This window comes from Brachyspira pulli (assembly GCF_036997785.1).
GTDB lineage: Bacteria > Spirochaetota > Brachyspiria > Brachyspirales > Brachyspiraceae > Brachyspira > Brachyspira pulli.
Genome location: NZ_JAWLQI010000009.1, coordinates 1 through 57671, shown reverse-complemented (window position 1 = coordinate 57671; position 57671 = coordinate 1). Strand labels below are relative to the sequence as shown.

Genomic DNA, 57671 nt, shown 5'->3' with positions numbered 1-57671 from the left:
CACTGAGTCTTCTTGCTTCTATGTTATTAGGATTGGCAAAAACAACATGATTTAGTACTTCAACAACCCATCTGTAATCTCCTTCATTATAAGATTTTTTAGCCATTTTTATTATATTATCTTCTCCTCCCATAAACTCAACATATCTTTTTGCTGATTCTTCAGGAGGAAGTTTATATAAATTAACAGGATTTCCGTCCCACCAAGCACCGAAATAAAAATCATAAACAGCTTTTACATCATGATTTACAGAACCATAATAACCTCTGTTATAAAATTCTTTTGCTAAATTGTCAGGTATCTGTATTTTTTCTGCTATCTCTATAGGAGTGTATCCCATATTAGCAAGCCTTAAAGTTTGATCATGAATATATTTATATAAATCTCCATGCTTATTTAGAAAATCATCTATATTTCTTTGTTCCCATATAGGCCAGTGATGCGAACCAAATAAGACATCGGTTCTGTTTTTTAAGAATTCTTTTGATTTCTCTATAGCCTTAGCCCATATAATAGAATCTCTTGTTTTTGCTCCTCTTAATGTTGATAAATTATGAAGTGTATGATTCATTACTTCAGCACTTGATGCAGCTCTGTATTTTGGTATATAAATCATAAACTCTGCAGGAGCTTCTGTATTTTGTGCCATTAAAAATTGAAACTCTATTCCGTCAATTGTGAATGATTCATAATCTTTAGATATTATTTTGTTTGGTTTTATAATTCCGGGAGTTCCAGTTGCTACTAATTTACCAAGTCCGGCATCAACGGTACCTTTTTCATCTTTTGGTAAAAGTCCTCCGTACATATAAGAAGAACGTCTGCTCATAGCATTGCCTGCTAAAAGATTTTCTGATACAGCTTCCTCAAAAAATCCTTCAGGTGCCACAATAGGTATATTATTGTTTTCTATAACTCCTCTTATTCCTCCGAAATGATCAACATGTGAATGTGTGAATATTACTCCTGTTATTGGGTCATTTCCTTTATGCTTTCTGAATAATTCTATTGCTTTAGATGCTGATTCTTTTGTAGTTAAAACATCTATTACAATCCAGCCAGTATCGCCTCTTACAAAAGTTATATTAGCTAAATCAAAACCTCTTACTTGATATATATCTTGAGTTACTTCAAATAAACCGGATATATTATTTAATTGAGCTTGTCTCCATAATGAAGGATTTACTGTATCTGGTGCAGACTGATTTGAAATAAAAGGAAAAGAAACGTTTCCGTCTGAAGTTTCTATGAATCCTCTGCTTGCATTTTCAAAATCAGTATTGTCATTAAACGGCAAATAGTTTTTTAATTTTTCATTTTCTTTTTTAGTGTATTCTGTGGCTTCTTTTCTTTCTGCATTGAAATTATTAGAAGAATAGGATATTAAAAAAATACAAAGTATTGAAGTTAATATTTTATTCATCAAATTCACTCCTTGTTTTTTATAGAATAAATTCATTGAACTAATTCGTTGAATTAATTCTATTATATAATTGCAATTTGTCAAGTTATTTGTTATAATTCTTTTATGAAAAATATGGAAAAAGTAACAAGAAAAGAACAAGCAGAGCAAACAAAGAAAAAAATAGTAGAAACTACTATAAATTTATTGAAAGAACATTCATTGAATGATCTTCAAATCAAAGATATTTGTACTAATGCTGGTATATCTATAGGAAATTTTTATCATTATTTCACTAATAAGCAGGAAATAATAGTTTATATTTTTTCTACAAATGCTGAAGTATATAAAGAAAAAATATTATCAAGGGATAAAACTAATTCATATAAAGATATATTATATGCTTTTAAAGAATTTTCTAAATTAGTTGATGAATTAGGCGGGGATTTAATACTTGAAATATTCAATTATAGTATTATGAATAGGAATAATGCTTTATTATCAAAAGATGCTTTTTTTTATAATCATATTTTATCTTTGGTTGATTCATTAAAAAAATCAAATTTGGTTATATATGATGATAGTTCAGAGGCTATAACTAAAAGGCTTATAGTGTTTTTTAGAGGATTTTTTTATGAATGGGCTTTATCAAACAGTAATTTCAATCTTGTTAAAGAAACTGAAAAAGAGATGAAATTGTATTTATCTTTATTTATAAAAATAGATCATTAATTTATTATTATTTCTAATAAAAATTGTTAGCTATAAGGCTCTGCCAAGTAAACTTGTCAGAGGATCACAATTTTTATAATTAGCTTTATACATACCTAAACGACTATATTTTGTCAATTTTGAGTTATTTATAAATGTAATTTTGATTTATTAATAGCATAAAATATTATTAAGTTTTGTTTGAAATGTGAAGTAAAACCAATATTTGTGTTAAAAATGCAGTCCTTTTGCTTCTTTGGGTCACCAAAAGAAGTAGGGGTTCGGGGACTAGTCCCCGAAAATAATAACAATATAAAAACTAATTTTAATTTTGTCAACCAATGCACTTTATATATAATTATCAACTTTTTTGCCGCACAAAAAAGTCGCTGCCTACGGCACGCAGAGCGAAAAACGCAATTGCTAGAACTTTATATTAAAAAATATGCCTATTAAATATAGGATATATACTAAAAATGCAGTCTTTCGCGAAGCGTATCCGAGCCCGCCGAGGATATAGGTTCTTTGTGCCAACAAAAGAACTGGGGGGGTGGGGCAAAGCCCCCATATATCAAAATAAAAATATAAATTTATTTTTGACAAAATATATTTGTTTAGGTATATACTAATATAGAACAATTTTTATTAAATAGTTTATCTATAGCAATAAACTATTTAATAATTTCTTTTATTATTCTATGGAAATTTTTATATTCAATCTTTTCTATTTCTTCGTTATTGAAACCAGCTTCTTTTAATTTGATTATAATATCATAAGATTTTGAAGCATTTTCTAATCCTTTTACAGCAGGAGGAACTTTCTCATCTTCAAAATATTCGTTATAATCAAAACCAAGCCCTATATGATCTATACCTATTTTATCAGCTATGTATTTTATATGATCTACAGCTCTGTTTAAAGTCTGTTTATCTATATTTTCATCTGTAAAATCTTTGTATGAATTATATCCAATAACACCATTCACATCTCTTATGGCTCTTAATTGTTCATCAGTAAGATTTCTCATACTATTGCATAAAGCTCTTGCATTAGAATGAGAAGCTATAATAGGTGCGGAAGTAATATCCATAATATCAAAGAATGATTTATCATTAAGATGAGATACATCAACTATCATTCCTTTTTCCTGCATCTTTTTTACAGCCTTTTTTCCTAATGGAGTTAATCCTCTGTTTGAATCTCCTCTTGCTCCCGTCGCAAGTTTATTTTCTTCATTCCAAGTAAGGCTTGCATGTCTGGCACCAAAATCATAATATTCATCTAATAAACTAATATTATCATCAATAGAAATAAGCCCCTCAAAACCTATAAAAATATATAATTTATTTTCTTTTTGTGCTTTTATTATATCATCATAGCTTTTTGCTATTAATATTATATCATTAATATATTCTGATTCTTTTTTTATTGCATCTTGTATTTCTCTTACTCTTTCTAATGCTCTATGATAATTTTCAGGTTCAACCCATATAACAAATATTGAACCGCCTATTTTACCTTTTATTAAATTATCATAATGATATTTTTTTATTATATTATTTTCACCTTTAGAACTTTTTACAGCTACATCTGTCCATATATCTGAGTGGGCATCGAAAATCATTATTATTTACCTCTTTTATTCTTGCACTTTAGTTTCAGGGCTATTTTCTATATGCAGGTATTTATTAAAGAAATGAACCTTCTTTAATAAAATATATACAATAATACAGGATAATACTTTATCAAATATATTAGAAAACATTATTGCAATAAATGAAGCTTCAATTATATTTATACCTTTATCCATTAAAGATGTAACGAAATTATCTATAGTACCGCCGCTGAAACCTTCTGTTAATATTATAGATATAGGAACTCCCATTATTGGCGACATTATTCCTATAATTAAGCCTACAATTATTGCTGATATTATATTAAATTTAAATTTCTTAGCTATAAGTCCCACTATAAGACCTATAAATGTGAATCACTTAAAAAAGATATAAGTATATTACTTATAATACCAACCATAGCACCATAAACAGGCCCTAGTATAATAGCAGTGAGAATGGTACCTACAGAATCCATAAATAAAAATGGTACATTTGAAACTAATACTATAAATGCTAAAACGAAATTAATGATAACACTTATTAATACAATTAATAAGTTGTATTTTAAATTATTATCCATAAATATCTACCATAAATAATCTCTTATTCTATAATATACAACGATAAACTTTATTTTTCAATAGCTTTTTATTTATATAATTATCTATTTTATTATAAAATTATCAAAATTATATTATTTATGATGATTTTTTTTATTTGAAAAAGGTATTGATTTTATTGCTATAGATACAATTAAAGAAGACAATATTTTATCCAACATAGAGCTTGATACTGTGCTAATAGTTATTGATATTAAAAGGCTTTTTCCGCTATTATTTAGTACTTGAACAAAATTGTCTATAGGTTTATGAGTAACACCTTTAGCCAAAATAATTGCTATTGGTATTGCTGCCATACTTGAAATTACTCCTATAACAATTCCAGAAAAAAATGAAACTTTTATATTTGAAAAATCATATTTTTTAGCTATTACTCCTGCAGTTATACCTATAACTACATTAACTATGGCAAAATGCAAATTAACATACTCTATAGTCATAGAAAGTAAAAAATTTGTTGCTATTCCTACAATAGATCCATATATAGGCCCTAATACTACAGCGATTAGAATTGTTCCTACAGAATCCATAAATAAAAATGGTATTTTAAATAGTATGATTAAATGTCCTAATATAGTATTGATAAAAATACCGAGAAGCATCATACTAATATCATCTATAATTTTTTCTCCATAAAACTACAAATAGCCTCCAAAGACATTCAATATATCATCATGTAAATATCATATATAGAAAATAAATAATTTTCAATATATAATACTTATATAACTATTTTAAATTTTTCGGAATATAAAGATATTTTTATAAAATTATTTATACATTTTGAAGAAATATACATTTTTTACTGATAGTGAAACTAATAAGCAAGAAACTATTTTATCAGATATATTTGTTAAAAATGTTCCTATAGAAGCAGATGTAGTAAGACTTTTTCCGCTATTAATTAAAGCTTTAATATATTGGTCTATAGTACCTGTTGTAAATCCTTTAGCTAATATTATAGAAATAGGTGCTGATATTGAGCCTGCTATTATTGCAATAATTAAACCGCTTATAATTGATACTTTTATTTTTGTGAAATCATATTTTCTAGCTATAAATCCTGCAATTAATCCTATCAAAACATTGACAATTGCAAAATGCAAATTAATATAATCTATTGTAACAGATGTTATTAGATTTGTAATAATGCCAACAATTGCTCCATATAAAGGCCCTAGTATAACAGCAGTTAATATTGTACCTATAGAGTCCATAAATAAGAATGGTATATTTAAGAAAAGTATTATAAATGCTAAAGCTATATTTGATATTATGCCAATAAATAATATTAATATATAGTATTTAACTTTGTTTATCATACTTTTCTCCATATAAACTTTATAATACTATTTGTATATTTTGAAAAAGTATATTTTATTTACTATAAAACACACAATTAAACAAGATAGTATTTTATCAAAAATGGCATCATGCATTACTACAATTGATGTTGATAATGCAATACTTTTTCCGCTATTTATTAAAGATTCTATATATTTATGCAGCATTTCATTTGGAACTTCATAGCCCAAAGCTATAGATATAGGCACAGATATCAGTCCAGAAACTATACCTATGATTATTCCAATAATTATAGCATTGAAAAAACTTTTTAAATAATATTTTTTAGCAATAATTCCTGCTGTTATTCCTATAAAAACATTTACAATAGTAAAATGCAAATTAATATAATCTATTGTTAGAGAAGTTATTAAATTAGTAAGCATTCCAACAATAGCACCATATATAGGGCCTAATACAACAGCAGTTAATATTGTACCTATAGAGTCCATAAATAAATATGGTATGTTCAAAATTACTACTATAGACACTAATGTAAGGTTTGATATTATACCAATCAATATCACTAATGTATTATATTGTAATTTAGTGTTCATATTTTATTATCTATTAGTAATGTTGTTATGAAAAAATTATAAATGATAAGAGTATACCATTATGCTGATTTATACTAAGTTAAAATAACTTTATTTTCAAGAAAAAAATATTTAAATTTTTTATTTTTCAAAAAAAAACCCTAATAAATATAAATTTATTAGGGCTTAAATGATATTGTATAAAATTAATTACAATTATTTAGCAGTATAAGCAACCATAGTCATCCAAGATAATGGTTTGTTATAGTGAGGTAAGAAGAAGAAATCTGACAATGCAAATTGATCAACAGTCATACCATTTTGTATAGCAAGAGAGAATGCATGAATAGCTTCAGCATGATTATGTTTAGAAGCTATTTGAGCACCTAATAAACGTCTGCTGTCTTCTTCATAAACGATTTTTACTAATACATCTTCATAAGTAGGCATAAATTCTGGTCTTTCAGCATCTTTGAAGAAGTTAGATTTTACTTTTAAGCCTTTTTTCTTAGCTGTTTCTTCAGACCAGCCAGTAGAAGCCATATTATATCCAAATACGCAAATAGCATTAGAACCTTGAGTACCGCAGTATTCAACATGTTTTCCTAAAGCGTTATTAGCAGCAACAATACCCATTCTTACAGCGTTAGTAGCTAAAGCAATGTATTCTTGTTTTTCAGAAGCTCTTGAATATACAGTAGCACAGTCACCTATAGCAAATACATTAGGGTCTTTAGTAGTTTTCATAGTTGTATCTACTACTATAGCACCATTAGGTAAAGTTTCTAAATAGTCTTTATAAAGTTCATTATTAGGTCTGAAACCAACAGACATAACAACCATATCTACATCATAAGAACCTTTATCAGTAACTACTTTTTTAACTCTGCCTTCGCCTTCAAATTTCTTAACAGTTTCACCTAAATGCATTTCTATGCCAGCTTCTTTGATTCTTTTTTCAGCTTCATCAGTGATTTCTTTATCAAAGTAGTTAGCTATAACTCTAGGCATAGCTTCCATTAAGATAACTTCTTTACCATGGTTTTTGAATGCTTCTATAAGTTCAACACCTATATAACCAGCACCAACTACCATAACTTTTTTAACTTCTGGTTTAGCTATTTCATCAATAATTTCTTGTCCTTGCTGATATAGTTTAGAGAAGAAAATACCTTCTTTAAGACCATATTTAGTACCTTCTTGTTTTAATCCTTCTATAGGAGGAGTTACAGGCCAAGAACCAGTAGCAAGGATAAGTTTATCATAATTATCTTCGAATTCTTTTCCAGTAGCTAATTCTTTAACTGTTAATTTCTTATTAGCCCAGTCTATTTTCATTACTTCATGTCCCATATGAACATCAATACCTTCAGATTTTAAACCTTCTGGACTAGCATAGAATAAGCCTTTAGGGTCTTTTACTACTCCGCCAACCCAAAGAGCAATACCGCAAGCTAAGAAAGATATATTATCATTTCTATCATAAGTAACTACCTGACAATTAGGATCTGTAGCTTTCAATGTTTTTGCTGCCCATGTACCAGCATGGTTACAACCGATTACAATAACTTTCATAATATTTAACCCCTTAATTTTTAGAAATATAAAATTATTTTATTTAGTATTTAGTATAGTACAAAAAACATACTTGGTCAAGGTATATTATATTAAGTGTCATTTTTTTTTGGTTTTTTCATACCTTTTTTGATAATTATTTCACTAATAAGCATAAATTTTTTGTGTTTTTTAATATATATCAGAATTATTATGAGGTTTTGATATTTAATTTTTATAAGCTTTTTCGTTTTTTAAAAGTCGTTAATTTATTATTATTATAAATATATACATATTCTTTATAAATTTATATGTAAATAGTTGTATAAATTGTTTATATATAATAAAAAATATAAAATATATTTATTTAAGGATATGTATTAAATGTATGGTAAGATTTAAGTTGTATTTAAGCTGTTATAGTACTTAATTTATTTATTTAAACGCTTTTATATAAAGAACAACAAAATTAATAAATACTAAAATGTAAAAAATATAGTATAATTATATTTTAATAGACTATATTTAATTAAATATATACCGATCTTTAAATATTTTAATTATCAGGCACTTGTATAAAAACTGTTATTTTTATATATTTTATAATAAGTGTTAAGATAATATTGCAAATATAGTATATTATATATCTAATATCTATTTTTATAAGCCTATTGATATTTACACTTTTTATGCTATATTTTTGATAGAAATTTATTTATGGGTTTAAACAATGTTAAGATTTAATGAATATTTTTTAATGGAAGAAAAAGATGTTCTTCTTTATGTAAAAAAGAAACTTAAATATTTTAAAGCAGATGATAACATTACTTGTAAGGAAATAGGTGATGGTAATATCAATTATGTTTATAGAATAAGTAATGGAGAAAAGTCTATAATATTAAAGCAGGCTGGTGTTCATACAAGAAGTAATTCATCAGGAAGAGTACTAGATGTTAATAGAAATAGGAGAGAGGCTGAAGTTTTATCTTATTATGGAGATATACTTCCAGATCTTGCACCTGAAGTTATATGTATAGATAAGGTAATGAAGCTATTTGTAATGGAAGATTTAAAAGATTATATTCCATTAAGAGATGCTTTGATAAAAGGACATATTTATCATCATTTACAAGAGCAAATAACTGATTTTTTAGTTGAAAGCACCTTATCTACAGCAGATTTCTTTATAGATAGTTTTATCAAGAAAGATAATGCAGCAAAATATGTAAATAAAGAATTATGTAAGATAAGTGAAGAACTTGTATTTAGAGAGCCATTTTTTAATGTTTTAAATGAAAATAGTTTTTCTGCATCTTTAAATGATTTTGTAAAAACAAATCTTTATGATAATAAACATATTCAGCTAGAGGCAGCAAAATTAAAATGCGAATTTATGAATCATTCACAAGCCTTGATACATGGAGATTTACATACAGGTTCAATATTTGTTAAAGACGATTGTATGAAGATTATGGACTGTGAATTTGCTTTCTATGGGCCAATAGGGTATGATGTAGGTACTATAGTAGCTAATTTTATATTTGCTTATATTTACCATTTAGTTATTACTAATGATAAAAATTATACCTCTTTCCTATACAAAGTTATAGATGATATAATAAAATTATTCAAAGATAAATTCATTACTAAATTTATACATGAAAGTATTGATGTTTCAGTGCAAAATGATGGTTTTATAGAATTTTATTTACTTGAAGTATTAAAAACATCTTATGGTATTTGCGGACTTGAAATATTAAGAAGAACTACCGGATGTGCTAAGGTAAAAGAGATTGAATCTGTTACTGATGAAGATACTAGAAAGAAAATGGAATATATATTATTAAATTTAGGTATAGAATGTATTATATATAGAGATAAACTTTCTGAAGAAGATAAGTTTATGAAATTTGTTGATAATGTAATTCAGAATTTAAATTTTAATAATATCTAATTTTAATTATTTTGGAGTTTTTTATGCTTGATAGGATAGATAAAAATTTAGCTTTTATGCTTCAATTTGAAAATATAGCTTGGTATGATGAAGGCTGCGTTAAAATATTGGATAGGAGAGTTTATCCTAATAAAGTAAATTTTGTTGAATGCAAAACCCATAAAGAAGTTTCAAAAGCTATAGCTGATATGGTTACTCAAAGTGCCGGCCCTTATTTGGCCGTTGCTATGGGTATGGCGTTGGCTGGTTATGAATCAAGACATTTGGAAGGTAGTGACAGAATAGAGTTTTTAACTAATGCCTGCAATACGTTAGCGAATTCAAGACCTACTACAAGTGCAAGAATGATGTCTATAACTAAAAACTGTCTTGATGCTGGTATAGAAGCTATAAAATCTAATAAAGACCCTATAGAAGCTATGTTCAATATGGGTATAGATTTATCTACTAAAAGATACTCCAAAATAAAAAAAATAGCAGAAAATTTAGTTTCAATGTATCCGGATAAAGGTACTATACTTACACAATGTTTCGGTGAGTCTATAGTAGGCTTTATGATACAGGAATTCCAAAATAAAAATAAAGATATAAAAGTTGTATGTGCTGAAACAAGACCTTATTTCCAAGGAGCAAGACTTACAGCTACTGTTGCTTATGATCAAGGAGCTGATGTTACAGTTATAACTGATAATATGGTTGCTTATACTATGCAGGAGAAAAAAATAGATGTATTTACTTCTGCTGCTGATTTGATATGTTTGAATGGGGCAGTTGTAAATAAAATAGGTACTTTTCAAATAGCTATTGTAGCTAAATATTTAGGAATCCCTTATTTTGTAACAGGGGCTCCGGATAAAGGCTATAATGGATATAATGATATACATTTTGAATTCAGAGATGAAAAGCTTGTAACAGAGGCTATGGGAGTAAAAACTTCTAAAGAGGGAGTTAAAGGATTTTATCCTGCATTTGATTATACTCCTCCTCATTTGGTTAGTGCTATTGTAACAGATTTAGGTATTTATTCTCCTTATGACGTTTTCAAATACTATGTTGGAAATGATGAAGGCGAGTATTAATTAATATATACTTGAATCAATAATTTTTATAAATGTATTGTAAATAAGCAATTCTTAATGCTTTTTAAAAAAATCTGACTTATTATTTAGTATATACCTAAACAAATATACTTTGTCAAAAATTATTTTATTATTTTTATTATTTGTGGGGACTAGCCCCACCGCTCTGCGTACTTCGTAACACCCCACTTCTTTTGCGACCAAAGAAAGTGCCTGCGACCATAGGAAGTCCTTTAGGGTGGTATTGCCACAAAGAAGCAGGCACAGCCTGCCTGCGGCGAAAGGCTACATTTTGGCTTTAATTTAATAAATTATCTTACATGTAAGACATTTTTAGTATGATTTAGTACTGATTTTTACACTTGCACTTTCGCGAAGCGTATCCGAGCCTGTCGAGGATATAGGTTCTCGTCGAAGGCGGCTGTGCCTTATGCAATACTTGACAGTACTTCCTTCGGTCGCAAAAGAACTTGGGTGCTGCACACTGTGTAATTCGTAAGGGTAAAGCCCCAGATATAAAAACAAAAATATAAATTTATTTTTTACAAAATATAGTTGTTTAGGTATATACTGAAAATTTCAACTTTCTCAACCAATGGTGCTATGTATTTGTTGATATAACCAAAAAAACATTATTGTTTATAAAAATCAAGTTGATTACAATACCTTTTGAACATAATTAATGGAGGTATAATGATACTTTTATTATATTAAATATTATTGTTCATCAAAAGGATTAATAACATCTTCTTTTTTTATATCTTTTAAGAAGTTAATAAATAAGTCAAATAATATAGGGTCTATTTGTGTATCATCTTTTATATAATTTTTATATATGAGTTTTACAGCTTCTTTAGCTTCTAATCCGCTTCTATCATAGTTCTTTTGAGGTAGTACTATAGTGTCATATAAATCTACTATTTCCAAAATTTTAGCTGGTAAGAATGCTAAACTTTCAAGCCTTTCTATATCTTCAGAATTACTTGATATAAGCCATATAGGATTTATTTCTTTATTTTCCTTGATTTGCTTATGCATAAATGCTCTTAAAACACTGTATCCATGTCCATAGTATTCATGATGCATTCCAACAATCAAAGATATATCATCATTGTAATTTCTGAATAATTTTAAAAACTGATATCCTTTAATAGCATGAGAAGTGGATTTTTTATTATATTCTTTTGATTTATTAATATTTAAATAATCTAATTGTTTTATTTTTACAACATCATGCCAGAAAGCACCAGCAGCAAAAATAGCTATATTAGGTAATGAAATCTTTTTTAATCCGTTTTTAAATATATTTTCAAAAGTTATAGTTTTTTTATTAATTTTGTAATGCTTAAATATTTTTTTATAATATTTTTTGAATTTTTTATTGAAATTAGCAATAGTTTTTAATGCAAATTGACTTTTTACTTGCTCATTGTAGTATAGGAAAAATTCTATAAACATTATAAATACTCTGTTTCCATGTCCTATAACGTTTCTGCAGGTGAAAGTATCAAATTTGTAGAATAAATCAATATTAGGATATATTTTATCAATTAATTTTGTTACAGATAGTATTATATTATTTGATATATGCTGAGTATCATAATATTCTACATTGTCAAAATATATTTGATTTATTCTGTCTTTTGCGGCATTAATCAAATAAATCAAGTTAATCCTTTCTATGAAGGCAAGTTCAGTCATAATATCCAATATATAATCTATAGTTTCATTGTATAAATGCTTATCATAGTATTGATTTAATATATCCAAATGATTTTCTAATGAAATAGCCCTTGCTTTTGGTGATTCTCTTAAAATAATTTCAAGTATATCATATTCAAATCTTTTTGTTATTTCAGAATCAGGCAAACAGTCTTTATATATCTTTAAGAATTGATTAATATTTTTAATTTCTTTATAATTTTTATTATCTTTTGCTTCTAAAATAAGATCTAATATTTCTTTTGAAGATTTTGTTATATAAAATTTAGTGAATAAATCAGAGTTTACATAATTTTTATCGAATAGTATATCTAATTTATGATTTGGTAAAGATAAACATATATTATCTTCGTTCAAACATACTATTTCTTTGGAGTGAAATTTAATAATTTCTAAATGACTTTTTATAAAATCGAAGTCTACTAATGCGTATTTATCCAGATTAATGCTCATAATTAACCTTATTGTTTTTATGCAACAATAATAACTTATTTTGGTTTTTTATCAATGATTTTTTATTATATTTTTATTTATTTTTTATAAATATTGTTTAAAAGGTATTGACAAATTTTGTTTGTATAGTAAAATAATCAAACTTGTAGATTTAATTGAATCTATTTTTTGATACTGGGGTGTCGTCAAGCGGTAAGACAATTGGTTTTGGTCCAATTATTCGAGGGTTCGAATCCTTCCACCCCAACTTTTCTGCTTATAATGGTATTTACATGGGAATAACAGACGAAATATTAATATTAAGTGGTACAGCAAATCCTCAATTGTCTGAAGATGTAGTAGCAAATCTTGGTTTAAAATTAGGCAATATGGAAATAAGGAAGTTTGCTGATGGTGAAACTTTCGTTCAAATAGAAGAAACTGTTAGAAATAAGGATACTTATGTAATTCAACCTACAGGACGTCCTTCTAGTAGTGAAAGTTGGATGGAACTTTATTGTATAATAGATGCATTAAAGAGAGCTAGTGCTAAACGTATTACGGCTGTTATACCATATTACGGATATTCTAGGCAAGATAGAAAGAATGAACCTAGAGTACCTATAACTGCAAAGTTAGTTGCTAATCTTTTATCAGAGGCTGGAGCTCATAGAGTTTTAGCTCTTGATTTGCATGCAGCTCAAATACAAGGTTTTTTTGATATTCCAGTTGATCATATGTTATCAAAAAATGTTTTCTTAGATAAAATAAGAAAAGACCTTGATATGAGTAATTCTATTATAGTATCACCTGATATAGGCGGTGTTGGAAGAGCTAGAGCTATAGCTAAACAATTGAATCTTGATATTGCTATAATAGACAAAAGAAGAGACAGAGCTAATGAATGCGAAGTTATGAATATTATAGGTGATGTTAAAGATAAAGACGCTATTATTATAGATGATATAATAGATACAGGCGGTACTCTTATAAAATCTATGCAGGCTTTAAAAAAAGCAGGTATGAGAAAGATATATGTATTTATAACTCATGCTGTATGTTCTGGTGATGTTTATGAGAGAATAAATGCCAGCGATATAGAAAAACTTTATATCACAGATAGTTTAAGAGTTATGAAAGACAGATTAGGAAGCAAAATAGAGGTTCTTTCAGTAGCTCCAGTTATTGCTGATGCTATTAGACATATACATATGGAACTTTCTATAAGTGTTCTATTTGATAAGTAAAATATAATAAGGAAAGAAGATATGAGTGAGAATTATACTATAAAAGCTTTACAAAGAGATACTAAATTTAAAAGTGTTGGTCGTAAACTAAGAAATGAAGGTTACGCTTTAGCTACTCTTTACGGTAGAGAAAATCAATATTCTATCGCTGTAGAGTTAAAAGATTTTGTAAAAGTTTTCTCTTTAGCAGGTCAGCATGATATCATCACTTTAGATATAGAGAATGATAAAGCTAGAGAAGTTCTAGTAAAAGATTATCAAATAGATGGTATAAAAAGAGTTATTAGACATATAGATTTTTATGAAATAGATAGAAATAAAAAAATCAAAACTTTTGTTCCTATTCATATAGAAGGTATACCAGAAGGCGTACGTTTAGGCGGCGGTACTCTTGAACAAGTAGAATATGGTTTACCTATCAAAGCTTTCCCAGGTTCTATACCTAGAGAGTTAATAGTAGACGTTAGTGAATTAAAAGTAGGCGATAGTTTACATATCAGTGATATTAAATTCCCAGAAGGTGTTGATCCTGTTGGTGATGCTTCTAAAGCTGTTGTTACAGTTGTTACTACTCAAGATGATGAAGCAGCTAATAAAGGTGCTGAGGCTTAATTGTTTCTAGGATTACTACTGCATGATGAAATTAGTAATGGGACTTGGTAATCCAGGTGAGCAATATAAAAATCATAGACATAATATCGGATATATGATTTTAGATAAGGTTGCTAAAAAACTTAATGTTGAATTAGATATTAAGAAAAAGAAAACAGTTTTTGGTAAAGGTAAGCATGGAAAAATGGAGTACTTGCTTCTTAAACCTCAAACTTTTATGAACCTATCTGGTGAAGCAGCTCTTTATATGGCTAGTTTCATGAAAATCACAGTAGAAAACATTATTGTTATCTATGATGATACAGATATACCTATAGGTGAATTTAGAGTTATTCCTTCAAAAACTGATGATTCTGAAGAAGAAGTTGAAGATTATAATATAGACCATAACGGTATTAAGAGTATAAAAGATTCTTTAAAAAGTTATAATTTTACAAAAATAGGTGTAGGAATAGGAGCTTGTCCTGAAGATGAGGAAAAAGCTGATTTCCTTTTATCTCCTTTCTCTAAAGATGAAAGAAAAAAAATTAGAGATATATCCGATGATGTTGTAGAAGCAACTTGTATAGCTTTATTTGAATCTCCTCAAGCAGCAAAAAAGAAATATTCATTATGACTAAATTAATTATAGGGCTTGGTAATCCGGGTGAGGAGTATAAAAACAATAGACATAATGTTGGTTTTATACTTATTGATAAAATAGCTCAGGAATTATCTCTTAATTTTGATAATAATAAAAAGAAATCTTTATATGCAAGAGGTAAAAGCAAGGATATTGAATATATATTGCTTAAACCTCAAACATTTATGAACCTTTCTGGTGAATCAGCAATTTATGTATCTAAATTCTTTAATGTGAAATTAGAAGATATCATAGTAATATATGATGATATGGATATACCTTTTGGAAGTTTTAAAATAAAGAAAGGCGGAAGTTCAGGCGGACATAATGGCATAAAAAGCCTTATTGCACATTTACAAAGTGATGACTTTACAAGAGTTAGAATAGGAATAGGAAGACCTAGTGCTGGTAAAAAAGTAAATGATTATGTGCTTTCAAATTTCAGCAAAAAAGAAAGAGAAGAATTGGATACTGTTATTGCTAATGATGTCATAGAGGCAGTTAAAGTTGCATTATTTGAGTCTCCTGTAATTGCTCAAAATAAGTACAATAAAAGAATCAATAATGAAAATTCTAATAAAAATAAAGGTAATAAAAATATGATTAAGATAATAGCTAAAAATCCTGTATCATCTGAAAATAAAGTAAAATTTATAGAAACTGCCAAAGAACTTATTGAAAAAAGCAGAAAAGAAAGCGGCTGTATTTCTTATAATTTATTTGAAAGTGTTGATGGTAAATATCTTACTTTTATAGAAGAATGGAAAAATGAAAAAGCTATAGAAGAACACAATAATTCTGATCATTTTAAGTCTATAGTTCCTAAATTGGGAGAGTTAACATCTGGTGAAATGGATGTTGTTTTATATAAAGAAGTGAAATAATAAGATTACATAAAAATAAAAGGAGTAAGAAACAATTTATATTTCTTACTCCTTTTTTATTATATTAGTTTTTTGATTCTATTTTTTTATTATGTATAATAAAGAATGGTTTATATATTAAATAATCTATTATAATCAATCCTATTATTAATAAAGGGGCAGTTATACAAAAATTAGTTGTTATAAAAGAACCTAAAATAGATGGCGTAGTCCAAGGAACTGCAGCTATTATTTTGGATAAAAACTCAAATTTAAATAGATAATATGTTATAGAAGCATTTACTATAGGTGTTATTATGAAAGGTATGAAAAATGTGCCATTCATAATAATAGGTGTACCAAATAATATAGGTTCATTAATATTGAATAAAGCTGGAACAATACTCATTTTACCTATTGATTTTAATTCTTCATTTTTACTCATAAGCATTGATATACATAATCCCAATGTAGCACCAGCTCCTCCTAAATATACAAAGCTATTCATAAACTCACCTGCAAAAATTCTAGTCAAATTTTCTCCATTAATTAAAGCATTTTGATTTATAGTTAAATTTATTAATACTATTGGATTTATTATTGAAGATGCAACATTTGAACCATGTATGCTTCCGCAAAACCATAATATATGTACTAATAATAGTATTAATATTATCAAAATTAAACTATCAGCAAAGTTGTAAAAGTATTTCATAAAATTGAATATTATATTGGATACTGAATTGTTAATATAATGCTCTGTAATAATATTTGCTGCTTGACATAGTACTGACATTACTATAAATGGTATTATAGGTTCAATAGATTTGGCTATAGCAGGAGGAACTGATTGAGGGAATTTAATATTTATTTTTTTCTCTATTATAAATCTATATACTTCAACTGAAATTATAGAACATAGTATTGCTATTAAAACTCCTTTAGCATTCAAGTAGCTTGCATCTATTACATTTATTGTAGTTGATTCTTTTAGATACAATATATTTGAAGCTGAAGATGATATAGTCATTAATAAGCTTTTAGCAGATAATAAAATAAAAGAATATACTGATAAAAATGCATTAGTTTGGCTATCTAATTTATAATGCCCTGCTAATGAATATGCTATAGAATAAGAAAGAAATAATGATATAATACCTATACTTGCATTAAATATTTGAATATAGTATTTATAAAATGATGTAACAAAGTTATGATATGCTTTTATATATAAAAAACTATTTTCATTTGCTAATGGTAAATTGAATATTATTATAAAAAATGAACCTATTAAGATTAAAGGGCTGACAGCTCCAAATCCAGCATTAACAGCATTTATATATCTATTAGAAGAAATTTTAGCCATTATAGGTGATAATTTATTTTCTATAAAAATATTAATTTTTTCGGTATTCATTTCTATTTCCTTTTTTTATTTTGTAATAATATACTTGAATTATTAATTTTGTCAAAGTAGTTTTTATATATGTAATTTATATTTATTAATAATTTTAATAAATTTATTATATACTGAAAATTTTTAACTTTGTCATTTTTTTTAGTCAACTTTTTCCCGCCGCAAAAAGTTGCAAAAAGTGCAAATATAAAATTAGTATTAAATCATACTAATTACGTTTTACATGTAAGATAAATCACTAAATTTAAGTCAAAATGCAGCCTTTTTGCTTCTTTGTGGCAACAAAAGAAGTGGGGTTTGGGGCAAAGCCCCAAATATAAAACCAAAACATAAATTTATTTTTGACAAAGTATATTTGTTTAGGTATATACCAAAAATTTTTAAGTTTGTCAACCGATGAACTTTATATAAAATTATCAACTTTTTTGCCGCACACGCTCTGCGGACTTCGTCAAAGTAGCAAAAAACGCAATTGCTAGAACTTTATATTAAAAACATGCCTATTAAATATAGTATATAGCCTAAAAATGCAGTCTTTCGCTAAAGCGTATCCGAGTTTATCGAGGATATAGGTTCTCGTCGCAGGCGGGCTTCGCCTGTGCCAATACCACCCTAAAGGACTTCCTATGGTCGTAGAACTCCATTCGGTCACAAAAGAACTTGGGGTGTTATGAAGTTCGCAGAGCGGTGGGCAAAGCCACCACAAGCAATAAAATTGAAAAAACTAAAATTGACAAATTATATTTGTTTAGCTATATAAAATTAAAGCATTGCTAATGATTTTTTATCATTAACAATGCCTGTAATAATGTGTATAGTATTTATTTTAAATTAATTGGCACTTTCTTCTTTTTCTAATTCTTTAACATACATATCCAAGAATGGCTTATATATGAAATAATCTAATATAATTAGTCCTATTACTAATACAGGAGCTAAGAAATGTAAATTAGTAGAAATAAATGAACCTAATATAGAAGGAGTAGTCCAAGGTACTAAACCAACTATTCTGCTTATAAGATTAAATTTAAAGAATGAATAAGATATTATAGCATTTATAATAGGAGTTAATATAAATGGTATAACAAATATTGGGTTCATAACTATAGGAGCACCAAACATAATAGGCTCGTTAATATTGAAGAAACCAGGTACTATAGAAAGTTTTCCAACATATTTTAAATGAGCATTCTTAGTCATGATCATAGCTATACATAAACCTAAAGTTGCACCAGAACCGCCTAAATATACGAAACTGTTCATAAACTCACCAGCAAATATTTTTGGTATTTCCTGACCAGTAGCAAGAGCAGCTTGGTTAGCAGCTAAATTAGTTAGAACTATAGGGGTTATAATAGCATTAACAACATTCGCTCCATGTATACCGCAGAACCATAATACATGTATTAATAACAATATTATAATTATAGATATTAAACCATCTGACATACTTAATAACGGCTGTAATATTTTCATAATTAAATCAGGTATCATTATTTTCATGTTGCTTTGTATTATCCAGTTTACAGTTTGGAATAAGAAAGATATAACTGCAACAGGAATCAATATTTCAAATGATTTAGATATAGCAGGTGGCACAGAATCTGGAAGTTTTATCATGATTTTTTTGACAATTAAAAATCTTGATATTTCTACAGATAAGATAGCAGCAATAATAGCAACGAAAAGACCTTTAGCATCCATATATCTGGCATCTAAAACTCCGACATTAACGTTTTCAGCAACATGTAATAATTCAGCAGCAGCTCCTATTACAGTTACAGCCAATGATTTTGCTGATAATAATAAGAAAGCATACATAGATAAAAAACCATTAGTAAGCTGGTCCTGCTGATAATATCCTGCCAATGAATATCCTATACCAAATGATATAAATAAAGACATTATACCCATACTAACATTGAATATTTGTATATAATGTCCAGAAAAAGCATTTACAAAATTTTCGTAAGGCTTGAAATACATAAAGTTAGTAGGGTCATTCAATGGTAGATTGAATAAAAGCAAAACGAATGAACCTATTATAATAAAAGGTGTTGCAAATACGAATCCGTCTTTAATACAGTTAAGATATCTGTTACCAGCTACTTTAGCCATTATTGGAAGAAATTCACTTTCCATAAAAGCATTAAATTTTTCTTTCATATTATTATCCTTATTTAATATTTATCTATATTATTGTTATTAATATAACATTATTATATTAATATTGATATAAAACTCAAATTAAATAATTTCCATATTAATATGACAATTTTTTTGTTGGAGTTTATATATATTTGTATTATATTATTTATATCTATACTATTGTTATTAAATATCTTTTTATAAGAGGAGTTTATTTATGCCATTTAGAAAAGGTTTTTTATGGGGCGGTGCTACTGCAGCAAATCAGTGCGAAGGCGGGTTTAATAAAGGCGGAAGAGGTTTAGCAAATGTAGATGTTGCTCCGCACGGTAAGGATAGAGCAGCTGTTATTACAGGTAAGATGAAGATGTTTGATTTTGATAATGAACATTTTTATCCTTCTAAAGATGCTATAGAAATGTATAGCCATTATAAAGAAGATATAAAACTTTTTGCCGAGATGGGATTTAGCGTTTACCGTATGTCTATCGCTTGGAGCAGAATATTCCCTAACGGCGATGAAGAAAAACCTAATGAAGAAGGTTTGAAATTTTATGAAGATGTATTTAAGGAATGTTTAAAATATAATATAAAGCCTTTAGTTACTATAACACATTTTGACTGTCCTATGCATTTAATCAAAAAATACGGCGGATGGAAAAATAGAATAATGATTAAATTCTACGAAAATCTTTGTAATGCTATTTTTAATAGATATAAAGGATTAGTAGAATATTGGCTTACTTTTAATGAAATAAATATGATTTTACATGCACCATTTATGGGAGCTGGTTTATATTTTGAAGAAGGCGAAAATGAAGAAGAAATGAAATATCAAGCTAGTCACCATGAATTAGTTGCAAGTGCAATAGCTACTAAAATAGCTCATGAAGTTGATCCTAATAATAAAGTTGGATGTATGCTTGCTGCTGGAACTTATTATCCTTATTCTTCAAAACCAGAAGATGTATTAGCAGCTCAGCAGAAAAATGATGAAATGTATTTCTTTGTTGATGTACAATCAAGAGGTAAATATCCTAATTTTGCTTTGAAAAAATTTGAAAGAGAAAATTTAAATATAAAAATGGAGAAAGAAGATTTAGAATTATTAGAGAAATATACAGTTGACTTTATTTCTTTCTCTTATTATACAACTAGATGTGCTAGTGCTGATAAAAGTAAATACACTATGCCTAAAGACAATATAGCAGCTGATATTAAAAACCCAGAATTGAAACAAACTGAATGGGGTTGGACAGTTGATCCGCTAGGAATGAGAGTTACTTTAAATGATATTTATGACAGATATCAAAAACCTATGTTTGTAGTAGAAAATGGATTAGGTGCTCATGATAAAGTTGATGAAAATGGTTATGTAGAAGATGATTATAGAATCGACTATTTAAGAGAGCATATAAAAAACATGAAAGATGCTGTTGAAATAGATGGTGTTGATTTGATAGGATATACTACTTGGGGTCCTATAGATTTAGTTTCAGCAGGTACTGGAGAAATGTCTAAAAGATATGGTTTCATATATGTAGACAGAGATGATTTTGGTAATGGTACTTTGAAAAGAAGCAGAAAGAAATCATTCTTCTGGTACAAAAAAGTTATAGCAAGTAATGGGGAAGATTTAGAATAAATAATAATCTAATTTAAAAAGGGTAGGATTTTATCAGATGATAATTTCTTACCCTTTTTTATTATCATGAATTGATTTATTTAATTACAAAAATATACATCTTTTAAACTTATACAGTTTTGAAACAATTTTATTTTTTTAAATTCTATATTTTTATAAATGTATTATTGATTTTGTTTATGATTTAGTCAAGTTTACGAGTGTATGAAAATAATTTTGATATTGTATTTATCATAGAAAGATATATAAATATTAAAAAAATTATTTTGATAATATGAGAAGTTAGTATATACCTAAACAACTATATTTTGTCAATTTTTACTTTTTTGTAAATGTAATTTTTGTTTATTAATAGTATAAAATATTATTAAGTTTTGTTTAAAATGCGAAGTAAAACCAAGATTTGTGTCAAAAATGCAGGCTTTCGCGAAGCGTATCCGAGCCCGCCGAGGATATAGGTTCTTTGTGCCAACAAAAGAACTGGGGGTGTGGGGGCTAGTCCCCACAAATAACCTAATTTAAAATTGTATTTTTTGACAAACTCTAAAATTTTCAGTATATATAATTATTTATATGATGTTCTAATTTTTATTATAAGTTTTTTAAATTAGTTCAATAAATAATATTTATACATTAAAACTATATAAACTTTTTATAAAAAATTATCTTATAGAAGTTTTGAATTCTGATACGAATGTTGAATCTTGATTATCTTTCACTATGGCTTTAGCATCGTAAACTCCAGATGGAAGGTATTTTCCATTTTTATCCATACCAGACCATATACATGTAGCACTTTGTTTGCTGCTTTCAATAACCAAGTCTTTTGAATCAACTAAATCACCGCTTTGTGAATATACTTCAAGTTTAGCACTAATTATTTCTCCTCTTTTAATAGAAACTTTATAAGTAGTATGCTCTTTAGACGGAGTAAATGGGTTAGGGTAGTTATAAAACTCTGAAATGGCAGAGCTAGGTTTATTTGGTGAACAGGAAATATAAAGGAAAGCTAAAATAATTAATATTAATTTAGCTTTCCTTATTTTCAATAAATTATTTAACATTAAAATAACTTAAAATTAATCAGTAGTAAATAATATTCTTCCGCAATGGAAACACATTATAATTTGATTTTGTCTTCTTACTTCATTAACAGTCATTTTAGGTATAGCTACATTACAAGCACTGCATTTATAATTTTCAATTTTAGCTAAAGCTTCACCTTTATTTTCTTTAATTCTCTTATAATTTTCTAATACAGCTATATCTATTTTGCTAAGAATAGTGTCTTTATATTTTTTGTATTCTTCTAAAACTACATCAGATTTTTGCTGAGAGTGAGTAGAGCTATAAAGTTCATAAGCTTTGATTTGTATTTCAGCTCTTTCAAGTTCTATTAAGAATTTAATTTGTTTTTCAGCTTCAAATTTTTCATCTAATTTTTTGAAAGATTCTAAAACGCTAGCAAGTTCATCATAACCTTTAGTAGCCATAACTTTGTCAAGTATTTCTTTTTGGTTAACCAAGAAGAATATTTGAGAAAGATTTAAAAGGTAATCTTGAGGGTTATCAAGATCAGAAAGTATAGCGAATACAAGTTTAACAGGGCTTTTTTCATCTGAATCTGAATCATAGTTAATTTCATCTTTCAAAAAACCTACGAATATGTCTGTTCTTCCGTAACCTTGAATTCTTCCATGTGGAACAGCAACACCATTACCAATATTAGTTGTGTATTCATCTTCACGTTTTTTGAATGCATCGAATATAGCGTCTGCTGAAGCAGAAGCAACAGGTGCAATTTTTTCACTTAAAGCTCTAAAAAGTGATTCTTTGTCTTTTGATTCCAAACCTTCAAATACATGTTCTTTTGTGATTTTGTCAATTATTTTGAGCATACAATCTCCTAATTTTATACATATATAATTATTATATTATAGTATATAAAAAATATCAACTTTATTTTTATATACTAAGCCCAACTTTATTCTGCAATACCAAGTAATGCTTTTCTTTCCTCTATAACTTTGTCAGCTAAAGGACCAGTAAGTTCTTGATAATGAGAATGTTCCATTTCAAAAGTACCTCTGCCGGAAGTAGATGCTTTCATTTCTATTGAATAAGTAAGCATTTCTGAAAGCGGTACTTCTGCCTTAATCATTTGTACTGTATTAGATGCTGCCTCCATACCTAAGATTTTGCCTCTTTTACCTGTGAGTTCATTCATTATAGAACCTGTAAACTCCTCAGGTACATAAACAGTAACTTTCATAACTGGCTCTAATAATACAGGGCTTGCATTTTTGAATGCTTCTTTAGCTGCCATTGAGCCTGCTATTCTAAATGATAATTCATTAGAATCTACATCATGATATTTACCGTCATAGAGTCTTACTTTTATATCAACCATAGGATATCTTCCCAATGGTCCTTGTGCTAATGCATCTTGTATACCTTTTTCTACACCAGGTATATATTGTTTTGGTATAGCTCCTCCAAATATATCGTTTACAAATTCAAAACCGCCGTCACGTGGTAAAGGTGAAACTTCTAAATGAACTTCTCCAAACTGACCGCTTCCGCCTGATTGTTTTTTATGTCTGTATTGAGCTTGAGCTTGTTTTCTGATGGTTTCTCTATAAGCTACTCTTGGAACACTTTGTTCTATTTCTGCTTTAGTAAGAGAAATAACTCTTTCCAATGCTAATTTTACTTGCAATGCTCCCATAGCTTTTATAATAGTTTCTTTAGTTTCACTATCAAACTCTACATTAAATGTTAAATCTTCCTGAGCAATAGTATCTAATACTTCCAATGCTTTAACATCATTTTTCAATATTTTAATAGCTGTAAAGTATATTGGCTGAGGTATTTTAAGAGGTAAGAATTGGAATGGTGAAGATGGAACACTTATAGTATCGCCAGTTCTGCAGTCAGAAAGTTTTGCCAATACTCCGATATCTCCTGCTGTAATAGTATCGCTTTCTATTTGTTTTTTACCTCTTGCCATATATATATGAGCAACTTTTTCTTTTTTGCCGGTTCTTGAATTATATATTTCATCGCCGCTTTTTATACTTCCTGAACGAACTTTAAAGAATGATATTCTTCCTGCATATTGGTCTATTGTAGTTTTAAATACAAATGCTGCAAAAGGATTATTTTCACCTAATATAGATCTTGTTGCTGGTTCATTAGTTAAAAGATCTGTACCGTCTGTAACAGGAACATAAGAAGGTGAAGGCATATATCTGATAATAGTATCAAGTACAGCACCCATACCTATATCTCTTATAGAAGTTCCGAAAAGAATAGGTACTACTTTATATTGAAGTATAGATTTTGTTAAAGCATCAATATATTCTTCGTCTGTAAATTTTCCGCCCTCTAAAAATCTTTCTGTAAGGCTGTCATCTACTTCGCATACTAATTCTTTTAATCTGTCGCGTGTAGCTCTGTATTCATCATAATATTCTTCAGGTATTTCTGCTTCTATAATTTTTCCATGTTCATCTCTAAAATAAGCCTTATGATAAATAACATCTATTATACCTTTGAAATCTTTACCATTACCCATAGGTATTTGTATAGGCACTACAGGAGGCTCTTTAAAGTTATGTTCTATTTTTTCTAATAATGTTTTATGATCAACCATTTCTTTATCTATTTTATTAATAAAGACAATTCTTGGTCTTTTAAAATTATTAGCCATTTGCCAATGTTTTTCAGTTTCTATTTGAATACCAAATTCCGCATCAATTACAACTATACAAGATTCTGCAACTCTTAAAGCAGGGTTAATTTCACCGCTGAAATCTCCAGACCCCGGAATGTCAACCAGATTAATTTTATGATCTTTCCATTCAATAAAACTTAAAGAAGTACGTATAGACATTTTTTGTTTAATTTCTTCGTCGGTATAATCACTGACTGTAGTACCTCTTTCGATTTCACCTTTCTTCTCTATAGCATTGGCTCTGAGAAGTAAAGCTTCGTTTAAAGTAGTTTTACCACTTCCTACATGGCCTAAAAGTACAACATTACGAATACTTTCTGGGTTATAAATTTTGCCCATAAACATTCCTCCTCTTATAACTGGTAATATTTTGGTATAATAGATTATTTATTATACTATTGGATTGGTTTCTAAAGAAGCTTAAAGAATAAGCTGATTCATAGAAAACTAAGCAATGCATGATAATTCAAGTATAGTAAAAAAAATATGAAAAATCAACTTCTATATAAATTTTTTATTATTATAGATAAATAATAATTAATAAAATTTAAAAATATATATTTTTGATTTTTATTAATTTATTTTTGAAAAAATATTTTATTTATGTTTACAATTGATTAATAAAAAAGTATAAGTTCAAGCGTTTATTATATTTAGAAATTTATTTTTAATTATGACTTTAATTTTTTACTAATATGCAAATTGTCAATAAATTAAAAAATCTACTTTTTAAATTTTGACTTTGTCGGCGTGGCAAGTTAATGATTATTAGTTTGATGAATTTATTTTGAATCCCGCCCTTTAAAATTTAAAGTTATTTTTTGAAAAAATAATTTATTTATATTTACAGCCTATTAAGAAAAAGCATGCCCGCCCAAACGTTTTTTAAATTTGTGAGCTTTAACATCACGCGGTAAGAAGAATTTAAATTATAGTGAATATTTAATTATTGATTAATTTTATTTTTTAAGCGATTTTAACGCGTGGTAAGATGACTTTAAAATAAAAAACCTGCCCTAATAAAGTATTAAGACAGGCTTTTAGTATTGATTGATTTAATTTATATTATTGCCAACCGCCGCTAGTACTGCCAAGTTTTAAAACTAATTTGAAACCATCTTTTTCTACATAAGATATAGAATTATCAAGTGTATATCCTTCAAATACTAATGCTTTAATTGTAAATGTAGCTTGTGTATTACTGTCTCTTTTACCAGTTGGTGATAAAGAAAATCCTCTTCCTTCTTTATATGTTTGAAGAACAATAGCACTTTCTCCATCACTTACATCTTTTACACCTGTAGCACTTCCAGATACTGTTGCTTCATAAGACTGATTTTGATTTAATGTGAATCCTGATAAATTAAATTTCCATTTAGAAGCCATAGCATCAGTACCTACATCTAAAGTTACTCTCATAGCTGTTTCTATATCTGTTTTAGTTATTATTTGAAGATTGGCAATTTGAAATTCTTCATCTAATGTGTATGTTTGATTATCTGATATTCTTGTAAATAAAAATGTTAATGTATATTTAACACTTTTTGCTTTTTCAGCTTTTTTTATTTTTTCAATTCCAGAAGCAGATAATGATATTGTTATATAATCTGCAGTTGCTTGACTATATGGTACTGATATTGTATCTTGAGATAATGTAAAATCTGAAGGCTCTAATTGAACAGTTCCAGAAGTTGTAACTTTGTTTATTTCAACTTTGGCTTCATAGCTTGTGTAAAGCTGAATGCTTCCTTCATTTTTTACTACAGAATTATCAGCATCAACTCCTATACGAAATTTTTTATCAACACGATATACAGAAAATGTACCTATGTTAGGATTTGTAGGGGAATCATTTTTTCCTCCGCAGCTTACTGCAAATATTACTGCTGTTAGACATAAAAAGAAGTTTAATAATTGTTTTTTCATTTTTGTTGCTCCTTAAATATTTTTTATTTATAACAATTAAAGATTTGTTTTATCTTCAATAAGTTATCAAATGTTTAAAAGCGTTTATCTATATTAAATATATTTGCTCTTTATTCAATGTTGTTAATCAATAAAGTAGTCATCTAAGTATGGTTAGGTATGATTTTTATTTTCGCTTATGATGCTGTAAAACTGTTTAGAGAATTTTTTCCTGTCAAAAGAATCATTATCATAAGAATTGTATAAACTTAAAAGTATTAAAGATAATAATAATATGCTTGATTCATCAGGATTTAAATTGCTCTTTTTATAATCATTTAATATGCTGCTTAAATACTTATCATTAAAAGTTTCTTTAAAATCATCATCATTTATGTTAAATATATTTTTCACTTCAGCACATATAGAAATTACAAGATCATCTTCTATATGTTTTATGTTTTTTATAATATCTTTCATCTTCATAAATAACTCTTTATTTTTTATTATTTTTGATAGAAAAAGTATTTCAAAAGATTTATTTTCAAAAATTATCTTTTCTATCTCTCTTATCTCAAGCCCGTAGGATTTTAACTTTACTATCTCTTTTACAATATCAAGATGCTCCATTATGTAGTATCTGCTTTCTGTTCTGATCATTCCTCTTTCAACTCTGTATGCCGGAAGAAGCTCTTTATTATCCCATTCTCTTAATAAATTAATGCTCATACTCTTTATATTGTTTTTTTCTAAAAGATTTAAAAATTCTCCTATGGACATTAATCTTTTTTTGCTTTTCAAAATAAATGAATATTTTGGCAAGTAATATTTTTTATTTTTTATAAAATAATATAAATCAAAATTGTTTATGTCTCTCTTAGCATTTATATCTATATTGTTGTTTTCATCTCTTTTAGCCATTGCATTTACCTTATTTATTAAAAAGTTATAATCATAGATCCGTTAGCTGTTTTTTTATTTAATTTGTATTTGTATCCGAAATCTTGATATTTTTTAGCTTGTCTTAAAACAACATATTTCAAAACAGGTTTGTTATTCTCACTATGAAGCCCCCTTCCAAACACCACCTCCATATTAATGCTTAAACTATCTCCAAATACTATTTTTAATACGCATAATATCTTTAATAAATTTGTGAAATGACTTCTCACTTCTTTTGCTCTTTTTCTATGTAAATCAATAAATAAGTAAATGTTCATTATACAATCTCCTTAAATATTATTATTAAATTTTTTAATACCTCGTTATCATTAGATACAAACTTTTTATAATACCTTTCATTAACTTTAATTGTTTAAGCCGCCCCAAACTAATAAATAATTTGAAGCGGCCAGAAGAAATAATTTGATTTATTATTTCTTTTGATTAGGGTTCAACTGTTTGCCTCTGTTGCCTTGATTCTTGTCATAGCTTTCATTAGTTCCAGATGTACCCTTGTTGGCATTTGAAATGTCAGCATTATGATTTGATTTTTTACTCATATTGCTCCTCCTTAAAATATAATTTTTAGTTAGACATATATTTTTTTATCTAACCATAGTTATATATTAGGCTCTTTATATGTTTTTATCATTTGACATATTCGTGTGGAGGTCAATCGAGAATTTTTTTTTGATTTTTTTAAATATTTTTTATAGGAATTTCTATTGATTTGTATATATTATAGAAGTTATTGATTTTTTTGATTATATCTTCTGTATTATCATAACTTAATTTGTATTCTTCTTCTAAAAATGAGTAGAAAAATTTATTTAAAATATCTTCTGAATTATTAATATATTCTGGTTTGTTATTAATTAAACCTATTTTCTTATTATTTAATTCTATCTCTTTTTTTATTAATTTGAATCCTTCAAATTCTTTTATGTTTTCTTCTATATCAGAAAATTTATTTTTAATTTTATTTGTAATAAAGATTAATAATTCTGTTTCGCTCAATGTGTAAAATTGAACCCATTTAGTCCATCTTTTATTAATATTTTTATCAATCATATTATTTTTTTGCATATATTCAAAAATTTTATTTATTTTATTAATAGTATTTTTTATTTTTTCTGCTTCTTTTTCTATTAATTTATATTCTTCAAATACTTTTATTTCTTCCTCTATATCGCTATCTATAAATGTTTCTTCATTTTTAATTAGATTAATAGCATCATTTGTTAATTTTTCTAGTTTACAGCAGTCATATTTTTTATACTTTTCATAGTTTATAATATTAATAAAATATAAATTATTAATAATATTATTAAATGTATTAATATGTTTTTTTATCTTATTAAAATCATATTCGTATGAAGGGGTAATATTATATTCAATAATTTCCTCTTTTTTTTCTTCTTCCTCATGTTCTATTTCATATTTTCTTTTAGCTTTTAAATAATTCTTTACATCTACGTTATATTTTATAATATTATATGCGATACTCATCAATATGAACTTATAATAATAAATGTATATTTCTTTATAATCATATATTGAATATTTTTTAATTATTTTTTCTTCATCTTGATAATAGTAAATGTTATAGTTAATGATACCATAATCTTTTATACTATGTTTTTTTGCTGTTTCATTATTTAAATAAAATTTGTAGAATCTGTAAGTATTATGATTTCTAAGTGTATTATATTTATAAATGTAAAGAGCTATTATTTTTTTATATTCTTCTTCATTTATAATTTTTTTATCAGTAAATAAATACCCTATAAAATATTGTAAGTAATGAAAAACATTGTCATAGTATAAAATGCCATTTTGTAACTGTTCATCTTCTTTTATATTATAGTTTTTATTATCTCTTATTAAATTAAGTATTGTATCATACAAATAAAATATTATATTCTCTAAGTCTTTTATTTGTATAGTTTCAAAATTATTAAGTATATTTTTTATATCAATTTTCTTTATTTCTTTTTGTCGTTTTTTATCATCGCTTATATTAAAAAGAATTTCTTTTATATAATATTTTTCACTTTCAATAGTATATATATTTGATTTTAGTATTTTATCAAAATTAAATATTTCTTTTGCTATATCTTCGGTATCATATAAATAGCTTATATTTCTAATAAATACAAATTCTGTACTTTTTATATCTTTGTATATTCTTAATATTTCATCTAAAACTATTAAACTTTCTAATGTATAATATCTAGTATCTTTTTGTTTATCTTCTTTATATAATCTATATGAAGGAAGAATTGAAACAGTTTTTTTATTGTTATCAAAATATTCCTGCATAACTTTTTTTAATCTTTCAATTTCTCTCTCTTTGATTATAAGTTCAAAATTGTTATTTTTTATATCTTTTATAATATCTTTATAATTTCTTTCTTTATTAAAAAACGGGAAATTTTCATATATTAATTTATAAGGGCTTATTATTTTATTAATTATTTCATATATATAGATATTGCTAAATTGCTCATAAGATTTAAAATTATTGTATAATTCTAAAAACACACCTATTTCAAAAAAACAAATTTTATTCTCATTTAAAAATAAATAAATATCATCTGTATAATCAGACTCCATTTCTTTATAATTTAATTTTTTATCAAACTCTATTTCTATATATTTATATTTTCCTTTTTCTAATTGTTTGGGCTTTCCTGAATTGATTGATACTAATAATACTTTTATATCATTATTTTCTTTTTTAAGTGCATTAATTTTATTTACTATATTTTTTAGTGAGTGAAGAATATAATAATCATCATAATTTTTATGTTCATTAGTTTTGTATTTGTTTATTATATATCTTCTGTCATTATTTTTTATATTGAATTGTTTTGCCTTACTATTTTTATTTGAAGCCATTATGAAACCTAAATATTTTTATTATTTTGATTTTATATTATAAATATCATTTCATCAATTGAATTTAATTTTTTAAAATAAAAAGGAGCCTTTTAAAGCCCCTTAATAATTTTTATATTAAAAATTTATTGTGCTTGTTTAATGAAAATACCATCTGAATATTTTTCTTCTTTCTCACCTTCTTTTTTGGTATAAGTGATATTAGCTTTGCTTTCTGATTCAAATGTTATATCAATAGTATATGAAACAGTAACATTTCCAGCATTATCTTTTTTTGTAGAAGTTGCAGAATATTTATTTCCTAGTTTGAATATTTCAATAGCCTCAAAAGGAAAATCTAATCTTGTGTACATATCATGATAAATCATACTTCCATCTTCTTTAATATCTATTGTAGATAAATAGAATACACTTTTATTATCTGTTGTTTCAGCACTCCAAGTTCCAGCATAAGTGCTTTCTATTCCTGTAATTGTTCCTGTAACTCCACCAGCTGCTTCTTTTAATTTTTCACAGCTTACAGTGAATAAAGCTGTTAATAATAAAGATGTGATTAATAATTTTCTTAAATATTTATCTCCATTTTGTATTGATAAATTTATATTATTTGTAAATTTTATTTTTGTCAATAGTAAAATTAAATTTATTATGTAAACTATATTGGTATAGGAAATTGATAAATATCCATTTTATGTAAAATAATTATATAATAACTATAATTAAAATTAATAAAAATGAAGTTTAAAATTGTAAAGCCATAGAAGTTGTATTAATTATAATTTTCAAATAGCTATAATATATGTATATTTATATAATATGTATTAAATGTTTTCTATTATGTAATAATTCATATATCTATTACTTTTTTATAAAAAAATTCTATCTAATATATTTTATATAATTGAATGTTATTACTTAAAGTATTTAACTTTATATTTTTAGTGATGTTTTTCATTTTTTTTATAATAAATTGTAATAAATTGTAATATTTTCTATTTTATGATTGACTTTGTAGTGTTATTTGACTATAATATAATTGTTCACGTGAACAAAAACTTATTTATAGGAGAACCTAATATGGCTTGGCATTGGTTTGACTGGGTAGTCATCGGACTATACTTCGTTGTAATGTTTTTAATTGGTATGTTCTTTGCTAAAAGAACAAAATCTACAGATGATTATTTCAAAGCTGGCGGTAGAGTACCTGCTTTGGTAACTGCTATGAGTATTTACGCTACAGCATTATCATCTATTTCATTTATTGCTATACCTGCTTCTGTTTATAATAACAGCTGGCTTCTTGGTATGGCTCCTCTAGGAATTATTTTAATGGTATTATGGGCTGCTTATACTTTTGTACCATTCTTCAGAAGAGTTAATGTTACTACTGCTTATGAATATTTAGGAAGAAGATTTGATAATTCTTTCAGACTTGTTGGCAGTTTAACATTCATACTTTTCCACGTTGTAAGAATGGCAATAGTTATTTATCTTCCTACATTGGCAATACAGCAGGTACTTCCTACTCTTAATCCTGTTTTAATAACAGTTATTGTATCAATATTCTGTGTTGCTTATACATCTATGGGCGGTATAGAAGCAGTATTATGGTCTGATGCCGTACAAACAGTTGTACTTCTTTTAGGTGCTTTCTTAGTAATTATAGTAGGTTTCTCATCTGCTCCTGAAGGAATAGGTCAAGGATTCAAGCTTTTAGCTGATGATGGAAAAATCATAAGCCCTGATTTCTTCTCATTAGATTTAGCTAAATCAAGTATCTGGGTTATGATAGTTGGCGGTTTTGTTAACTCTATATATTCTTATGTAGGCAGCCAAGATATAGTTCAAAGATATGCTACAAACAAAGATGAAAATGAAGCTAAAAAAAGTTTATTTATGAATGTTCCTTTACTTTGTACTAGTGTAATAATATTCATAGGTATGGGTTCTGCTTTATACATTTATTTCCATTTCAAAGCTACATTGCCAGAAAATGTTAATGGTAATGCTATACTTCCTTACTTCGTTGTAAACGCTTTACCAGTTGGTATATCAGGACTTGTAATTGCTGCTATATTCGCTGCTGCTCAATCTACAGTATCATCTAGTTTGAACTCTGTTTCTACTTGTATGACTGCTGATATATTAGAATATTTCAAACCTGGTATGGAAGATGCTAGTAAATTAAAATTTGCTAGATTATCAAGCTGGATAGTAGGTATATTCAGTACTTTACTTGCTATTTACTTCATATTTAATGGTCAAGGTGATATGTTCTTATACTTCCAAGCTATAACAGGTCTTTTAGGCGGTCCTATAGCTGCTGTATTCTTGGTAGGTATATTCTTTGATAAAGTTGAAAGTAAAGCTGTATGGGTTGGATTTGCTCTTTCTGTTATAGTAGCATTCTATGTTAGCGATCCTGCTGGTATGCTTACTAAATTTATACCTGGTTATGCTAAACCAAAAATCTTTGAGTTTATGATTTCATTCATAATCATAGGTGTTGGTGTAGTTGGTTCTTTATTAGCTTCTTTTGCTTTTGGAAAACCATCTGCAGAAAAAATAAAAGGCTTAACTTATTCTACTACTATAAAAAATCAAAAATAATAGTAGATTATTATAAGGAAATATAAATGAAAAAATTATGTTTAATATTATCTATTATATTTGCTGCTGTTAACTGTTCAGGTGGTAATACTGCTTCTTCTAACAATGCTAATGTACTAGATTCTAAAGTTGATAAAAAAATAGTTTGGGAAATGGGAGGACATTTACCTGCTCAAACTGGAATGGAAAAAAATATAGGTACTGCCGGAGTATTATACGGTTCTTTAGGCGGTAAATATATAGTTGTAGGCGGCGGTGCTAATTTCCCAGAAGAATCTGTACTTAATGGCGGAGCTAAAAAAACTTATTCTGACATTTATATGTTAGAAGATAAGAATGGAGTATTAGAAGTTGTAGAACATATCAATTGGGAAAATGAATTAGGATATGGTGCTTCTATAACTACTGAAAATGGAATATATTATATCGGCGGTTCTTCAAACAGTGAAGCTGATGATGATATATTATTTATAACATTAAAAGATAATAAATTGAATGTTGAAAAAATAGGCGATTTACCTTTCACATTACAAAATGGCGTAGCTGTTTATAAAGATAATAAATTATATGTTATCACTGGTAAACAAGCAGGTAAAGGAAGCAATAAAGTTTATGAGTATGATTTAGCAGCTAAAGAAGCTAAAGAATTAGCTCCTGTACCTGGAGAAGCAAGCAGAACTCAGGCTGTTGCTCAATTATTAAACGGTAATATATATGTATTCAGTGGCGGTGATGCTATTGCTTATACTGACGGATACAAATATGATTTTGCTAATAATACTTGGGAAAAAGTTGCTGATGTAGCTTTGAATGGTGAAGGAATATCTTTGCTTGGTGCTGTATCTGTTAAACTTAATGAAACAGAAATGCTTGTTATAGGCGGTTTTAATAAAACTATTTATGACGATGCTGTTTATAATTTAGGCAATCTTAAAGATGCAGCATTAGCTGATTTCAGAGCTAAATATTTTGGTGCTGATCCTTATGAATTTAATTGGAACAGCAACATATTAATTTATAACTGTGAATCTAATACTTGGAAAACAATAGGGGAGGTTCCTTTTGATGCTCCTTGCGGTGAAGGTTTAATATTAATAGGAAATAAAATATATTCTATCAATGGTGAAATTAAACCTGGTATTAGAACAGATAAAATGTACGTTGGTACTATTATGGCTAAATAATAAAGACATATCCAACTAAAAGTTTTCCATAAATAAGGGCTTATTTCTTACTTAAGAAATAAGCCTTTATTATTTTTTAATCAATTAAATTTTTTATTGTTATTTTTCCATATCTTTAATTTTTACAACTAAACCCGCAGCTTCAAGCAAAGATACAATATATACTTTATCATTGTCTTCTATATCTATAGCCATATTGCATACTCCAAATACAGGTTCAGGTGCAGGTCTTACAACAACTTCTATGCCGGCATCTAATAAAATTTTTTCTGCTTTGATTAAATCTCTAGGTGTTTGTAAATAACAAAAAGTTTTTACCATAATTTGTTTCCTAATGTGTTTATTAAGTATTCTAAATCTTTTTTTGTTGTATATGGTGAAAAAGAAAATCTTATAGCACCATTATCATTTTTATAAAAATTATGAGCTAAGAATGCACAATGAAATCCATATCTGCATTCTATACCATAATCTTCATAAAGCTTATGAGCTAAATCAGACATACTTATAGAATCAGTAGTTATAGAAAATACGAAGCCCTGATGTTCAATATTTTTAGACCATATTACTTTATACTTATTCATAGATTCTATTTCTTTTATAGTATATACTAAATCTTCTATATTTATATTCCAATTAGGTCTATTTTTTAATGCTGCCAAAAGACCTATAATTCCTACAGTATTAGGAGTGCCGGCTTCATATATTTCAGGTACACTGTAAGGAGTTTCATATCCGTCACCAAAACCGCCTCCAAAATATGCCGCTTTTAATTTTTCTGGATTTTTTACATAGAAACCGCCGGTACCAGTTGGGCCTAAAAGTCCTTTATGTCCTGTAAAAGCTATAAAATCTGCATTCCATTCATCTGCTTTTATTTCATGCACTCCAACAGCTTGAGTAGCATCTACAAGTAAAGGTATTTCGCCTATAGCTTCTTTTATTTTTTTTATAGGCTGTATTACTCCGCTTATATTGCTTTCCATATTGATTGCAACTAATGCTATTTTTTCTTTTTTAACAATTTCTAAAAGAGCATTTATATCTACTATTCCTCCATCTAAAGAAGGCAGTATCTCATATTCTACATTATTGTTTTTACTTAATTTGTATATTGGTCTTAATACTGCATTATGTTCTAATGTTGATATTAATACTTTACAATTATGAAGATTAAGTCCTATAAGTATATCATTTACAGACCTAGTAGCTCCGGGTGTGAATATTATATTAGCATCATTTTTTGTACCTAAAAATTTATTAGCTAATATTTCCCGGCATTCTTCTATTTTTTGAGTAGTTTCTTTTCCTCTTTGTGTATTTACTCTGCCGTAAGTTCCTCCTACATTCATAAGAAAATTGTACATTTCTTCTGCAACTTCTTTAGGTTTAGGAAAACTTGTTGTAGAGTTATCAAAATAGTAATTTTTCATGATTATAAATAAATATTAATTATGCTCTTATAACAGCTGAAGCATTAGCCATAGCTTCTATTATTCCAAGCATATTAGTTTGCTCTTCTACTTTTATGCCTTCTAATTCATAGAATTTAACACAAGTACCGCAGAAAAATATTTTTATTCCAGCATCTCTTAATTCTTGTAATAAAGTTTTATAAGGTTCTTCAACACCTAAATAAACTCCGCCATTATAGCAATATAAAGCTTCTGGTTTTGGGTTGGCATCTTTTAATGCACCTAAGAATGATTTTAATAATAATTCTCCAAGATCATCATTTCCTTGTCCCATTACTTTTTTATCAACAACAGCTATTACAGGTCCAGATGATTTTTCTTTATTGTTATTCAATGATAATTCTTTATTTTTCACAATTTTGAAATTTTTACCTTCATTAGTATAAGTTATACCATTGTTTTTCAAAAAGTCTGTGATATTGTGAAAAGCAACATCATCATCTATTAGTACTTCTATTTCTTCATTTAATGCTGCATTAGTTATTGCAGTTTTAGTAAGAATTAATGGTTTTGGGCAAGGTATGCCTCTAGCATCTACTGTTTTCATAAGTATTACTTCCTTAAATAAATTTGTACTAATATAATATATTAAAATAGCTTTATTGTCAATTATATAAACTTTAAATACTTTTATTATTGAAATTGTTTATAAAATTTGATATATAGTTATCATTTTGGAATAATACAAATATATAATTTATTATTTTAGATTGATTTATAATATCAGAGTATTCTGGGAATATATATATAATCATATTAACTGCAAAATATGTAATAATTATTGCAATCATCATTATTGTACCAGCACCAAGAAGTCTGTCCACCCAAGATAAATATATTACTTTCAATATGTCTTTAATGCTTTTTTCAACTTTTGAAAGTATTATCCTTATAATAGAATAACTTGCTATTAATGATATTATTTTCAATATAGCTGAATGTGAAAAAAATTTCGATATATGATTATATATTAATGGTGCTATCAAAAATGTAGCTATTATAGCTAGAATAGGTATAATAATAGATATTAAACCTCTGCATAAACCATATATAAGAAGTACAGCAAATATTACTATAAATAATGTATCAAGAGTAATCATTTTTATGATTTCTTTAATAAAGCTATTATAGGAGCAAATGTAAAGCTGCTTTTCTTTCTATGAGTATTAATAATATTTGACAATGCTTCTATATCAGTATGAGAGAATGAAGAATAACTTCCTATTTTTTTAGTTATATCATTAAGCTCATCTTTTGCTTTTATTATATTATTGAAGCTGTTAAATATTTTATAAACATCTTGGTTCTGATATTCAATTTTAGAGTTTAAGTTATTTTGAACATCTAACATAGCAGCAATATTCTCTTTAATAGATAATACTATTAAATTTTGATTTATTAAAATATTAGACATAATTTCATTATATTGTTCTAATGATTTGAAATTGCTTAATTTCTTAGAATCACTATTAACATCATTGTCTATTTCTTGCATAAGATTATCAATAGTTGTTGTAATTTTATTAACTTCCTCGGATATTATTTTACAATGATCCTGAATATAGAAAGATGAATTTTCTATAATAACTAATCCGCTGAATATATCTGTAAGCATTTTTTCTATATATTCTGTACCTTTAGATATTTCAAAAGATAAAGCTCCTATTTCTTTTGCTACAACAGAAAAACTTTTTCCGTAAAAACCTGCTTTAGATGCTTGTATACCAGCATTTATAGATAAAAGATTTGTTTTGCTTGTTATAGATTTTATATATGATATAGTTTCATATATAGATTCAGTTATTACATTTACATCTTTAAATTGATTAGCAGACTCAATTATAATACTTAAAAATTTATTTGAAGTTTCAGTTAAACTTTCTTTTATAAGTCTTAAATCATTTTTTAAAGTCATTATTTGTTCATTTGAAAAGTCTGATTCTTTTAAATTAGAAATAGTTTGACTTAATACTCTAAAGTGTTCCTGCATTTGTGATTTGTATTTATCAAAGAAAGTAAATATAGTATTTGTATATTTTAATCCGTCTTTTATAAGATTTTTCTTACTGTTTTTAGCTTCTATTAATTTATCATTTGCTTCTAATATAGAATCTATTTTAGAACTAATGATATTATAAGCATCTTTATTTTCTTTATCTATTTCAAATACAAACATAGAAGTGTCCATTAAATTTTTATCTATGTTGTTTAATTCTTCTGATATTCTGTCTATATTATTCAACGTTTTTAAATTTAGATGTAATCTATTATTCAACATATTTTCTTTCTTTATAGAATCAAGAGCATTTTTAGCAAATGTTGAGAATATAGATATTGATCTGAAAGAAGAAGATATTATTATAGCAAGTCCTATTCTATCAAAGTCAGATCCGTTTGCTGTTGTATTCACATATATATATCTTATTATCAATATTAATGATAAAGAATTAGCTATAATCATAGGTATATTTCCCTTATAATTATAATTCAATATCATATCTGAAACTGTTGAGATAAATATTATAAAGAATACAAATAGTGTGATACAAGCTTTTAATATAAAGAATAAGCCCGTAGGTGTTAAGAAATATGATGTATTAGAAGAATCATAATAATTTATTCTAACAGTTAAGAATTGTGAAGAATATATTATACTGAAAATTATTAATACAACAGATAATACTATTGTTGTTATAAATGTTGCATTATTTAAATTCATTAATGTTTTTGTAGAGCCTATAAAACTTTTTGAATTAATAGGCATTAACATAACGGCAACCAGCATAATCATATTATTTAATATATACATGTTTAATGCTATATCTTTATTTATTCCATATATTTCAAAGAATATTATTATAAGTGATATAATATTGTAAATTAAAATTAATGTAAGTGTAACAGAAATTGTAATGTATATAACTTTTTTAGTTTTTATAGATAATAAAAGATATAACATAATAAAAACTGACATTAAAGAAATACCAATAATTGGAATTAATAGTTTTACTACTGTTATATTATATCCAGTTATTAAATTTGCAAATATATTCATATCTATTCCTTCTTACATAACTTTAGAATATTCATCTACTTTATCTTCTAAATCATTAATATATTTCAAGAATTTTACCATTTCTTCATTTAGTGTATTGGTAATAGCTTCTAAATCATCTGATGTAGCTAATAATTTATTCATGTCCCTCATAAGATTTTTTACTTCATTATTTTCTGCATAAGCTTTTTCAGATATATCTACTATATAATCATTAATTTCTTCTATTTTATCTTTAATATTGATAAAATCGTTTTCTTCATTAATAATAATATTTGTCATATTTGATATTGAAGTATACATTTTATCAGTATTCTTAATGATATTCATATTATAATCGTTTTGTTTTTCCATTCCTCTATTGAATTTAGTAAGTCTTTCATAATGACCAGACATTTCTTCTATAAGTAATGATACATTATTAATAATATTATTACTTGAATAATTAAATTTCTTAAATATTTCTTCTATCTGGAATAATAAAGTCTGCATTCTATTTGTAGCTTGAGATGTTTCATTTACTAATTCATTAACTTCTTTTGATACAACAGAGAAGTTATTATACCATTCTCCAGCTTTTGATGCTTGTATGCTTGAGTTTATTGCCAATGTTTTAGTTTTATCTGACATATTTGCCATAAATGATACAATTCTATTAATTTGGAAACTTAATTGATTGAAAGATTCTGATTTAGTAAATTCTTTGATAAAATTATTTTTTTCTTCTTCTAATTTTGTTTGGAATTCCTCAAATACAGAAACTATTTCTCTACTATTTGATTGTAATGTATATATTTTTTCAACTGATTCCTGCAATTTCAAATTAGATTCTTCCAATGCCTTTTTTTGCATTTCTACTGAAACTTGCAAATTAGGGTATGTTTCTATTAATTCATTAATTTTTTCTATGTTTATTTTACCATCATTTATTTGGAAATTTTCTATAGTTATAAATTCATTTGTATATTCTATTACTTTATTAATATCAACTTTCAAATTATTTATTGTAGAATATGTATTTTCTACTTTATGTACAAGATTTGTAACTGCATCTTCAAAATTATCTTTAAGTTTTGATAATTTCTCAGAAGTTGTAACAGCAGTATTTATAATAATAGCATCTTGTGCTCTTATGCTTTCTAAGTCATAAGATTGTGTTGTTTTTTTATGTATTGCGGTTATAAATCTGCTTACAGAGAAATATATCATTATTATATTAAATATAGCATAAGTTAATGTTATTCTTGAAAATGTAAAATTCTTAAAGAATAAGAAATTACTAGAATAATCGGTATATATTGATATGCCGTTAAAATCATCGAAGAATGCTACAGATATTAAAGATATTAATATTAACCAAGCTATATTCTTTTTGACCTTTTTATTTATTGTCATTTCATAAATAAATGCACAAATTATTATAAAACAGTATACTGTAAATATAAAGTCTCTAAATACATATATAGGGCCTAAAGCACCTCTAGCTTTTATACTGTTTTTCATAGTTTCGTTAAGTGTAGTTATAGGTACTTTTGTAGATATAAATACTTGAGGATATAATAAAGCCACAGCTGACAATAATATCAATACAAATACAGCAAATATATATAGTTTATCTAAAGCACGATGAAAACTTTCATTTAATGTTAGATGAGTTCGTATATATGTAAGCCAAGGAATAATGGTTAATGATAATGCTATTTGTTCAAATTTATATAAATTTAGCGATACTTCATTATTTGGCGAGTATAATGATATTATTATATTTAATGCTTCTAATCCGGAAAAGGCAAAGCATAAAAAACCTAAAACTAATATTATCGCTTGAGTTTCTTCATACAACTGAAAATATATATAGGCATATAATATTATACCAACAATAGATATAATAGTAGCCATAACGGGAATTCCCAATTCTAATGTCATAAGAGAAAAATCGTAACTCATAAATCCTCTATTAGTAAATAATTAAATCAAGTTTTATAATATTATAAGTTAATTTTAATATATTAAAAGCAGAAAAATAAAATTAACTAAAAAATAAAATACCGTTAATATAATCGGAATTAGTTTATTAAGTATTTACTAATTGTATGCATTTTATTCTGTAAGTTTTCTTACCCATCTTTCTTTTTTTAACATTATAACACCAACAGCTATTTTAGCAAAATCGCTTAATTTGGCTATACCAAACATAGCAACGGGTCCTACAGTGGTAAATTTTGCTAAAATTAAAGCTAAAGGAGCAAATATCAATAAAGATACAGGCACATCTACTGCAAAACCAAATACAGTATCGCCTCCAGCCCTTGAAACGGCAAATTGTGCATTAATATAAGTCCATATAGGCATATAACAGGCTATTAATATTACCAAATTCCTTGTAATTGCTTGTGCATCTGGTGTCAGTTTTGAGAATATTACTGGTATTAGTAATGTTGATGACATTTGTACCAATCCTACAACCAAACCAGCTATAACAGCACCATTCATTATCCATCTGGCCTTATTTTTGGCATCTTCAAGTTCACCCCGTCCCAATGTTCCGCCTACAACTACCATTGTTGATACAAATACTCCCTGAAATACTAAATAAAATATATTTGCTATTGTGAATCCTGATGCCATTCCGGCAACTGTTTCAGCTCCGCCTCTGCTATTGTATAAAGCTGTCATAAACATTTCACTTAATCCCCAGCTTATTTCACTTAAAAATATTAAACTGGATTTTCTAAGCATTGAATAAAATACATTTAATTTTACTTTTAATATCTCTCTTGTTCTTACATAGAATTTTTCTTTATGTAATTTTATATATACTATAAATAAAATCATTTCTATAATTCTTGCTATAAGTGTAGCAATAGCAGCACCGGTTTCTTCAAGTCTAGGAGCACCAAAATTACCATATATAAGTATATAATTTCCAAGAGCGTTGCATAATGTTGCTATAACAGATATTATAAGAGGTATATGTGGTTTTCCTATTTCTCTATAAGAAGTACCTATAGCACCGGAAATGGATATAGGTATAAATGTAAATGCTATTATACTCATATATTTAGTGCTTGATACAAGTATAGCTTCCTGAGAAGTATTTCCTCTTGTCATAAGACGCATAAATATTTCAGGATTGACAAGCATTAATATCATATATGAAATAGAAATAATAAGCGGAAGTATTACTTTAAATCTGAAAGCCTGCTGCATACCTTCTTTATTATCAGCGCCGCTGTTTTGTGCCATATATATTCCGCCGGCACCGTAACAAGTGTTAAGAAGCACCAAATATATAAAATTTAATTGATTCGATACATTTACAGCAGCCATTTTTATATCACCTAATTCAGCCACCATAAAGTTATCTATTAATGATACCATACCCATTATAAGCTGCTGAAGCATTACAGGAACAGCAATAGATATACATAATTTGTAAAAATCAAAATTTCCGAATAACTTTTTTTTGTTATTATTAAGTTGAATTGAATTGGTATTCATAATATTTTCTCTTTTTTAAGATTAAAAAGTATAAATTCAGTCTATTCAATAAAAAACGTGAAATAATATATAGCTAATTGTATATTTGTCAATATATTTTATAAAATTTTTTTATGAAATAGTTAAGAAAATTTTATTAGTTAAAAGTATTTATTAATAAAATTTTCTTCAAAACTTTCAAATGTGGAAATTTTTACGTCTTTGAAATAACGGTTTTTATAATCTGTTGTCAATCTTGCACAATCTTCATTCATGTTAACTCTATTTCTATTTTCTTTATTTTCTGAAGTATTGTTTTCTGAATTTTCATTTGCTATTAGATAATAATATATATTTAAATCCAAAATAGAATTAAATTTAATATTTTTATCTATCATGTTATTAATTATTTTATGTATTGTTATTAAACTTTCTATGCCTTTTAATTTTATTTCATTTTTTAATTTTTGCTTAAAATCTTTACTGCTTTCTGAATTTATTAATAAAGATGTATTTTTAAATTCTATTAAATATATTATATTATTCTGTATATGTATCATATCGGCTGATTTTGGTCTGTTATTCTTTTTTATATTAAAAGTTATTTTATCAAAATCAAAAACTTCTGTATCTAAAGTTATTTTACTTATATTTTTATCAATATCTTTGCATACTTCTGATATTTTATCTTTACAATTATTAAAATCTGTATTTAATATATTTTTTAATTGGTTTGTAATATCGCTTATTTGTTCTGGTGTCATTTTTCTGACTCATTCCATAATGTATCTTCATCTAATTTTCTGTAAGCATCGGCTAAAGTTTTGTATATGCTTTCTATATCATCATTAACATTTTTTATTACAGCATAACCATCATCTTGTTTTTCACTTAAATAAAAGTTAGTTTTATCAGCGATTTTTTCTGACTTTTCAGAATATTTTTGTATAGCTTCTATAAAGTACGGACTATGAGAATTAATTAAAATTTGTATATCCAATTCTTCAGCCATTTTAACCATAAGTTTAGCATATTCAATTTGCCATTTAGGGTGTAAATGCACTTCGGGTTCATCAAGTATTAAAATATGTTTATCATTAAAAACACCAGATTTAAGAAGTAAATCTATTATAGCAAATGATTTTATTCCTACAGCAGTATTTGAAAGTTCTATATAGTTATTATTTTTTTGGAATAGTAATATATTTTTTACATCATCATATTCTATAAAACCACTTATATTTTTTTGTATTTCATCTGATAATTTTTTTGTTTTATTTAGTTCTTCAAAAAGAAAATAATTAGTATCTATTGTATACTTATCTCTATTTTCAATTATTTTTTTACTTAAATCTATTAAATGATTATCAATAGTATATTTTTTTAATTTATAAGGTGTTATATAATTTTCTATTATGTTAAATATAAATGGGGTTTCTATATACGTTATATTAGATGCATATACATTTCCTATTAATTCATCATCATTAAATTGATTATTGATAATATCTATATCTATAATTTTATTATTATCTTCTAATATAGATATATTAGATTTTTCACAATTAAAAGATTGTATATTATTTTTTAATTCATTTAATATATGCTTTTTAATACTGTAATATTTTATTTCATTAATGTTTGGTTTTTTTCTTAAAATATTAAAATATTCTTTAATATCTTCTTCTATACAGTTATATAAATCATATATTTGAAGTGAATTTTTGTACTCCTCAAATATATAGTAGTATTTATCTAAATTATCTGTATTAAAATCAAAAAAACTTATTATTTCATTTATTTTTTCTTGAAAATCATTTAAATCCAATTTATTTTTTCTGATTAAAGAATTTTCATCATTCATTTTTTTAATGAATTCATTTTCTAATTTTCTTACTATATTTCTTGTTATTGGATATATTTTTATTTCTTCAACATATTCCTTATAATTTTTTTCAGCATTGTTCAAACCTGCAACTACAGAATACAAAGCCTTTCCAACTGTACTTTTTCCTGTATCATTTTCACCTGCTATTAAAGTAAGCCCATCTAATATGATATCAGCTTCTTTTATCATTCCTATATTTCTTAATTGAAGTTCCATATTGATTCCAAGTTATTATTAAATGATTTAGGATATTATTATAATTCAAAAAATTATTTTGTAAAACCTTCTGTCTTTTCAAAAAGCTCTATGTATTGCTTTATACCTTCTGCTGTAGCTTTTACCATTTTTAATCTTGTTTCTTTTGTTTTCATGAATTTGGCATCATCTGGATTGGTAATAAATCCTAATTCTATTAAAGTAGAAGGCATTATAGCTCCTTTTAATACATAGAATAAAGCATTCTGTACTGGCTTTGTTCTTCTAGCAACTCCGGATACTTTAAGAACTTGTTCTGTAATAGATTCTGCTAATAATCTGCTTTCTTTTTGATACTGTTCTACAAGCATATAGTTATGAGTGATTTGTGAAGAATCTTTTTCGTATTTTGAAGTGTCTATATTATCGAATTTTACCAAAGCCTCATTTTCAAACATCGATACAGCTCTAGCATATTCGCTTGATTCCTGAGCACTTACAAAATAAGCTTCAAAACCTTTTGCACTAGGACTGAATGAAGCATTAGCATGCACACTTACAAATAATGCATTTTTAGATTTGTCTGTATTTATTTTTGCAGCATCATTGGCGATTTTGAAACGTTCTTCAAGAGTAGGGTAAGTGTCGCCTTTTCTTGTTAAAACTATTTTTACATCGGGCATAATTTTTTTTAATTCTTCTTCTAATTCCAAAGAGAATGATAAAACTACGTCCTTTTCAAATAATTTATTTATACCAATAGCCCCCGGATCTTTTCCTCCATGTCCGGGGTCTATTATTATAGTAGATATTGTTTTTTCATTGAATTTATTAACCGCAGGATTAAATGCTTTTTTTAGATCTTCTACTTTTATATTTAGATTATCTAATTTTATTTTATCATTATTCTGCGGATATAAAAAGTAAGTATTAAATAGAGTTAATACAATAATAAAGAATAATGTTATTCTTCGTTCTCTTTTATTTCCTCTGAATAACCACAATCTTCCTTGATACAAACTTTAAACAATCCTTTGTTTTTTATGTTCCTCTCAACCATAAGTCCTCCGCATTTTGGACAAGGTTCTTGAAGCGGTTTATCCCAACTTACGAAATCGCATTTAGGATAATTGGAACAGCCGTAGAATTCTCTTCCTCTTTTTGAGCGTTTTAATGTTATATCGCCGCCGCATTTAGGACAAACTCCGAAAGATATTCCTTTAGTGTTTTTACATTCAGGGAATCCTGAACAAGCTATGAAATATCCATATCTTCCTAAACGCTTAATCATTTTCTTACCGCATTTTTCACATACAAAATCAGTTTCTTCATTGAAAAAGTCTTTCATATTATTAATATTTTCAGTAGCTGTTTTCAATGTATCCAAAAAATGAGGATAGAATTCTTTTAATATATTGTTCCATTCTATATTATCGTCTTCTATTTTATCAAGTTTACTTTCCATGTCAGCTGTGAAATTGATATTAACAAGCTCTGGGAAGTTCTCGCTTATAAGTTCATTAACAAGTTTTCCTAATTCTGTAGGTACTAATTGTTTTCCTTTTCTCTGTACATAATGCCTTGATATAATTGTTTTAATAGTTGGAGCATAAGTAGAAGGTCTTCCTATTCCTGATTCTTCTAATATTTTAACGAGTGAAGCATCTGTATATCTTGGAGGAGGTGTTGTGAAATGCTGCTGAGGATTATTTTCAACAAAATCACATACATCATCTTTCGATAAATTAGGCATTTTTGAAGCTTTTTCTTTATCTTCTTTGTCTATAGTAAGAACTTTCATAAATCCGTCAAATTCTATTTTTGAAGAAGAAAGAGAAAACTCACAATCTCCTGCCACTATTATAGCTCTTGTATTTTTCATTTTTGCAGGAAGCATTTGAGAAGAAACAAATCTTTCCCATATAAGTTTATATAATTTATATTGATCTGTTTTTAAATATTCTTTAATGCTGTCCGGAGTTAAAAATACATTAGTAGGTCTTATAGCTTCGTGAGCGTCTTGAGCATTCTTTTTTACAGAATAAACTGGAGGCTCTGAAGGTAAATAATTGCTTCCATATTCTTTTTGTATAAACTCTTTAGCTTGTTCTTGTGCTACTGGAGATATCCTTACACTGTCAGTACGCATATAAGTTATTAAACCTGTAGCTTCTCCTGCAATGTCAACACCTTCATAAAGTGATTGTGCTACCTGCATAGTTTTTGAAGCACTGTAACCTAATGCACTGCTTGCTGCCTGCTGAAGTTTACTTGTTGTATATGGGGCAGTAGGATTTCTTAATCTGTCTTTCACTTCTATGCTTGAAACAGTATAAGTTTTGTCCTTAAGATGATCCATTATATCTTCAACATCTTGTTTAGTTTTTAAATCTGGTTTTTCGCCTTTATATTTTTGAAGTTCTGCTAAAAACTCTTTATTTTTATGCTTTAAAAATACTCCGAAAGTCCAATATTCTACAGGTACGAATGTTTCAATTTCATCTTCTCTATTGCAAATAATAAGTAAAGCAACATTCTGAACCCTTCCTGCAGAAAGTCCTCTTTTAATCTTATCCCAAAGTAAAGGGCTTAAATTATAACCGATAAGTCTGTCTAATACTCTTCTTGCTTTTTGAGCATTAACTTTTGCAATATCTATATCTCTAGGCTGATCGATAGCCTCTTTTAAAGCATCTTTTGTTATCTCATGGAATACTATTCTTTTAATAGGTACAGCAGAGTTTACGCCTCTGATTTTATTTCCTATATGCCAAGCTATACTTTCTCCCTCTCTATCATCGTCGGCTGCTAGTAATACTTCTTGGGCTTTTTTAGCTTCTTTCTTTAATTCATTTAATATTTTAGCCCTTCCTCTTATTGTAATGTATTCAGGCTCAAATCCATGATCAACATCTATAGCAAGTCTGCTTCTAGGCAAATCTATTAAATGCCCCATTGATGACATTACAAGATAATCGGAGCCTAAATATCTATTGATTGTTTTCGCTTTTGCCGGAGACTCTACTATAACAAGTTTTTTCTTCTTTGATTCTTTAGACTCTTTCTTCTCTTTTGTTTTCCTACTTGTTGTTTTTTTTATTTTTTCTTCTGTTTCATTAGGCATAGTTAAATCTCCTTCTTAATATCCTAAAAAAGTTATAATTAATTTTTTTATTTTTCTATAGTGTAATATTTTCCCGATAGCTGCTTTATAATACCTTTAATCTCTAATTGCATTAACATAGAAGTTACAGTCTGTACATTCATATTGCTTTTTTCAATAATATCATCTATATGAATTTTCTCTGTATTTTTGATTATATTATAAAGTATAGTTTCTTCTTCCTCTAAATTACTAATAACTTCATTATTTTGCTTTTCAACTTTTTGTTTTTTCTTTTCTTCTTTTTTTATTTCTCTTTCATTTTTATTTATTACAATTTCTTCTTTTATAATCGTTTCTTTTTTTATATTTTTTGATTTTATATCTCCGCCTTCAAAATATTTCAATTTCATTTTTGTATAATCATCGTCATTTGAGAATATAGAATCAAAATCTTCTAATATATCTATAAAACTGTATGCTATTTTAGCACCGTCTTTATATAATTTATGATTTCCAAAATATGCATTATTTTTTTCATCATAAGGTGCAATATAAACATCTCTGCCTTGATTAAGAGCATAATCAACTGTAATTAATGCTCCAGATTTGCTGGCAGCTTCTACCATAACAACAGCATAGGAAAGTCCTGATATTATTCTATTTCTTCTAGGGAAATTCATTCTGTCAGGTTTTCTTCCTATTTCAAATTCACTTACTATAACGCCTTTTTCTACTAATTTATTATATATTTGTAAATTTTCTGAAGGATAAACTGTATCAATACCGTTTCCTAAAACGGCAACTGTATTAACAAGCGATGATATAGCTCCAAGATGTGCTTCTCTATCAACTCCTTTTGCCATTCCAGATACAACTGATATATTTAAAGATGATAATTTGCTAGCGAGTTCAAATGAATATTTACGGCTTTCATTTGTAGGCTCTCTAGTTCCAACTATAGCTATAGAATTTCTTCTTAATTTTTTCAAATCGCCTTTATAATATAAAATATATGGAGGATTATCTATTTGTTTTAAATTGAATGGATAATCTTCATCGAATAAGCTTAATATTCCTATTCCGTAATCTTTTGATTTTTCTACTATTATATTTGCTTTGTCTAATATTTCATTTTTATCAAAATTGGATATTTGAGATTTGAATTTCTTTTCGAGAAGTTCTTTTATATTTTCTTCTTTATCTTCAAATATATTTTCAACAGATTCATAATGATTAATAAGTTCGGATATTCTTTTATCTCCTACTTTATCAATTTGATTTAGGGCAATCAAATAGGTTTTAATATCATTATTGCTGCTCAATTTCTCTGTCCTATAATTTGATTTATATTATTTAATGCTGTTTGTTTTATATTATTTTCAGTGGCTATAGTAGATATTTTTCTATAAGCCGCTATAGCTTCATCATAATTTCCCCTGCTGTATTGTATTCTAGCTAATATAAATAGATAGTCTACATTATTAGGGTTCATTTCTACCGCTTTTTTTATATTTTCAAATCCAGCTTCATAATCTTGCTGCTGTATGCCTTTTAATGATGCTAAAGCTGCATAATAATTGGCATTATTAGGGTCTTTATTAATTGCAAAAGTAATATTGCTTTCAGCTCTTTGTAAAAAATTACTTTTTTTATCAGCAGTGTCAGCACTTTCAGCTAAATTTGCATAAGATATTCCAAGTCCGTATCTTAAATATGGGCTGTTAGGAAGTATTTTTAATGCTTCAGAAAAGTATTTTGCTGAATAACCATATTGCTCTTTTACTAAGCTTCTTTCTGCTAATGTTCTGTATACTGCAGCTAATCTGTCCTGAGCATATATTTTTTGATTGATAATATCATTATATGTAGACGTGATGTCTAAAAGGGCTTTATCATCATCTGCATTTTTTCCTTTTTCGTATAAAGAATATGCTTTATTTAATTTAAATCTATTAGTAAATACTTGTTTGTCGCAAGATACAATAGATACTAAACAGATTATTAGTAATAAATATTTAATAATACTTTTCATTAATTTTTCCTTCTATTATATATAATATATACATTATAATAGAAAAAAGTAAAGGAGATTATTAATATAATAATATATAAATGATAAAAATATATCATTATAATTTATAAATATAGTATATTTGTATACTAAATGATGTTAATTGTACAGTTTTGATTTTATTTGCAGTTTTTTATAGGTTTCATAATTGTATAATATTAAATTTTGATATTTTAATTATTAACTGCATATTTTATTAAAAGTTTATTATTTCAAAAATATAATATCTGTTTTTATATCATTTTCGTCTATCTTAAATGTTTTTTGGAACATATTTTTATATTTATTTAATTGTGATTGATAGTGATCTAATTTTTCTTTACTATATGCTGATACTTTATAGTCTAAAATAAAATATTCACCTTTTTTATTTTTTGTGATTATATCGATCTTTCCTGTTTCTAATATTTCACCATCGAAATTTTGGAAAGTATGCTCTCTTGAAACTATTTTCTCATTATTTTCTAATATATTTTTTATATGTTCATTTTCAAATAATCTTTCAAATGCTAAAGTTAAGCTTTTCATTAATTGTTTTTTATTGTAATGTGAATTATTTTTTAACACACTTTTTTTAACTTTTTCTAAATATAAATCTTTTTCATCATTATATTTATCATAATCAAAATATTCCAACATTTTATGTATTATTGTACCTAAATCAGTATATGATATGAATGATATATTTTCATTATAGTATTCATTATCATTTTCATTTATTTCGCTTTCAAGTTCTGATATTTTATTGTCTAAAAGCTTCGATATTTCAATTATATGTTTTTTAGCATATTTATCATTATTTACATTTTTTGAAGGCATATGGTTTTCAATAGCCTTTACTGTGATTTCTTTTTTATTTTCTTTTATATCTTCTATTTTTTCTTTTATTTTATTTATATCTACTATATTGGCATCTATATTTTCTTTAGGCTCTATTGCTGTACCATAAGTATATGTATTAATAAAGTCATTTTTAATATTTTCATCATTTATTAAATCATCATTTTCTTCACTTATGGTATTAGGCATATAATCTTTAAATACACCATTGAAATATTGATTTATATATTCCCTATAGCTAGTTCCTCTTGAATATTCTCCTGATAATACCAAATTATTTGAGGCACGAGTTAAAGCTACATACATAAGTCTTCTTTTTTCTGATTGTTCGCTTGTTTTATTATATTCTTCATCAGATATTGAGCAATTTATAGTATGATAATCATTTCTATAATATACAGGAAGTTTTATAAATGGAGAATCTTCTATAAAATCAAAATTATTAAGTTTAGGACTATTATAATCTCCCATTCCTGCCACAAATACATTATCAAATTCCAATCCCTTAGATTTATGTATTGTCATTATTTTTACAGCTTCTACTGATAGTTTTGGTATTGATGAATAAGGTTCTTTAGTATTGGCATTTTGAATATTCAAAACAAAATCATAAGCATTGTTTCCTGTTTGATTTTCAAAATCACTAGCTAAAGTCTTTAATTTCTCTATATTTGAGTATGAAAGCTCTGCATCTTCCATAGTCATTAAATAATTATAAAAATTGGTATCATTACATATAGTTTCAATTATTTCAGAAGCATTTAACATTGATATTTTACTTTCTATTGAGTTTAAAAGCTCTTTTGCTTCTTTTAATTGATTATAATATGGCTTAGATTTTGCTATTTCTAATATTTTATTATGTTTATCTTCATCATATATTGCTTTAGGGAAATAATCATTTATATCATAGCCTAATTTTGATAAAGTAAATAGAAAATCAGATAAATTTCCTATATCTATATCAAAGAATTCGCTTCTAAGAAGTGTAGGTAATTTAGCATGATCTCTTAAAACTAAATATTCCAAAAATGTTTTTATAAGTACAATTTCTTGTCTTTCATAAAAACCATTTCCTCCGTCAATATAATACGGTATTTGTAAATATGATAATGCTTTTAAATATACATTTAATCTTTTAAAGTTTTGAAGCAGTATAACAACATTTTTATAATTATTATCGTAGTTTTTTTTGATGTATTTTGCTATTGCAAATGATTCTAATAATGTTCTGTATTCTATATTAAAATTAGGTTCAGTATTTTGACAATTTTTATTAAGAACTAATATTGATATTGCTTTATCTTTAGTTTTCTTATTAGGAGTTAAATTATCTTCATCTGTGTATTCTATTTCATCATCAGTAAATACTGTATTTTGAAATAAATCATTGAAAAACTCTATAAGCATAGAATTACTTCTATAATTATCCTTTAAATACTTAACATAATCATTAAATTGATGCTGAGAATTGATAAAATCTTTAAAATTCGCATTTCTAAATCTGTATATTGACTGTTTTCTATCTCCAACTACCATTAATTTTTTATCAGTTTTGATTTTTCTGTCTATATTTGATTTTCCAAATACTATTAAATTTATGAATGAAAATTGTAATGAGCTTGTATCCTGTGCTTCATCTAGTATTAAAGCGGATATATTATATCTTATTGATTTTGATATATTTTTATCTTCCAAAGCTTCTATTGCCTTGTACATTATATCTTCATGTGTATAAACACCTAATGATTTTTTTACTTCTTCAAAATGATTGTAGGCATCTCTTATAAAATTCACAACAGCAAGATAGTTTTCTCTATTTCTTTCTATATCAATAGAAAGAAATAATGTAGAATATAATGCTTTTAATTCTGTAATAGCATTTTTAAAAGACTCATTTTTATTTCCGCATCTATTAGGCTGATTTTCTACTTCACTAATGATATATTTTATTTTATCAAATTCATTTTCTTCTATATTTTTTATAGATTCTAAATTTGATAATTTAGCTATATAATTTGTTGTGTTTTCTACTAATACTTTAAAAGTTTTTATAGTATTATTTTCCGGGCCGTCATCATTTATGATAAAGTTATTTAATAAACAAATATTATTATATATTTTGCTGTATTCTTCTTTTATATTTAGTATTTCTAATGCTTTCTTTTCAAAATTTTCTATATTTGTTAGTCTAGGCTTTATTTTTAATAAGAAATTTAATATTGCACCAGCAAAATCATTTTTTGATTCTTCAGTGTATATTCTGTATATTGAACGAAGTTTTTCTGTGTAATCAACTTCTTTTAATGTATTTAATACTTCCTCTTTTAATGTTTCATAAATATCAGAATTATCTTCCAATATTTTGGCATTAGGCGGTATAGAAAGAAGCATAGCATTTTCCATTGCTATAGAATTGGCAAATGCATTTATTGTTGATATTTTGGCATTTGTAAGAATATCTCTATAAATATTTTGCCAATATTGTTTTTCTTTTATTGATTTATTATCTATTTCTTTTATTTTTGCTCTTACTTTTAATCTTATTCTAAGAAGCATTTCATTAGCAGCAGCTTTTGTAAAAGTTATAACTACTATATTTGATACTTTTTCACCTTTTTCTAGTAATTTTAAATATAACTCTATTATAGTACTTGTTTTTCCAGTACCAGCTGAGGCATTAACGAAGCATATACCATTATTAAAAAAGCAATTTATTATATCTTGTTGTTGTTTATTTAATTTAAAACTCATATAAATATGATAACATAAACACATAATAATTCAAATTAAAATGCTTGAAAAATATGGTATATATATTATTATAAACTTTCTAATTTTATTGATTTATGGAGAGTTTATGAATAAAAACAATATAGGATACATCTTTTTTGTTGCTTTTATCTTTTTATCTATTTATATAATGTACAAACTTTTAAGACCATTCGGTATGATTATATTTTTTGCGGTGGTTTTTTATGTTGTACTAAATCCATTATTTATAAAGGCTATGGGAAAAAGCTATAAGAAGAAAGATAAATTCTCTATGATTAAAAGAAATACTTTAGCTTTATTATTTTCTTTAACATCTTTAATTATATTTTTAGTTCCTACAAGTATATTAGCATATACTATTATAGTTCAGCTTATAGATATTTCTAATATAGGTATAAAATATTTTATGAATCTTGATGTTAATGAAGTTTTAAGTAATTCAAATATTAATAATTTTTTAAAAACGCTTCCAATAGATGTATCAATGGAAACTATATTAAAAAGAATTCAAGATTCTTCACTTTCAAATTTGACATTTTTTAGTTCATATTTAACTCAAAATGTTGCTAGCTTAGTAAAGAGTACAGGCGGATTTGTAAGTTCATTTATATTTATGATGTTTTCGCTTTTCTTTTTCTTTATAGACGGAGAGTATTTAATATCTCAAGTTAGAACATTAGTTCCTATAGATGGAAAATATTTAGATAGATTAATAAGACAAGTATCTGAGGGTATTAAAGGTATTGTTTTTGGAAATTTATTCACTGGTATATTTCAGGGTGTTTGTGCTTTTATAGTATATACAGTATTTGGAGTTGCTAATTCATTTACTTTTGCATTTCTTACAATAATAGCATCTTTCATGCCTATAATAGGTACTACAATAATATGGATTCCTCTTGGTGTACTATTTGTTATTAATGGTCATCTTATAAAAGCAATAATATTTGTTGTTTGTGCTTGGTTGTTTATAACTATACCGGATAATTTTGTACGTCCATTGCTTCTTGGAAATAGAATAGAACTTCACCCATTATTTATATTCTTTTCTATACTTGGAGGTGTTTTATTCTTCGGGCTTTCAGGAATATTGCTTGGCCCTTTAACTGTTATATTATTCTTCGAGATTATGAAGATATACAATGAAGAAAGATTATTAGAAGCTAAAAAAGAAAAAATGGCAAAAAGAAGAAGACAGTTTTAATAAGAGTTTAATTTTATGACAAAAATATTAATTATAGGAATGAATTATATTGGAGATACAATATTCATAACTCCTTTAATAAGAGCTTTAAAAAAACATTATAATGATTCTATTATTGATGTTGTAAATGGGGCAAGAGGAATTGATATATTAAAAGAAAATCCATATATAAATAATATTATAGTTAGAGATGATAAAGTAATGGACTATATAAAATTACAAAAATATGATATAGGCATTACAGCTACAACTGCATTTTATGGGGCATCACTTTTGTATAAAGCTAAGATACCAGAAAGGGTAGGTGTTAATAGTGAATGCAGAGGATTCTTACTTACTAAAAAAACTCCTTGGAAAAAACATAGCAGACATATAGTTGATACAATTCTTTCTATATTGAAACCTATGAATATAAAAGAAGATGGTATCAATACAGAAATATTTTTATCTGAAGAAGAAAATAATTTTGGTATTGATAAAATGAAAGATTATCAAAATGCTTTGCTTGTGCATGGAGGAGCTACCAGAATAAGCAAAAGATATGGAATAGATAATTTTTCAAAACTTATAGAAATGTTTTATAAAGAAAAAAAAGTTCCTATAATATTAATAGGGGCAAAAGATGATATTGATTTTGCTGATGAGATGAAAAATAGATTGAGAAATATAATAGCAGATGATTTTACTAATAAATTAAGCATCAGAGAATTGATATCTATTATAAAAAATTCTTATGCTTTAATTGGCGGTGACAGTGCTCCGCTTCATATAGCTAATGCATGCGGCATATATTCCATAGGCATATTTGGTGATACTTTGCCTTTGATCTATGGTGCCAGAGGAGAAAAAGCTATAAATATAGAAGCTAGGAAAAAATACTGCAATGCTTTGAAAAGTTTTCATTGCGAGTATATGAAAAGAGGCTGCAAAACTATAGATTGTTTGAAAAAATTATCTTATGAAGAAGTATTGCCTAATCTTTTAAATGTTTATAAAGATATTTGATATTATTTTGACAAAGTATTATATTTTTTATATAATTAAGTTATGAAAGAAATTAACAGACTTAATGATTTATTTGTACGATATCTAATCGGAAAAGAAGGCGATGAAGATATATTAGAAAATATTGTTAATGCAGTTTTAAATGATGCTGGTTTAGAATCTGTAAGTAATCTTGAAATTATTAATCCTTACAACTTACCTGAAAATGAAAATTTAAAAGAGTCTATACTTGATGTTAAAGCAAAAACTAAAGACGGCAAGAAAATACTTATTGAAATACAGTTAGTAGGAAATAACAATTTTATAAAAAGAATATTATATTACATAGCTAAAAATATAGCTTCAGAATTAAAAGAAAGTGATTTATATATTAATATAAGCCAAATGATTAGTATTAGTTTTATAAATTTTAATTTGGATATAGGAAGTGAAACTGATATAAAAAAAGAACATAAATGTTTAACATTTGCTGATATTAACAATCCCAGCCTTAGACTAGATGATTTTCAAATACATTTTATAGAAATTAAAAGATTTGCAGAAATATTACAAAATGCTAGTACTAATGACTATAATCAAAATAAACTTTTATCTTGGATTGATTTTTTTACAACAAAAAATTTAGAAAAAGATATTAATAAACTTATAGGAGGTAATGATATAATGCCTAAAGTTATAGATAAATATAAAAGATTTGTAGCCGATGAAAAAGAAATGTCTGCCTATAATGAAAGAGATACTTTTCTTTACGGACAGGCTGCTATGCTTCAGTATGAGAGAGAAGCAGGAAAAAAAGAAGGTATGGAGATAGGATTTCAGCAAGGTATAGAGAAAACCAAAATATCTATGGCTATAAACATGAAGAGAGATAATGTAGATTTGAATATAATATCAAAATATACAGGATTAAGTATAGAAGAAATAAAAAAATTATGAGCATATTTTAAGTTTACTTAAAATATGCTAAAAGCGAATAATTTTTTTATAAATACAAAAAAGAAATAAAAAAATTATGAGCATATTTTAAGTTTACTTAAAATATGCTAAAAGCGAATAATTTTTTTATAAATACAAAAAGAAATAAAAAAATTATAAAAATATATAAATTTGAAGGACTATTTATTATATGTTTAATTTAATAGACTTAAATAATTATAACAGAAAGGAACATTATGAAGCTTATATGTTTAATGTACCTTGCACATATAGTATAACAGTTCAGTTGAATATCACTAATTTTTATAAATCAGTTAAGAGTAAAAATATTAAATTCTATGCTTCAGTTATATATTTAATATCAAAAGTTGTTAATCGTTATAAAGAGTTTAAAATGTCATTAAATGATAATAAAGAGCTTGGTTATTATGATATAGTTTATCCAAGTTATACAATATTTCATGATGATACTAAGACTTTTTCATCTATTTATACGGAATATGATGAAAATTTTGATACATTTTATAAAAATTATATTTCAGATATAGAAACTTACGGAAATAATAAATCATTTTTAGCTAAGCCTTGTAATATTAAGAATATATTTAATATTTCATCGCTTCCACTATCTACATTTACAGGTTTTAATCTAAATTTACAAAATGGCTTCGATTATTTAGCACCAATATTTACAATGGGAAAGTATTATACAGATGATAAAAATAATATTGTTCTTCCATTAGCTTTACAAATTCATCATAGTGTATGCGATGGTTATTATGCTTCTGTGTTTTTTAATGATTTGCAGGAAGAATTTAACAATTTTTAATTATAATTT

Annotated in this window: 48 protein-coding genes and 1 tRNA gene (1 of these 49 running past the window's edge); 15 read left to right on the top strand and 34 right to left on the bottom strand. The window is 26.3% G+C overall.

All coding sequences use genetic code 11. The features are described 5' to 3' along the window. Window positions 1-1423: the 5' portion of an alkyl/aryl-sulfatase gene (locus tag R4K56_RS03675; protein ID WP_335771894.1), read on the bottom strand. It extends 461 nt beyond the left edge of the window; only the first 1423 of its 1884 coding nucleotides appear in the window; it begins with the start codon at window positions 1421-1423; its stop codon lies off the left edge, out of view. Between the two features lie 114 nt (window positions 1424-1537). Between R4K56_RS03675 and R4K56_RS03670 the strand changes: the two genes are divergently transcribed. Then, complete coding sequence (locus R4K56_RS03670; protein WP_335771893.1) at window positions 1538-2134, top strand: TetR/AcrR family transcriptional regulator; 597 nt, start codon at window positions 1538-1540, stop codon at window positions 2132-2134. Window positions 2135-2784: 650 nt separating this feature from the next. Here R4K56_RS03670 and R4K56_RS03665 read toward each other — a convergent pair. From R4K56_RS03665 to R4K56_RS03635, 7 genes are all read right to left on the bottom strand, one after another. Beyond that, a complete protein-coding gene (locus R4K56_RS03665) occupies window positions 2785-3738 on the bottom strand; it encodes a dipeptidase (RefSeq protein ID WP_335771892.1) in 954 nt (317 codons plus the stop codon). Between the two features lie 15 nt (window positions 3739-3753). Further along, window positions 3754-4083: a hypothetical protein gene (locus R4K56_RS03660; RefSeq protein ID WP_335771891.1), complete on the bottom strand. Its 330-nt coding sequence runs from the start codon at window positions 4081-4083 to the stop codon at window positions 3754-3756. Between the two features lie 8 nt (window positions 4084-4091). Continuing rightward, on the bottom strand, window positions 4092-4310 hold the full coding sequence (locus R4K56_RS03655; protein WP_335771890.1) for a hypothetical protein: 219 nt from the start codon (window positions 4308-4310) through the stop codon (window positions 4092-4094). Between the two features lie 114 nt (window positions 4311-4424). Then, window positions 4425-4955, bottom strand: a complete 531-nt coding sequence (locus R4K56_RS03650; RefSeq protein ID WP_335771889.1) for an ECF transporter S component — start codon at window positions 4953-4955, stop codon at window positions 4425-4427. A 165-nt stretch (window positions 4956-5120) separates the two neighbouring features. Then, window positions 5121-5672: an ECF transporter S component gene (locus R4K56_RS03645; protein ID WP_335758097.1), complete on the bottom strand. Its 552-nt coding sequence runs from the start codon at window positions 5670-5672 to the stop codon at window positions 5121-5123. Between the two features lie 27 nt (window positions 5673-5699). Beyond that, window positions 5700-6251 carry an ECF transporter S component gene (locus R4K56_RS03640; protein WP_297297320.1) on the bottom strand — a complete coding sequence of 184 codons (552 nt, stop codon included), beginning with the start codon at window positions 6249-6251 and terminating at the stop codon, window positions 5700-5702. Between the two features lie 195 nt (window positions 6252-6446). Beyond that, entirely contained in the window at window positions 6447-7805 is a 1359-nt protein-coding gene (locus tag R4K56_RS03635) for an FAD-dependent oxidoreductase (protein ID WP_335771888.1), read from the bottom strand. A 709-nt stretch (window positions 7806-8514) separates the two neighbouring features. Between R4K56_RS03635 and mtnK the strand changes: the two genes are divergently transcribed. Further along, entirely contained in the window at window positions 8515-9738 is a 1224-nt protein-coding gene (gene mtnK, locus R4K56_RS03630) for an S-methyl-5-thioribose kinase (RefSeq protein ID WP_335771887.1), read from the top strand. A gap of 23 nt (window positions 9739-9761) precedes the next feature. Then, on the top strand, window positions 9762-10817 hold the full coding sequence (locus R4K56_RS03625; protein WP_335758101.1) for an S-methyl-5-thioribose-1-phosphate isomerase: 1056 nt from the start codon (window positions 9762-9764) through the stop codon (window positions 10815-10817). A 717-nt stretch (window positions 10818-11534) separates the two neighbouring features. Here R4K56_RS03625 and R4K56_RS03620 read toward each other — a convergent pair. After that, window positions 11535-12992: an HD-GYP domain-containing protein gene (locus tag R4K56_RS03620; RefSeq protein ID WP_335771886.1), complete on the bottom strand. Its 1458-nt coding sequence runs from the start codon at window positions 12990-12992 to the stop codon at window positions 11535-11537. A 175-nt stretch (window positions 12993-13167) separates the two neighbouring features. On the opposite strand from R4K56_RS03620, the gene R4K56_RS03615 reads away from it, so the two are divergent. The 5 genes from R4K56_RS03615 to pth (R4K56_RS03595) all read left to right on the top strand — a co-directional run bounded on the left by R4K56_RS03615 (window position 13168) and on the right by pth (R4K56_RS03595) (window position 16336). Beyond that, a tRNA-Gln gene (locus R4K56_RS03615) sits at window positions 13168-13239 on the top strand. A 25-nt stretch (window positions 13240-13264) separates the two neighbouring features. Further along, a complete protein-coding gene (locus R4K56_RS03610) occupies window positions 13265-14218 on the top strand; it encodes a ribose-phosphate diphosphokinase (protein WP_335758103.1) in 954 nt (317 codons plus the stop codon). Between the two features lie 21 nt (window positions 14219-14239). Further along, the gene (locus R4K56_RS03605) at window positions 14240-14830 is read left to right on the top strand and encodes a 50S ribosomal protein L25 (protein WP_297298956.1); all 591 of its coding nucleotides are present in this window, start codon (window positions 14240-14242) and stop codon (window positions 14828-14830) included. A 22-nt stretch (window positions 14831-14852) separates the two neighbouring features. Next, a complete protein-coding gene (gene pth / locus R4K56_RS03600; protein WP_335760999.1) occupies window positions 14853-15446 on the top strand; it encodes an aminoacyl-tRNA hydrolase in 594 nt (197 codons plus the stop codon). Further along, window positions 15440-16336, top strand: a complete 897-nt coding sequence (gene pth, locus R4K56_RS03595) for an aminoacyl-tRNA hydrolase (protein WP_335758106.1) — start codon at window positions 15440-15442, stop codon at window positions 16334-16336. Before pth (R4K56_RS03600) ends, pth (R4K56_RS03595) begins: the two co-directional genes overlap by 7 nt. Before the next feature lie 64 nt (window positions 16337-16400). Here the strand turns inward: pth (R4K56_RS03595) and R4K56_RS03590 are convergent, their stop codons facing one another. Both R4K56_RS03590 and celB read right to left on the bottom strand, forming a co-directional pair. Further along, a complete protein-coding gene (locus R4K56_RS03590; protein ID WP_335758104.1) occupies window positions 16401-17732 on the bottom strand; it encodes a PTS sugar transporter subunit IIC in 1332 nt (443 codons plus the stop codon). Window positions 17733-18563: 831 nt separating this feature from the next. After that, window positions 18564-19898, bottom strand: coding sequence for a PTS cellobiose transporter subunit IIC (gene celB / locus R4K56_RS03585; protein ID WP_335771885.1), 1335 nt, complete (start codon window positions 19896-19898; stop codon window positions 18564-18566). A 199-nt stretch (window positions 19899-20097) separates the two neighbouring features. Here celB and R4K56_RS03580 point away from each other — a divergent pair, with 199 nt between their 5' ends. Then, the gene (locus R4K56_RS03580) at window positions 20098-21525 is read left to right on the top strand and encodes a 6-phospho-beta-glucosidase (protein WP_335771884.1); all 1428 of its coding nucleotides are present in this window, start codon (window positions 20098-20100) and stop codon (window positions 21523-21525) included. A 662-nt stretch (window positions 21526-22187) separates the two neighbouring features. On the opposite strand, the gene R4K56_RS03575 is transcribed toward R4K56_RS03580, so the two are convergent. From R4K56_RS03575 to R4K56_RS03535, 9 genes are all read right to left on the bottom strand, one after another. Continuing rightward, window positions 22188-22589 carry a FlgD immunoglobulin-like domain containing protein gene (locus R4K56_RS03575; RefSeq protein WP_335771883.1) on the bottom strand — a complete coding sequence of 134 codons (402 nt, stop codon included), beginning with the start codon at window positions 22587-22589 and terminating at the stop codon, window positions 22188-22190. Window positions 22590-22604: 15 nt separating this feature from the next. Beyond that, the gene (locus tag R4K56_RS03570) at window positions 22605-23423 is read right to left on the bottom strand and encodes a PTS sugar transporter subunit IIA (RefSeq protein WP_297296654.1); all 819 of its coding nucleotides are present in this window, start codon (window positions 23421-23423) and stop codon (window positions 22605-22607) included. An 86-nt stretch (window positions 23424-23509) separates the two neighbouring features. Next, window positions 23510-25600, bottom strand: coding sequence for an elongation factor G (gene fusA / locus R4K56_RS03565; protein WP_335759569.1), 2091 nt, complete (start codon window positions 25598-25600; stop codon window positions 23510-23512). Window positions 25601-26326: 726 nt separating this feature from the next. Beyond that, a complete protein-coding gene (locus tag R4K56_RS03560; protein ID WP_335771882.1) occupies window positions 26327-27187 on the bottom strand; it encodes a hypothetical protein in 861 nt (286 codons plus the stop codon). A gap of 153 nt (window positions 27188-27340) precedes the next feature. Next, a complete protein-coding gene (locus R4K56_RS03555) occupies window positions 27341-28087 on the bottom strand; it encodes a MerR family transcriptional regulator (protein WP_335771881.1) in 747 nt (248 codons plus the stop codon). A gap of 17 nt (window positions 28088-28104) precedes the next feature. Beyond that, a complete protein-coding gene (locus tag R4K56_RS03550; RefSeq protein WP_335757604.1) occupies window positions 28105-28386 on the bottom strand; it encodes a Smr/MutS family protein in 282 nt (93 codons plus the stop codon). A gap of 153 nt (window positions 28387-28539) precedes the next feature. Continuing rightward, window positions 28540-28668: a hypothetical protein gene (locus tag R4K56_RS03545; RefSeq protein WP_335757605.1), complete on the bottom strand. Its 129-nt coding sequence runs from the start codon at window positions 28666-28668 to the stop codon at window positions 28540-28542. A 139-nt stretch (window positions 28669-28807) separates the two neighbouring features. Continuing rightward, on the bottom strand, window positions 28808-31009 hold the full coding sequence (locus R4K56_RS03540; protein WP_335771880.1) for a hypothetical protein: 2202 nt from the start codon (window positions 31007-31009) through the stop codon (window positions 28808-28810). 125 nt (window positions 31010-31134) lie between these two features. After that, a complete protein-coding gene (locus R4K56_RS03535; protein WP_335771879.1) occupies window positions 31135-31638 on the bottom strand; it encodes a hypothetical protein in 504 nt (167 codons plus the stop codon). Between the two features lie 448 nt (window positions 31639-32086). Between R4K56_RS03535 and R4K56_RS03530 the strand changes: the two genes are divergently transcribed. After that, window positions 32087-33619, top strand: a complete 1533-nt coding sequence (locus R4K56_RS03530) for a sodium:solute symporter family protein (protein ID WP_335771878.1) — start codon at window positions 32087-32089, stop codon at window positions 33617-33619. 26 nt (window positions 33620-33645) lie between these two features. Beyond that, entirely contained in the window at window positions 33646-34803 is a 1158-nt protein-coding gene (locus tag R4K56_RS03525; protein ID WP_335771877.1) for a cyclically-permuted mutarotase family protein, read from the top strand. Window positions 34804-34902: 99 nt separating this feature from the next. Here R4K56_RS03525 and R4K56_RS03520 read toward each other — a convergent pair whose 3' ends face one another. The 14 genes from R4K56_RS03520 to R4K56_RS03455 all read right to left on the bottom strand — a co-directional run bounded on the left by R4K56_RS03520 (window position 34903) and on the right by R4K56_RS03455 (window position 53667). Next, entirely contained in the window at window positions 34903-35124 is a 222-nt protein-coding gene (locus tag R4K56_RS03520) for a putative Se/S carrier-like protein (protein WP_297296626.1), read from the bottom strand. After that, complete coding sequence (locus R4K56_RS03515; protein ID WP_335769390.1) at window positions 35118-36236, bottom strand: aminotransferase class V-fold PLP-dependent enzyme; 1119 nt, start codon at window positions 36234-36236, stop codon at window positions 35118-35120. The genes R4K56_RS03520 and R4K56_RS03515 overlap by 7 nt, the downstream gene beginning before the upstream one ends. A gap of 19 nt (window positions 36237-36255) precedes the next feature. Next, window positions 36256-36825: a sulfurtransferase-like selenium metabolism protein YedF gene (yedF, locus tag R4K56_RS03510; RefSeq protein ID WP_297296622.1), complete on the bottom strand. Its 570-nt coding sequence runs from the start codon at window positions 36823-36825 to the stop codon at window positions 36256-36258. A 73-nt stretch (window positions 36826-36898) separates the two neighbouring features. Then, window positions 36899-37378, bottom strand: a complete 480-nt coding sequence (locus R4K56_RS03505; protein WP_335757372.1) for a CvpA family protein — start codon at window positions 37376-37378, stop codon at window positions 36899-36901. 2 nt (window positions 37379-37380) lie between these two features. Then, complete coding sequence (locus R4K56_RS03500) at window positions 37381-39333, bottom strand: methyl-accepting chemotaxis protein (RefSeq protein ID WP_335771876.1); 1953 nt, start codon at window positions 39331-39333, stop codon at window positions 37381-37383. Window positions 39334-39345: 12 nt separating this feature from the next. Next, entirely contained in the window at window positions 39346-41280 is a 1935-nt protein-coding gene (locus R4K56_RS03495; protein WP_335771875.1) for a methyl-accepting chemotaxis protein, read from the bottom strand. 153 nt (window positions 41281-41433) lie between these two features. After that, window positions 41434-42834, bottom strand: coding sequence for an MATE family efflux transporter (locus R4K56_RS03490; protein ID WP_335759558.1), 1401 nt, complete (start codon window positions 42832-42834; stop codon window positions 41434-41436). A 140-nt stretch (window positions 42835-42974) separates the two neighbouring features. Next, complete coding sequence (locus R4K56_RS03485; RefSeq protein ID WP_335771874.1) at window positions 42975-43577, bottom strand: hypothetical protein; 603 nt, start codon at window positions 43575-43577, stop codon at window positions 42975-42977. Next, a complete protein-coding gene (locus tag R4K56_RS03480) occupies window positions 43574-44917 on the bottom strand; it encodes an AAA family ATPase (RefSeq protein WP_335771873.1) in 1344 nt (447 codons plus the stop codon). The genes R4K56_RS03485 and R4K56_RS03480 overlap by 4 nt, the downstream gene beginning before the upstream one ends. A gap of 53 nt (window positions 44918-44970) precedes the next feature. Further along, complete coding sequence (locus R4K56_RS03475) at window positions 44971-45915, bottom strand: N-acetylmuramoyl-L-alanine amidase family protein (protein ID WP_335769393.1); 945 nt, start codon at window positions 45913-45915, stop codon at window positions 44971-44973. After that, window positions 45861-48020, bottom strand: coding sequence for a type I DNA topoisomerase (gene topA / locus R4K56_RS03470; protein ID WP_335757365.1), 2160 nt, complete (start codon window positions 48018-48020; stop codon window positions 45861-45863). The genes R4K56_RS03475 and topA overlap by 55 nt, the downstream gene beginning before the upstream one ends. A gap of 47 nt (window positions 48021-48067) precedes the next feature. Beyond that, complete coding sequence (gene dprA / locus R4K56_RS03465) at window positions 48068-49324, bottom strand: DNA-processing protein DprA (RefSeq protein ID WP_335771872.1); 1257 nt, start codon at window positions 49322-49324, stop codon at window positions 48068-48070. Next, a complete protein-coding gene (locus R4K56_RS03460; protein ID WP_335771871.1) occupies window positions 49321-50034 on the bottom strand; it encodes a tetratricopeptide repeat protein in 714 nt (237 codons plus the stop codon). Before R4K56_RS03460 ends, dprA begins: the two co-directional genes overlap by 4 nt. Before the next feature lie 246 nt (window positions 50035-50280). Continuing rightward, window positions 50281-53667, bottom strand: coding sequence for a UvrD-helicase domain-containing protein (locus R4K56_RS03455; protein WP_335771870.1), 3387 nt, complete (start codon window positions 53665-53667; stop codon window positions 50281-50283). 106 nt (window positions 53668-53773) lie between these two features. Here R4K56_RS03455 and R4K56_RS03450 point away from each other — a divergent pair, with 106 nt between their 5' ends. The 4 genes from R4K56_RS03450 to catA all read left to right on the top strand — a co-directional run bounded on the left by R4K56_RS03450 (window position 53774) and on the right by catA (window position 57662). After that, entirely contained in the window at window positions 53774-54892 is a 1119-nt protein-coding gene (locus R4K56_RS03450) for an AI-2E family transporter (RefSeq protein ID WP_335757361.1), read from the top strand. 15 nt (window positions 54893-54907) lie between these two features. Further along, on the top strand, window positions 54908-55897 hold the full coding sequence (locus R4K56_RS03445; protein WP_335771869.1) for a glycosyltransferase family 9 protein: 990 nt from the start codon (window positions 54908-54910) through the stop codon (window positions 55895-55897). A 42-nt stretch (window positions 55898-55939) separates the two neighbouring features. Then, window positions 55940-56833, top strand: coding sequence for an Rpn family recombination-promoting nuclease/putative transposase (locus R4K56_RS03440; protein WP_335771868.1), 894 nt, complete (start codon window positions 55940-55942; stop codon window positions 56831-56833). 190 nt (window positions 56834-57023) lie between these two features. After that, window positions 57024-57662 (top strand): type A chloramphenicol O-acetyltransferase, encoded by a 639-nt coding sequence (catA, locus tag R4K56_RS03435; RefSeq protein WP_335771867.1) that lies wholly within the window; start codon window positions 57024-57026, stop codon window positions 57660-57662. Window positions 57663-57671 lie beyond the last annotated feature (9 nt).

Excerpts from the sequence above, each read along its gene's own strand:
- R4K56_RS03665 (WP_335771892.1), bottom strand. The coding sequence starts at position 3,738 with ATGATTTTCGATGCCCACTCAGATATATGGACAGATGTAGCTGTAAAA.
- R4K56_RS03610 (WP_335758103.1), top strand. The coding sequence starts at position 13,265 with ATGGGAATAACAGACGAAATATTAATATTAAGTGGTACAGCAAATCCT.
- R4K56_RS03650 (WP_335771889.1), bottom strand. The coding sequence starts at position 4,955 with ATGATGCTTCTCGGTATTTTTATCAATACTATATTAGGACATTTAATC.
- mtnK (WP_335771887.1), top strand. The coding sequence starts at position 8,515 with ATGTTAAGATTTAATGAATATTTTTTAATGGAAGAAAAAGATGTTCTT.
- R4K56_RS03560 (WP_335771882.1), bottom strand. The coding sequence starts at position 27,187 with ATGAAAAAACAATTATTAAACTTCTTTTTATGTCTAACAGCAGTAATA.
- topA (WP_335757365.1), bottom strand. The coding sequence starts at position 48,020 with ATGCCTAATGAAACAGAAGAAAAAATAAAAAAAACAACAAGTAGGAAA.
- R4K56_RS03635 (WP_335771888.1), bottom strand. The coding sequence starts at position 7,805 with ATGAAAGTTATTGTAATCGGTTGTAACCATGCTGGTACATGGGCAGCA.
- R4K56_RS03670 (WP_335771893.1), top strand. The coding sequence starts at position 1,538 with ATGGAAAAAGTAACAAGAAAAGAACAAGCAGAGCAAACAAAGAAAAAA.
- pth (WP_335760999.1), top strand. The coding sequence starts at position 14,853 with ATGATGAAATTAGTAATGGGACTTGGTAATCCAGGTGAGCAATATAAA.
- fusA (WP_335759569.1), bottom strand. The coding sequence starts at position 25,600 with ATGGGCAAAATTTATAACCCAGAAAGTATTCGTAATGTTGTACTTTTA.
- R4K56_RS03445 (WP_335771869.1), top strand. The coding sequence starts at position 54,908 with ATGACAAAAATATTAATTATAGGAATGAATTATATTGGAGATACAATA.
- R4K56_RS03520 (WP_297296626.1), bottom strand. The coding sequence starts at position 35,124 with ATGGTAAAAACTTTTTGTTATTTACAAACACCTAGAGATTTAATCAAA.
- R4K56_RS03620 (WP_335771886.1), bottom strand. The coding sequence starts at position 12,992 with ATGAGCATTAATCTGGATAAATACGCATTAGTAGACTTCGATTTTATA.
- R4K56_RS03480 (WP_335771873.1), bottom strand. The coding sequence starts at position 44,917 with ATGGAACTTCAATTAAGAAATATAGGAATGATAAAAGAAGCTGATATC.
- celB (WP_335771885.1), bottom strand. The coding sequence starts at position 19,898 with ATGAAAGAAAAATTTAATGCTTTTATGGAAAGTGAATTTCTTCCAATA.
- R4K56_RS03525 (WP_335771877.1), top strand. The coding sequence starts at position 33,646 with ATGAAAAAATTATGTTTAATATTATCTATTATATTTGCTGCTGTTAAC.
- R4K56_RS03485 (WP_335771874.1), bottom strand. The coding sequence starts at position 43,577 with ATGACACCAGAACAAATAAGCGATATTACAAACCAATTAAAAAATATA.
- R4K56_RS03570 (WP_297296654.1), bottom strand. The coding sequence starts at position 23,423 with ATGCTCAAAATAATTGACAAAATCACAAAAGAACATGTATTTGAAGGT.
- R4K56_RS03640 (WP_297297320.1), bottom strand. The coding sequence starts at position 6,251 with ATGAACACTAAATTACAATATAATACATTAGTGATATTGATTGGTATA.
- R4K56_RS03550 (WP_335757604.1), bottom strand. The coding sequence starts at position 28,386 with ATGAACATTTACTTATTTATTGATTTACATAGAAAAAGAGCAAAAGAA.
- R4K56_RS03530 (WP_335771878.1), top strand. The coding sequence starts at position 32,087 with ATGGCTTGGCATTGGTTTGACTGGGTAGTCATCGGACTATACTTCGTT.
- R4K56_RS03490 (WP_335759558.1), bottom strand. The coding sequence starts at position 42,834 with ATGAATACCAATTCAATTCAACTTAATAATAACAAAAAAAAGTTATTC.
- R4K56_RS03590 (WP_335758104.1), bottom strand. The coding sequence starts at position 17,732 with ATGAATACCGAAAAAATTAATATTTTTATAGAAAATAAATTATCACCT.
- R4K56_RS03540 (WP_335771880.1), bottom strand. The coding sequence starts at position 31,009 with ATGGCTTCAAATAAAAATAGTAAGGCAAAACAATTCAATATAAAAAAT.
- R4K56_RS03645 (WP_335758097.1), bottom strand. The coding sequence starts at position 5,672 with ATGATAAACAAAGTTAAATACTATATATTAATATTATTTATTGGCATA.
- R4K56_RS03605 (WP_297298956.1), top strand. The coding sequence starts at position 14,240 with ATGAGTGAGAATTATACTATAAAAGCTTTACAAAGAGATACTAAATTT.
- R4K56_RS03455 (WP_335771870.1), bottom strand. The coding sequence starts at position 53,667 with ATGAGTTTTAAATTAAATAAACAACAACAAGATATAATAAATTGCTTT.
- catA (WP_335771867.1), top strand. The coding sequence starts at position 57,024 with ATGTTTAATTTAATAGACTTAAATAATTATAACAGAAAGGAACATTAT.
- R4K56_RS03555 (WP_335771881.1), bottom strand. The coding sequence starts at position 28,087 with ATGGCTAAAAGAGATGAAAACAACAATATAGATATAAATGCTAAGAGA.
- yedF (WP_297296622.1), bottom strand. The coding sequence starts at position 36,825 with ATGAAAACAGTAGATGCTAGAGGCATACCTTGCCCAAAACCATTAATT.
- R4K56_RS03575 (WP_335771883.1), bottom strand. The coding sequence starts at position 22,589 with ATGTTAAATAATTTATTGAAAATAAGGAAAGCTAAATTAATATTAATT.
- R4K56_RS03515 (WP_335769390.1), bottom strand. The coding sequence starts at position 36,236 with ATGAAAAATTACTATTTTGATAACTCTACAACAAGTTTTCCTAAACCT.
- R4K56_RS03440 (WP_335771868.1), top strand. The coding sequence starts at position 55,940 with ATGAAAGAAATTAACAGACTTAATGATTTATTTGTACGATATCTAATC.
- R4K56_RS03505 (WP_335757372.1), bottom strand. The coding sequence starts at position 37,378 with ATGATTACTCTTGATACATTATTTATAGTAATATTTGCTGTACTTCTT.
- R4K56_RS03655 (WP_335771890.1), bottom strand. The coding sequence starts at position 4,310 with ATGGATAATAATTTAAAATACAACTTATTAATTGTATTAATAAGTGTT.
- R4K56_RS03500 (WP_335771876.1), bottom strand. The coding sequence starts at position 39,333 with ATGAATATATTTGCAAATTTAATAACTGGATATAATATAACAGTAGTA.
- R4K56_RS03495 (WP_335771875.1), bottom strand. The coding sequence starts at position 41,280 with ATGAGTTACGATTTTTCTCTTATGACATTAGAATTGGGAATTCCCGTT.
- R4K56_RS03580 (WP_335771884.1), top strand. The coding sequence starts at position 20,098 with ATGCCATTTAGAAAAGGTTTTTTATGGGGCGGTGCTACTGCAGCAAAT.
- R4K56_RS03545 (WP_335757605.1), bottom strand. The coding sequence starts at position 28,668 with ATGAGTAAAAAATCAAATCATAATGCTGACATTTCAAATGCCAACAAG.
- R4K56_RS03450 (WP_335757361.1), top strand. The coding sequence starts at position 53,774 with ATGAATAAAAACAATATAGGATACATCTTTTTTGTTGCTTTTATCTTT.
- R4K56_RS03460 (WP_335771871.1), bottom strand. The coding sequence starts at position 50,034 with ATGAAAAGTATTATTAAATATTTATTACTAATAATCTGTTTAGTATCT.
- R4K56_RS03625 (WP_335758101.1), top strand. The coding sequence starts at position 9,762 with ATGCTTGATAGGATAGATAAAAATTTAGCTTTTATGCTTCAATTTGAA.